This window comes from Pseudomonas sp. B16(2017) (genome assembly GCF_002113205.1).
Taxonomy (GTDB): domain Bacteria; phylum Pseudomonadota; class Gammaproteobacteria; order Pseudomonadales; family Pseudomonadaceae; genus Aquipseudomonas; species Aquipseudomonas pharyngis.
Window position 1 is genome coordinate 1 of the sequence record NZ_NEKA01000007.1, and the last position, 57,324, is coordinate 57,324.

The following is a 57,324-nucleotide window of genomic DNA, read 5'->3' on the forward strand; positions in this document are numbered from 1 at the left end:
GGGACGGGCGCTGACCAGTTCGATGTCGAAACGGAACGGTTCGTTGAGGGCTTCGCGACCGGTGAAGCTGAGGACTTGCAGGTCGGCCGAAGCGCCTTCGAGCGTGAGGGTAATGTGGGTAGCGTTGGCGTCCAGCATGCCTTGAACTCCGTCCTTGTCGGCACAACGAGACGTTGCGCCAGATTGAAATCCATTCCTTTTAAAGCTGAAGCGACCCTATGGCTGACAGCGCTTGTGTCTGAGTCGCCATTCCCGCGCGTCGGGCGATTTGCCGGTATGCGGTTGATGCGGCATGCATAAGGTAGTCTGCAAAATGGCTGAATGCCACTATCCTGTGGAGTTGAAGGTGTGCAAACGTGAGTTTGGCGTAGGCAGGCATGCCAATAAACCAAGGGACGGTCGATTGTATGCTGATGATCAGGCATGAGCAGATGGAGGCGTTCAACTACAACGCGCGCGAACAAGTTGGCAGGAAGGTGATACTTGACCTGAAGGAAACAGCCCCGCATACCGTTATGGGATTGTCATCGGCGGAGATGGACGCTCGGCTGGCAACGGCGCTGGAGATGGCTGAGAAATACACTTTGCGAGAGGCGCCGGATCTTCGCTCATTCATACGGCTTTGCTTTGTAGTCGGGCCGCTGTTTGCAGAGTATCCCGCTGCACATGATTTATTGATCTCGGCGGGGCCGGACAAGAGCCGGCGCATGACACCGTTGTTCGAAGGTATGAAAACGGACATCTGGGAGCGTGCTGCCGACAACGATATCGTCACTCGAGCGCAAACTCCGTTTCCGTTCGACAATCCGTTCGCAGGCAGGCTTTCCCGAAGCGCTGGAGTCTGCGCGCCGGTTCGCCCTTCGATATCCATTGAGCCTTTGGCGACAGTCCATGCCGAGCGATATTTCCACTATGCACTACACCCGGATGTCTGGAGGCTTGGCCGAATGCTGCCGCGTATAAGTCTGGAACAGATTCGGACGCACATCAGGTCGGTCAGTGCCGGAAATGGTCAGGAGGCCTACGCGATCAGACACTCGGAGGCTGGATTCATTGGAGCGATCACGTTACGTAACGAACTGCCCTTCACATCCATCGCCTATTGGGTCGCCCGGCCGTTCTGGGGCTATGGAGTTGCCACCAATGCCATTGGAAAACTGCTTGTGCATCTGAGCAAACAACCGCACTCGATAAGGTTACGGGCGAACATTGCACGAACGAACCTGCCGTCGATACGCTTGGTCGAGACATTGGGGTGGAAAGAGCTGGCGCGAACGCGCGAAAGCAAGGGCAACAGGATCTACGAGTTTCATATCTAGGGACGGTGACGGAGCGTGTCGAGATGGAAATGGATCAATCCAGCATGATGGAAGAGGATATCCAGGCGGCATCCGGTATCTATGATGAGGATGACGAACACTTCGCCGAACACATGATCATGCAAGAGTGCCCGATAGAGATTTTTGACCACACATTCAGTGTGGCACTCGGATTGGGTTACCCGCAATTACCGGCGAAACTTTCAGATTTCAAAAAGGGTGATGCGGTGGCCTATTGCTCATTCGTTTATCGATATCACGATAACGGTGGCAAAGGCGCCATGAAATATCAGCCCGTGGGTTGCTCTAATATTTATTTGCCAGCGCAGTGTGAAGAGCTGCGCCAACGACGAGGAAGGGCAAAGGTCAAGTTCAAGTTTGAAATGTTGCTGAAGCCCGGATGCAATGACGTTCATCGCAAAGTCATGGCTGTTCCGACAATTGGTTGTCCTGCGCTGCTGAAAGACATCAATTTCTGCAGAGCACTTTTGTGGGCGGCCCATGCCGAAGAACGCCCTACGTTCCTCGTTGTCCATGGCGCGGAGGCAAAGTGTTATATGGATAATGTCGGAGACGTCATGGAAAAACTTAACGTCGGAATTGTCTCCTGGACGTGCGATCAACCGATTGCAGGCTTTGGTGTTTCAAGGCTTGCCGCCCAACAAGCCGGACTGCATTACAGTCACAGAGGCATTGTCGTGATGTCGGATGTCAACGTTGTCAATACCGGCAACCTGCAGAGCGGTTACGAGACTGACAGGGAAGATAAACTTCCCTTCAAATCCACCTATCGATATTCCTCTATGGGCAGTGGTTCCGGAGTTCCTGTTTATAAATGGCGCGATCCTGTAGTTGCCGATGAAGTTGAAGATGGCGCTCAGGTCGGGATGATGGTCGAGGCTAAAAAGAGCGAGGGGGGCGGTGGACGGCCGCTTGAACAGGTCATCATGATCAGTGACGAGTTGATGTATGACCCGTGCTTCATCACATCCTCAGAAGACTCTGATGTGACCGCAACATTTGTAGCAGAAGAAAGAAGCTGGCGATCCAGAGGCAGAATCGATCATAAAACCTTTCGGGTGAAGAGCAGAACCATTGAAAAAGTCGACATGGGGAATGTGTTCTTGACTCAGGCATACGGGAAGTTGCGCGATGACTATCTGGCTACGTTGACGTGGGAAGATGATGTGAAAATTGAATATTATGAGGACGAAAAAATACGGACCACCACTGTAGGGACGCTAGCAAAAGAGTTTGCCGACAAACATAAAATTTCAGCATTGCACATTCGTTCGTTGATTATCGAAAAGATTTTGCTGAAATATAAAGAGCAGGCGCTTTCATGAGTGAAACAGACCGTTGACATGAAAACGAATCAGAAGATAGCCCCCACTGGAAACAGGGGCTACCTTCGCGCCGGTCAAAGTCTGCGGGTTTCTTTCGTCATGATGTATTCAGCCAGCCAGCGTCGCGTTATCGATCACAAACCGATACTTCACGTCGCCTTGCAGCATCCGCTCGTAGGACGCGTTGATCTGATCGGCGCGAATCAGCTCGATGTCGGAAACGATGCCGTGCTCGGCACAGAAATCCAGCATCTCCTGGGTTTCGGCAATGCCGCCGATCATCGAACCGGCGATGGTCCGGCGCTTCATGATCAGGTTGAACACGTTCGGTGACGGATGCGGCGAGGCGGGCGCGCCGACCAGCGTCAGGGCGCCGTCGCGCTTGAGCAGCACCAGATACTCGTCGAGATCGTGAGGCGCGGCGACGGTGTTGAGGATCAAGTCGAAGCTCTTCGTGTGCGTGGCCATTTCCTCGGCGTTGCGCGACACCACCACCTCATCGGCGCCCAGTGCCTTGGCGGCTTCGCGCTTGGACTCGGAGGTGGTGAACGCCACGACATGCGCGCCCATCGCATGGGCCAGTTTGATGCCCATGTGGCCCAGGCCACCGATACCGACCACACCGACCTTTTTGCCCGGCCCGGCATTCCACTGACGCAGCGGCGAGTAGGTGGTGATGCCCGCACACAGCAGCGGCGCGACGGCAGCCAATTGAGCTTCAGGATGGCGGATACGCAGCACGTAGCGCTCATGCACCACGATGTTTTGCGAGTAGCCGCCAAGGGTCCAGCCCGGTGCGTCCGGGGTCGGGAAGTTGTAAGTGCCGATCATGCCGTCGCAGTAGTTTTCCAGACCGGTTTCACAATCGTCGCAGTGTTTGCAGCTGTCGACGATGCAGCCGACACCTACCAGATCACCGACCTTGTAGTCGGACACATGGGCGCCGACCGCCGAAACACGGCCGACAATTTCGTGCCCGGGCACGCAAGGGAATTGCGTTCCGGCCCATTCGGCGCGCACCTGGTGCAGGTCGGAGTGGCAGATGCCGCAGAAGGCGATATCGATCTGCACATCATGGGCCGCCGGAGCGCGGCGATTGATCTGCATCGGCTCAAGGAGTTGGTCGCCGGCATGGGCGCCGTAGGCGTGTACGAGCATGGGAAAGTCCTTGATGAATGTATCGAAGAACCATTCTTCCCGGATTGCTCGCACAGCCTGTAGTGTATTTCTACCGATTACTTGCCTGATTCTGTTTTCGAAGAAAGCAACGTACCCCCGACGTGTACCCGGGGTTTTCACTGAGTGCGGGGTGAAAGATCAATGTTTTGATCCGGCTTGTTTCGCAAAGCCGATCTTGATCGCCACCAGCAGCGGTGCCGCCACCGCAAATAGCAACGTCACCGCCATGAACGCACTGTCAAAGGCGATCACCAGCGACTGCTCCGACACCGTTCGCCCCAGCAGACTGGTCGCGGCACGGGCCGCCGCCGTCTCATCGACCAGCGCCATGCTCACGGCATTGCTGGCGACCAGTTTGCGGTTGCGGTCGTGGGTCTTGCCGGCGAGGTTCATCTGCGCGGCGGCGGAGCGGCGCTCGGACTCGACCTGGCGAATCTGCGCATGTTGCAGTTGCGTCTGGGCATCGACATCGCTCAGGCGTGCCTGTGCCGATTTGAAGTTGGCTTCGGCCTGGGCGAGGCGGGCGCGATAGTCCTGATCGTCGATGCGAAACAGCACGTCGCCGCTCTGTACCGACTGGTTGTCGCGCACCTCGACGCTGGTGACGTAACCGGCAATCTCGGCCGCCAGTGACGTGACATCGCCACGCACATAGGCGTTGTCGGTCGAGATACTTTTGCCGCCGTACAGCACGATATAACCGCCCGCCACAATCGCCAGAGCGGGGGCGCACAACAGCAGTCCTGCCGCCTTGCGCTTGCCTTGGCGCGGTGTCGCCGGCGTTGTTTCGGATTGCACCGTGCTGGCGGTGGTGGGCCGGGGCGCGTTCATGTTCGGGGTCCCGCGCAAGGCCGATTCCTTCGGCAGCCGGGCTGCCGAAGGTGGATCGGCGAATGGATCGGTTACGGCTTGACCGGTTTGACCAGGTCGGTCTCGTTGCTGTCGAGCACGAACACTGCCAGCAGACGTGACGGTTCGGTGGTGCTGGCATTGGCGCTCACCGCGTGGAAGTCGCCCGGTTGTTCGACGAAGTTTTCCCCCGCCTTGTAAACCTTCTCCGGCCCGTCGCCGACCTTGCTGCGCACGGCGCCCTCAAGCACCGTGGCGTAGATGAACGCGGACTTCGGATGAAAGTGCGCCGGCGAAGATCCACCGGGCGCGTATTCCACCAGCACGCCCCGCATGGATTTGCCCGGGACGTTGGGCAGGGCACGGTCGAACACCACGGTGACCTTGCCCCCCTGCGGCTCGGCGGCCGAGACGGATGAGATTGAAAGGGCCGCAAACGTGGCGGCCAGCAGGATTCGGCTGAACATGGCGAGACTCCTTCTAAGCGGATGGGGGGGTTAGCGCTGGATCGATTGCGCCAGCCAGTCTTCAAAGCGCGTCGAGCCCAGGCGCGGGTTGCTGCTACCGGGGGTGAGCGACTGGTCGTCGAGCACGTCGCCGAAGTAGCGGGCGTGGACGTCCGGGATCACTTTGCGGGTGTCGTGGGTGGCGCGGAAAAAACGCCGGACCAACTCGTCGAGCGGCATGGCTTCGGGGCCGGCAATTTCCTGTGTGCCGTTGATCGGCGCGGCCAGTGCCACGTCGGTGAGTGCGGCGGCGACATCGTCGGAGGCCATGGGCTGGATCAATGCCGGCGACAGGCGCACTTCGTCGCCGACGGTGGCGGACTGGGCGATGCCGCCGACAAATTCGAAGAACTGCGTGGCCCGTAACAGGCTGTATGGAATGCCGGACGCCTTGATCAGATTCTCCTGCGCGACCTTGGCGCGGAAGTAACCGTTGGCGGGCAGGCGCTCACTGCCGACAATCGACAGCGCAACGTGATGGCGAACCCCGGCGGCGGCTTCGGCGGCAAGCAGGTTGCGGGTAGAGGTCTCGAAAAAGTCGAGTACGGCCTGGTCTTCCCACGACGGCGCGTTGGACACGTCGACCACCACCTGGGCACCGTCCATTGCTTCGGCCAGGCCTTCGCGGGTGATGCTGTTGACGCCGGTGTTAGGCGAGGCGGCGAGTGCGTCGTGGCCGCGTTCGCGCAGATTGTTCACAAGTTTCGATCCGATGAGGCCGGTGCCTCCGATAACGACTATCTTCATGACATCTCTCCACTTGCCGACCGCAACCGTTGCTGTCGATGTGGCATGAGCATGCTTGCGGCGCTCGGGCAAATCCTTGTGGTGACCTTGGATTTGCCTTGGTTTTTTGTCCAGACAGGCCAATCCGTCGGCAGATGCGTAGACCAATGCCCAGACCGGTGCGACGGCCCAGGGTCTGCCGTATCATTGGGCGCACGACAATCGCCCGCTCGGACACGGAGTCGGGGGCGCCAGACCAGAGAACAGCCACCGTGCAATTCGCGTTTGAAGACTACCTGCTCGATCAGCTGCGCCGGGAACTGACCTGGCGCGGGCAAGTCGTGACGGTCGGGCCGCAGGTCTTCGATCTGCTGTTGCTGCTAGTCAGCAACCGCGAGCGGGTGGTGAGCAAGGACGAATTGTTGAGCGCCGTGTGGAGTGGCCGGATCGTTTCCGAGTCGACCATTACCAGCCACATCAACGCCGTGCGCAAGGTCATCGGCGACACCGGTGAGCAGCAGCGCCTGGTGCGTACGGTGCCGCGCAAGGGCTATCGCTTCGTCGGCGAAATCACCTTGAGCGACAGCCCCGTCAATGCGCCCGAAGCGCCTGCGATACCCGAAGTGGCCACGACACTTGTCCTGCCGGAAAAGCCGTCGATCACCGTCCTGCCGTTCCAGAATCTCAGCGGCGACCCCGCGCAGGACTACTTCGCCGACGGCATCGTCGAAGACATCATCACCGCGCTGTCGCGCCTGCGTTGGCTGTTCGTCATCGCCCGCAACTCCAGCTTCACCTACAAGGGCAGGGCGGTCGACGCGCGGGGCGTCGGGCTGGAACTGGGCGTGCGTTACGTGCTGGAAGGCAGCGTGCGCAAGAGCGGCAACAAGATCCGCATCACCGGCCAGTTGATTGATGCGTGCAGCGGCACGCATCTGTGGGCCGAGCGCTTCGAAGGCCTGCTCGACGATATTTTCGAACTCCAGGATCAAGTGGCCGAGAGCGTAGTGGGCGCCATTGCGCCGCAGCTTGAACGAGCGGAAATCGAGCGGGCCAAGCGCAAGCCCACCGACAGCCTCGATGCCTACGATTACTACCTGCGGGGCACGGCCAAACTGCACATCGGCACCCGAGAGGCGATCGAGCAGGCACTGGCGTTGTTCTACCGGGCGATTGAACTGGATCCGGAATTTGCCTCGGCATACGGCATGGCCGCGTGGTGCCATTTCTGGCGCAAGCTCAACGGCTGGATGACCGACCGGCCCCGGGAAATCGCCGAAGGTGCGCGGCTGGCGCGCATGGGCGTGGAGCTGGGGCGTGACGACGCGGTGGCGCTGACCCGTTGCGGTCATGCCCTGGCCCATCTGACCGGGGATGTCGACTGCGGCATCGCCCTGCTTGATCGAGCTCGATTGCTCAACCCTAATCTGGCGCCGGCCTGGTATCTGGGTGGCATCCTGTGCGCCTTGGGTGGCGAAACCGAAGCCGCCATTGCCAATCTTGAACATGCCGTGCGACTGAGCCCGCTGGATCCGGAAATGTTCCGCATGCAGGTCGGCATGGCGCTGGCGCACTTCTTCGCCGGTCGCTTCGAATGTTCGGTTTCCTGGGCCGAGAAAGCGCAGGGAAACCTGCCCAGTCTGCTGGTAGCGGCGGCCCTGATCGCCGCCAGCCACGCGCTCAATGGACGAGCCGACAAAGCCGGGCAGGCCATGGAACGGGTGCGCCGGCTGGACCCGACATTGCGGGTGTCCAGCCTGAGCGCGTGGCTGCCCATTCAACGGCCTGAAGACGTTGCCCGGTTTGCCGAAGGTTTGCGGTTGGCGGGGTTGCCGGAGTAAGGACTCAGCCGGCCAATCAATCCATCGAAAAATGCATTCGCATGTTCATCGCGGCATCGTACTGATTGCTGGCTACCCGGCGTTCGATCAGGCGATCGGATCCGCCTTCGGCCACGCGGCGTTCGATCAGGCGATCGGAGCCGCCTTCGGCCACGCGGCGTTCGATCAGGCGATCGGATCCGCCTTCGGCCACGCGGCGTTCGATCAGACGATCCGAACCGCCCTCGGCAACACGACGCTCCATCAGCCGATCCGAACCCCCTTCGGCAATCTGGGTCGGCGCCTTTCTGGCTCGGTGCTGTTGCACTGATGAAGTTTCTGAATCCGGAGCACTGGTTTCCTGTCTGTTGGCCACCGGCATATCGGGCAGGCAATTTGCGCCGAATGCATGAGTGGCAACTATCCAGGTGGCTGAAACAATGGCGACGGGTAATACCAATCCAATAGTTTTCATCGTGATCATCCTGAGTCGTAGTGGGACTTCGTTAATGAACTTCCGGTTGCAACCAGACAGGTTTGAATTCAATCGAATACTTCTAGTGGGAAACTCCATGTTCCTGTGCTGCCAGGCGAATACGGTTGTACGCAATCAAGCGCATGACGTAGCCCAGCTTGATCGCGGTCGGCCCGAGGATCGTCATCCCGTGCGCACCGACCAGCGTGGGCAAGGTCAGGTGAGCGTCAAACACATAAGCCAGGAAAATCCCCACCATCAACATGCCCAGGCCACCGACCAGCAACACGTGGGACAACTTCAGCACGCGGTACGGGTCTTCAAAAAAGTCATACATGTTGATCAGTCATCCCTGAGTCAATGAGTGGATCGACAAGTGTCGGCGCGCGAGGAAACCGCGAAGTCAATAACTTTGCCGGCCGTCGCATTTGATGGAGGGATTTTACTGTTGGCGGTAGGGATCAACCATGTTGCATAAGTTTGGTTTTATCCTGCCAGCGTATGGAGAAGTCATACCAACGTATATAAGCAACTCTATGCGCGCCGCATAAGGGCGATACATCTAATGGTTAATGCCCAGACTTTCGGCCATTCGAACCAGATCGGCAAACGACTGCGCGCGCATCTTGCGCATGGCCTGGCTGCGGTGAATTTTCACGGTGATCTCGCTCAGGCCGATGGCACTGGCGATCTGCTTGTTTATCAGACCCGAGACGGCCAGCGCCATCACCGCTTGCTCTCTGACCGTGAGTGTCCCGTGGCGTGTGCGCAATTCATTTTGGCGGCGTTCGCACTCGCGGCGCGACCTGTCCCGCGTATGCGCGGCGACCACGGCGTCGATCATGGCCTGCTCGCGAAACGGTTTTTCCAGGAAATCGACGGCACCGGCTTTCATGGCGCGAACGGTCATGGCGATGTCGCCGTACCCGGTCATGAAAATGATTGGCAAATGGATGTTGGCGTCGGCGAGCGCCTGCTGAAAGACCAGCCCGCTGGTGCCTTGCAATCGCACATCGAGCACCAGGCAACTGGTCAGGTCAGGTCGCTGGTATTGCATGAAGTCGGCGACCGATCCGAACAGCTCGACGCGCAGGCCGATGGAGCGCAGCAGGCTGCCAAGCGACTCGCGCAGAGGAGCGTCATCATCGATGATGAAAACGATGGATTCGGGGTTTCGCTCGGGTGCAGGTTCTACGTCCATACGCTGGATGGCTTCGCGGCGATCGGGTTGCGCAGGATGCTGAACAATCCAATGGAAAGCTTTGCCCGAGCCTCCGGTTTTCATTGGATTTTGCTTGGGTAAGCGTCCAGAGGCCATCGACCGCTGTTCCGGTGATCGATGGCCTCGGCGGATCAGTTTCCTGCCCGCGCGACTATCGCAAAATTCCCCGGCGCCTTTTCCAGCAGCCCCAGAAACCTCACGAGATCGACCTTGCTGCCATCCACCTTCAGATCATCGGAGGTAAGCGTTTCCTTCAGTCCGGCGGTGCCGCCCAGCAGTTGGACGAACAGGTCCTTGGTGACGGTCAGCGTGGCGTTGGCATTCGCCGCCGTCGGGCCTTTTCGGTAGTGCAGCACGGCGTTCTCGATCCACAGCACGAACGATTCGTCGGTATCGGTCAGCACCAGATTGAACGTCCAGTTCTTGCCAACCGCCGCCGGCCCGTCGAGGCTCGCGGCCATGGCTTCGAGGAAACGTTCGGTGGGCGTCTGCTTCATCAGTTCGATCAGGTCGGAGCGTTTGACACCCTTGGCCGGCGGGCCGTTGCGCAGCTCCATGGCAGCGGTCAGGTAGCTGTTGCGCCAGGTTGCCGATTCCGCCTGATAGCCCATCTGTTCGTACGCGCGGGCCAGCAGTTCCTTGGCGGCGGTGTCGTCGGGTTTGGCCAGCACGGCCTGATCCAGCAGCTCGGCGACCCAGCGGTATTCGCCCTTGTCATAGGCCACGCGCGCGGCCTCGATCACCTTGGCGTTACCTCCCATCAATTCGACGTAGCGCTTTGCCGATTCCTTGGGCACCAGCGGATTCAAGTGGGCGGGGTTGCCGTCGTAGGCGCCCAGGTACAGCTGGTAGATCGCCTTGACGTTGTGGCGCAGGTCGCCGTAATAGCCGCGAGTGCCGAAGTACGACGCCAGCGAATCCGGCAACTGGATCTTGTCGGCGATCTCGTTGGGGGTGTAACCGGCATTCATCAGGCGCACGGTCTGGTCGTGCAGGTATTTGTAGACGTCGCGGTGTTTGGTGATGAATTCGCGGATCCGCTCGTTGCCCCAGATCGGCCAGTTGTGCTGACCGAAATAGACCTCGGTGTCGCCCAACTCATCCAGGGCGATTTGCATGTAGTCGGACCAGCGCAGTGCATCGCGGACCTTGGCGCCACGGATCGGCAGCAGGTTGTGCATGGTCTGCGTCAGCAGCTCCGCACCGCCGTATGCCTTGAGCGCGGGGATTGAAAAAGTCAGCTCGGCCGGGGCCTCCGCGCCGGGCATGTTGTGGAACACAAAGCTGACGCCGTCGAGCACCAGCGGCTGGATCGGCTGGTCGATGATCTGCGTCGGGGGCAGGATGCCCATGCTGCCGTAGGCGACGTTCTTGCCCAGCCCGGTGTCGACGATGCCGGTGGCGCCCGGCGTCAGGTTCTTGCCGAACTGATACATCGAACGCCGCGCCATCGCCGGGCCCGCCAGGATGTTTTCGCTGGTGGCTTCCTCCATGAACCCGGCGGGCGCGACGATGGGAATGTTGCGCTGGGCCACTTCGCTGCTTGAGGTGATGCCCAGTACACCGCCGAAATGGTCGGCATGGTCGTGGGTGAAAATGATCGCGGTGACGGGCTTGTTGCCCAGATGCTCGCGGGCGAATGCCAGCGCTGCGGCGGCGGATTCCCGGGAGGTCAGCGGGTCGACCACGATCCAGCCGGTTTGCCCGTCGATCAGTGTCATGTTGGCGATGTCGAAACCGCGCAACTGGTAAATCCCATCGCGGACCTTGAACAGGCCGATCTGTGCGTTGAGCATCGCGTGCCGCCACAGGCTCGGGTTGACAGTGGCCGGCGCCTGGCCTTCGACGAAACGGTACGCGTCGAAATCGATCAGGACATTGCCGTCGGAGCCGAGGATCTTGCCGGTGGGGCGGGCGATGAAACCGCGTTGGGCATCTTCCATGTCGCGGTTGTCGCTGAGGTCCAGGCCCTTGATCGACGCCTGGATCAGCGCTGCCGTGGCGGGCGTGGCGTCGCCGGCTGCGATGCTGGGCTTGTTGTCGCAGCCGGCGAGGGACACCAGCGTCAGGGCGAGGATCGTGTAGAGGGTCGGTTTCATTCTTGTTGTTCTCCGAGGGTCGAATGCGCTCCAGCCTAGGGGCAGGGCAGCGATGTATCCAATGCATTGTTTACATCCGGATAATGCGTCGCTAGCATCGCTGGAATGGACCTCAAACGACTGTCACACCTTCTCGCGCTGGCCGATGAACGCCATTTCGGCCGCGCGGCCGAGCGCGTGCACCTCAGCCAGCCGGCCCTGAGCCGCAGCATTCAGGCGCTGGAGAGCGAAACCGGGCAGCGCCTGTTCGATCGCGACACCGGCGACGTCCGCCCGACGCCGGCGGGGGAGTTTCTGATCGAGCGGGCGCGGCGGCTGCTGTTCGATGCCCGGTCGCTGGAGCGGGACATGGCGCTCTACAGCGATCGCCAACTGGGCAGCCTCGCGTTCGGCGTCGGCCCGTTCCCGGCCGCGATGTTGATGCATCAGGTGGTGCCGCGACTGCGCCTGGATCACCCGGCAGTCACCCTGCGTGTCGAGGTGAACAACTGGCAGATTCTCGAAGCGCGGCTGCGCGCTGAAGCGATCGAATTCTTTGTTGCCGACATCCGCAACTTCACGGCGGAATCCGATCTGCTGATCCGTTCGCTGGGCCAGGTCTCGGCAGGCTTCTTCGTACGTCCGGAGCACCCGCTGGCCGGGCGCAAAGTGGCGATGGGCGAACTGGAAGGCTACGGCGTCGCCACGACGCGCCTGCCGGAAGTGGTGAAGCTCGAGACCGCCCGAACCCTCGGCATCTCCACCCGCCAGGCACTGCCCATCGTGCTGGAGTGCGATGACGTGGCGTTGCTCAAGACCGTGGCCGGCTCAACCGACACCATCCTCGGCGTCATCCATGGCGCCGTGGCTGAAGACATTCGGGTGGGGCGTTTGATCGAGCTTCATGTTGTCGACAGGTCGGGGTTTCATTCGGAAATTGGCGTGGTGAGTTTGCAGGGCAGGAGCCTGTCGCCGACGGCTTTGTGTGTGATTGAGGCGGTCGTTGCCGAGATGCAATCCGTTCACGTCGAACAATCCCCACGTCTTTAGAGATACGTCCTACAGCCACGATTTTCCTGCTTCGTTAACGTCGTGCAGCCCCTTGCGAGGGGCTGTCGATGCATGAACGAAAGGACAATCAGTGGCTGTTCAAAAGGACATTTCCCGGGTTCCCAACCCACCAGCGGGCGACGGGCATCACGTCACCTACCGCTATATGACGGCCACTGAACTGGCCGATCAGCAAGACCGACAAGACAAGTACGACGCCATGCTGGCGAGACAGGACGCCTTCGAGCGCAGCCGTGAGGTGGCGGCGAACAAGCCTGATGCGGTGCGTGCCGGCTGCGTGTTTGCCAAGTCCTGCAGGTTGCCGGACGCGATCATCGATTACTCGAATCCTTCGGGGATGGTACCGACTGACAGCCTGAAGGATTACGGCGAGCTGATTTTGCTGGGTGGCCGGGAAGCCGATGACAGCGGTGGCGTCGCACTCAAGAAAATAAGCGGCACCGCAATCCCTGCGGGGCTGGGCACTTTTAGGCGAGCCGTCATCTACAAAAAAGAATAAAAAATCTAAAAATGGCAAGAAAAGGAGCATTGAACCTTGAGATTTTTAGTAGAAGCTTTTGACATCGAGACAGACTTCCAGGCTTTCGTTATCGAATTGCCACAGGGATGTGATGAGCAAATCAAAGCCATCATGGGTTGGAAAGAAGAACCGCAGGGGTGGGAAGGCTATGATTTGAGCCATCCACAAATGCAAGCAATCGAAGAGCTTGCCGGTAGGTCGATTGCGGATCGAAATTTCTATTTCCAACTGACATGCAACGTATAGAAAGAAGAAGTAGTAAAGCGGGCGGATCTATTCACGAAAATATATCCGCCCCTTTTTGCATGAAGGAACAAGCCATGCTCTTCCTTTCAATAACCGGCTTTTATCCCGATCACGTCCAAGACGACACGTTGCAGTTCGAGTTGGATATCGACGGTAGCGAAATGAATGAAAAAGTTGCACAGCTCATTGAATCCAAGCCCCTGAGCGAACTGGATCCTGGTGAGTTGTTACTGAGTGAGGATCAGGTAGCGGCACTGGGAGCCCTGCTGAATGTCAGCTTCCCGAGCGGACTGGAGTATTTCATGGGCACCTGTGCGAAATACTGATACTGCGGAGAGCAAAGGGCACGGGGCCACCGTCCCTTTTTTCGTCAAAAAAATATCTGTGAGGAATAGATGGGACTGGAGCTGAGGCTGGAGTGGTACGACACAGCAACCCTGGAATTCCAGGGCGAGGAGACGTCAAAAGATCTGGGGGATGATGAATCAGTGTTGAATGCCTTAGGCATTCCAGTGGAGGGCAACATCAATAATGGCGGCTTCAACGTCGTCGAAAAGTGGGTCGCGACTATTCAGCCGTACTTTCAACATCAGATCGCACTGAGTACCAACGACTATCAAATTTCGTTTGACTACAGCTAGCACCGACAGACGGCTGATTGACAGTAAATGGGACGCCCATTAGCTCGCTTCCCGCATTTTTGCCTGAGCACAGCTTTCAACGGATTGTTTTCCATCGCCTGATCCGCTTCACTGTGGCTCTTTTGCCTGAGCGGAAATCAATCATGGAACGATGCGAAGCACTGGTCATCGGCCTCGGCGCCATGGGCGCGGCCACGGTGTATCAACTGGCGAAAGCCGGGGTCAACGTGGTCGGCATCGACCGCCACCATCCGCCGCACACGTTCGGCTCCAGCCATGGCGACACCCGCATCACCCGACTGTCCGTGGGCGAGGGCGCGCAATACGTGCCGATCGTGCGCAACTCCCACCGCATCTGGCGCGAACTGGAAGCGCTGTCAGGCGAGTCGCTGTTCGAACAGTCCGGCCTGCTGGTGCTGACCTCCAGCCCCGACTTCGATCCCGCCGACGAAACCGACTTCACCCTGCGCACCATCGCCCTGGCACAGACCTACGGCATCGAACACGAAGTCCTCGACGCTGCCCAAATCCGCCAGCGCTTCCCGCAGTTTGCCCAGGTGCGCGACGACGCCATTGGCTACTTCGAGCCCGAAGGTGGTTTTGTACGGCCCGAACGCTGCATCGACGTGCAACTGAGATTGGCCGAACAACACGGCGCCACGCTCTACAAGGGCGAGACCGTGACCCACATCAGCTCGGACGAACAGGGCGTCACCGTCACCACCGACCAGCGCACCGTGCGGGCGAACAAACTGGTGGTCACCGCCGGCAACTGGGCGGGCGGCTTGCTCGGCGCGCCGTTCGACAGACTGCTCAGCGTCTATCGGCAAAAACTGTTCTGGTTCGAGACCGAGCCTGACGCGGGACTGGTCGGCCACTCACCCACGTTCATCTTCACTCACGGCCCGGACGACGATTTCTATGGCTTCCCCGCATTGCCGGGGGAGGGCAGTTTGAAGGTGGCGACGGCGCAATATCACAGCACGTCCACGCCTGAAACTCTGGATCGCACAGTCTCGGCCGAGGAAGAACGCGAGATGTACGAGCAGCAGGTGAAGGGGCGGATTGCCGGGCTGACGGATCGGGTGGTGAAGTCAGCGGTTTGCGCCTACACCGTTACGCCGGATCGGCATTTCATTATTGATGAGCATCCACGGTTGCAGCACACGTTGGTGGTGTCTGCGTGCTCCGGGCATGGGTTCAAACACTCGGCGGCGCTGGGGGAGGCGTTTGCGCAGTGGTGTTTGCGGGGGGAGAGTGAGCTGGATCTTTCGTTGTTTTCGGTGGGGCGGTTTGAGTGGGAGTGACGGTGCTTGCGGGTGGCTGCTATCGGCCAGAAGCGGCCACTCGAGTCTGGTCACCTTCCGGCGAGTAATTGCTCCTTAGTGAGCCCGTAGTAGCCTCTTGCTAGCCTATGCCGAAGCTTCTGAGTATTCTGCGAACACCACATCGCCTCAAGGATCAGCCTCGGGGCCAGAAGCATAGAGGAATGGAGTCAAGACCCGATGTTTCAATCTAGGTTAGGCCTATTTGACGGGAACTCTTGGGAATCGCTGTTACAGCGAATACTCAAGCATCGACACGGCGCAGATGGCTATGTCGAAATGCCCGCTTCACCTGGGGATTGGGGAATCGAAGGGTATGTAGCTACCGGCATAGCGTTCCAATGCTATTGCCCTAACAAACACTACAACCCTGACATGCTATATATAAAGCAAAGAGATAAAATCACAAAAGATATTGGCAAGTTGCGAACAAATGAGGCGGAGCTTTTTGCTCGGCTCGGCGACACTCGTATAAAAAACTGGTGCTTTGTCACACCAGAAATTTCGGATAACAAGCTAATAAAACATGCCAAAGCAAAGGAAGCCGAAGCTAGAGCCTGGAATCTTTCCATACTTAGTCCCGACTTCAGGATAGATTTGCACACAGCGGATCATTATGAAGTCGACATTCATGCATTCCAAGCATTGGAAGGAAAAGCCCTTCATATTCCAGGCGTTACTTTAGAGCTACCATTTTTTGACTTAGAAAGAATAAATTACGAAGAAAACATACTACGAAAATCTATTGCCAGAGTAGCAGCGGGCTTTCAAAAAGTTGTACTCAATATGGAGAATGGCGCTCACAAGGCCAAGGTGGAACGCCTCTATTCTTCAACGCTTGAGGGCTTTCTTAGATATAGCCGCTTCCATGACGAACTGAACAAAGCCTCGCCTTTACTGTACCAAAGGGTTAAGCGTATTCTCTCAGTATTTCATAAGCATGTGGAAGAGTGGTCGGACACCCTCAACGCTACACCCGACGTACTCACTGAAAAAATCAGAACCGAACTAACGGATCTCTTGATTCGAGAGCTCAACCCCTCAGTAGACTATGCTCTTGCCTCCCAAATAGTGGCTAATGAGATCTCGTACTGGCTGGGCGCCTGCCAACTCGACTATAGTGAATGAAATATTATGGCTACGCTAAAGTTTAACCCTCGGCCCGCACCAGTCTTAGCGGAGCACAGGCCGCTATACAAGATCGCGCAATGCCTACTAATAATTAAAGTCTGCGGTCGCTCCCAGAAATGCAGCCTATTGAAACTCCATCTGATCAATTGGGCGTTAAAAAAAGACTCTCGTATTGCCGACCTCCAGGCTGCCATAAAAAATAAGCAGCTATCTATACCTGTCTGGGGATTCGATCCAGCTCTTGCAGTAGCCCTCCAAATAGCTGTGGAAGAGAACCTGCTGAGGCCGGAGGAGACTGGAATAATAATCCTACCCGCAGGCGAAGAGTTCCTTCTAAAGATCAATAGCGATCCTGAATTTTTATCCAAAGAAAAAAAACAATTAGACCTGCTTGGTAAAAAACTCACCGAGACGATGGTTACAAAAACAGCCAGGGACTGGGAATAAACAATGCATATCAAATCTTTTCGCATAGACATCTCCTGTTCAGGAACACAGTTCGGCTTCGCCACAACCTTTCAAAAAGGTCTGAATATTATTCGCGGATCCAACTCCTCGGGCAAAAGTACCATCGTGAACTGCCTACTATACTCATTAGGGATGGAGGAGCTTGTAGGCGGCAAGGGAGAGTCAGCGCTTTCTTACGCTGTCAGAGACTATGTTATTCATGACAGCAAAAAGCATCACATAACTGAGTCCTATGTAACCGTAGAAATAGAAAATCATCTTGGCGAGACGAGCACGATCAGGCGCTGGATCAAAAGCGAGACTCACAATACAAAACTAGCAGAAGTAATAGAATCCCATATGCCTGACTCAGGCACGCGCGGCACTAGTTACAAATTTATTCACGACAATTACAGCGCCGTTTATCAGGAAGGCTTTTTTACTTATCTTGAGCATTTTTTAGGTCTAAATTTACCCAATATTCACGACTCCAACGGAAAGCGAGTAAAACTGTACCTCCAAGCTATTTTTGCTGCGATTGCAATTGAGCAAAAACGTGGTTGGACAGACTATATAGCGAATATACCCTACTATAGCGTCAGCAATGCTCGCGTGCGCGTTGTCGAATACTTACTTGGCCTAGGTGTCTTCGATCAAGAATCCCAGCGCATGGAGTTGGATTTGGAGTCCATCAGTCTGAACAATGACTGGACATCCAAGCAAAAAGAACTCTCCTCGCAAGCAGCGGTTTTACGCCTAAATCTAACTGGAATTCCAAACAAAATAGCTTCAGATTTTGAGCAGAACAACGTACAAGCGTTGCGCACTGCGAACGGTGAACAGTCGAATCTTTACACAACCATCGCCACACTGAAAAGACAATACAGAGACCTTGAACTGGCTATCAATCCTGACAACGGTTCTCCGAACTCTCCAATATCCGAGGAACTGCAACAACAGACGGCGATCGTCACTAAACTGGTGAACGATTATGAAACATCACTAAGCAATTTGACGATATTCAATTCAACTCTAAGCACCCACATTCAGATAAAGACACAAACACAGGAAGAACTCACACGTAACAAAACCACGAAAAAGCTTAGGGAATACGGCGCAAGCAAGCACCTGCATGCCGCAAGCGATTCTTGCCCGACGTGTCACCAGCATATTGAGGATTCGCTGATCAGCATAAATCTGACCGGCTCCGCAATGGATATTGAGACGAACATTCATTATCTAGAAAGCCAGGCAAAAATGCTCGCTAAACAAGAAACGGGCCTGGAACTGAAAATTCGCGACGCGGAGATTGTATGCCAAAATTACTCAGGTCAACTTGAGAAAGAGCGATCCGTACTTTCGTCTCTGCGCAAAGATGCAGCTAAAGGCAACATAGTCTCTCAAGCTGCTGTGAAAAAGCAGGTTTTGCTGGAGTGGGAGATTGAACGTTTGGAGGAATTCTCTGACAAACTTGAAGACTCACTTGCAGATATGGCAAAACTCGCCACCGCATTCAAGGCAAACCAAGACAAGAGAAAGCTACTCCCCAAAGATAGATATTCTGAAGAGGATAAAAGACGTATCCAAAGATTCGCGCAACATTTTAGGGGTAATGCGGGAGAGTTCGACTACCATAGCGCTGATGTCGCGGACATTGTTTTCAACGAAGACTCTCTGTTACCCCAGCTATCCCGCTTGGAACTGCGAGAAATTGTGGACTCGCCTTCAGATGCCAAGACAAAAGCGCAGGCCGTTCGCAATGGAAATATGGCGCAAAACTCTAGTGCGAGTGACTTCGTTCGCTTAATCTGGAGTTATATCATGGCTCTTTACCAAACAGCATCAAGCAGAGACATTAACGGAAATCACCTCGGTTTCATCATGATGGACGAGCCAGGCCAGCACTCCATGGCCACAAAAAGCCAGCAAGCGCTATTTCGCATGCTAGCCAGTCAAAATAACTTCCAGGCGATAGTTGCTGCTTCTTTTGATGACCTTGATGCAGTTTTCAAAGAATCGACTGAGGGTGTGAAATTTAAATATATCCATTTAGAAGAAAAGTGCATTGCACCGCTTCAGGGCGTATAAAGCCGATAAAGGAGCTGACCATGAGCAAGGATCGTTATCAGAAGCGAGTGACAAAAAATTACGACACATGTGTCGTCTATTTATAGTTGTGAGTAAATAATCATAATGGAAATCATAACTCTCAAGAGCTGGGATGAGTACGACAAAGCTGTATCACGAAAACATTATAGAAAATGGATCTATCGTGGCCAAATAGATTCCTCTTGGAAGTTGGAAAGCTCGTTACATCGAGCATTTGAAGAGGCTCAAGCAATTCATAAGGCATTTGCAAGAACTGAAAAGCGTATGAATAGGTTGGAGCATGAGCGAGTAATGATTGATCGCTTTATGTGCAACGCACATATTTATCTATCATCGCTACCCAAAGAAGCTGATCGTCTAAGTTGGTTGTCGTTAATGCAGCACCATGGGGCACCTACGAGGCTTCTTGATTTTACGTTTTCTCCCTATATTGCATTATTTTTTGCTCTTGAGGCAGGTGAAGGGAATGCTGCAGTTTATTGCGTAAATCATCATGCTATAAAAAATGATGACGACGAATACTTTGGTAAAAATCGCCTTGAAGTTTACTCCAGAGTACTCGAAGGTGAGAATGCATCTGATGATCCATTTCTTTTTGCCTTTGAACCAACATTTTCTAATCATCGTCTGCTTTCTCAACAAGGGTTGTTTGTGGCTACAAACACATTGAAGTATTCGCATGAAGAAATAGTTAAAGATTATCAGATAGGTAACCCTGATATGGTCAAGTACATAATCCCTAAAAAGCTACGCTACAGTGGTCTAAAGAAGTTAAACCAGATGAATATCAATGCAGCGAACATTTATCCTGGCCTTGATGGGTTCTGCAAGACAATGCGTAGGCAGCCGTTATTTGGCTTGGAATGGCAGCGAAGAGTTGGGAATGAATCATAATAAATTGTTAAAACCGTTCACTCGGACAAAAGGGGACTGATTTATTTTTCTGGAATAAAGCAGTCTCCTTTTTGGATCAAACTATTGTTCAGGCGCGTTCCCCAATACACCACCACTGAACTTCGACTTCATCTTCGTCCTGGGTTACATCGTGCCCATGCTCAATGAATTGCTCGGGCACATCCAAGGCAAGCCTGTCGCTCAAGTGTATCGGAGCAAGCGAGTTCTGCTGCCCCAGAAAGCTCATGTAGTACTCACGGTCATAGAACACGGTCACTTCACTCTGGTGTAACCAGGGCCAAGTCAATAAGCAGGCGACGCGGTAGTAGCCTTGGCTGCGATCCGCCGCGCGGGAAAGGTGGGCCGCTGCTTCGAGCAACTGCTGGACACAGAAGGCCTGCACTTCGATACGTGCTTGCGGACCTTCAACGAGGGTATTGATTACCGGGATTTTCCAGTTTGAGTAGCGCTCGTGCTCATCGAAGCGAGGATGGAACTCGCCGCTGAAACTCGCGGCCCAGTATTCCAATGCACGGAGATGGCGGGGGATGTTTCGGAGTTTTTTGTTACTGAGGCGCAATCTTCGCAAGGGCATGTCCTTATGTGGTGCGATGAATCTAACCGCTCGGGCATTCATCGCTGGCAGCGAAATGATCAGCGTTATTGAGTTGTCTTTGCAAGAACGGGCTGGAGATTTTGCAAAAAAATGGAGATTGATTTCTACGAGTGCTGCGAGCTCGTTAGTCAGGACCGATTGCAATCCGGATATTTTCCCCACGTGCATACGTACTCCCAGAGCAGCTTTCGCTCTAAGTGTTTGATGTAGGCAGTGGTGTAAGGCTGGCCCATGTCGACAGGGCAGGCTGAAACCCAAAGATGCTCAAGTGGCGTGGTTTCGAGAAGTGTCAACCTAAAGGTGTTGCCTCCAGAATGTCCGGGGCGTTCGCTGAATGCTGACGTGTTGAATTGACGCAACCGGTCTGCCAATGTCTGGCCTGTTGTCTCGCCAATGTAGATGATGAAATCGTTGTTTACCCGGTAGTTGTCAGGTTTCTTTTTACTGCGCGCGATGAAGTACACACCCGGGAGATTCTTTCCTTCGAGTTCTGTCCGTTCAGACCAAGGACGCCAATCACAAAACCCAACCTCGCCCACCATAATTTGGCCCTATCCGAAAAAAGTGTCTTTTTAACATCATCGGTGCAGCCAAGGGCGATTGTTTTTTTGCGCAAATGCCTGCTTTTTGGCCAATAGCTGCCATTCATCGCGGCAGCTACGGCCAACGCTCATGCCTTCTTTAGCCGCGTATATTCGGTCGCAGAGGGCAAGCGTTTAGGTCTTCACCTCAACATGATCCAACGCCTGATTCACTGCCAACTCACTCAACATCACCAACTGCGCAATCCCGATAGCAGTCTTGCGATGGGCAGGCTCCAGAGTCGCCGCAAAGTTATTGAGCATTTCGCTGGCGGACCCCAATGATTCGCTGGCGTTGGCCAGGAGGGATTCAGTGTTGTAGGCCGGGTTGGCCAAGTACATTGGGTCGTGTTTGTGATGGCTGCCCATGATCCGTTGCTGCGGTGTGAGGTAGTGATCGAGCGCGCGTTCTGCCGCTTCGTTGAGCGTTCGGGAATCGGGAAATTTGTAGGGAGAAACCGGATCGGTTTCGGGAGGGTTCGGTGTTGGTTTGAACATAGATGAATCTCCAGCACTTATTAAAGGGGAGTCATCCACTCTCGCTACCAAACGAGGGGTGGCGACCATACGCAGGTTGGTAGACCGGAGCACTGGAACCGGCGCTTCCGAAGAAGCCCTGAGCATGGCCACCATAAATCCAGTCGCATGAATGCAACTGCATGAGGTGACGCAATGCGTCAGCGCTGCGGGCTACCAAACCCGATCACTGTTTTTCAGTGACCCGGAAACGATAAAACCCGCACCCCAGACGCACAAGCCGGCGGATTCTGGCGTAGTCGTAGGCAATGACGCAAGACGCTGTAGCCGTGGGGAAGTAATGCCGGGCGTTTCTAAACATCATTCGAAAAACGCTTAAACAAGTCCCTCGCCATGTCGCTCGGCGGGACAACGCGATCCCATCGATTTCAATTTTCCTGTCCGTCCCCATTCTTTCTCGGCATCTACCAACACGCGTCGCTTTTTAAGCTTGATGAAACGTTTCAGCAGGTTTATAAAAACGGCACAACTCCAAGAAAGGCCACTCCCATGACCCCGCTCAAACTCGTTGTTGCCCTCAGCGCACTGTCCGCTGCCTCCCACGCCATGGCCTGGGATTACGTTCTGCTCGACACCGACAAAGCCGCTCAGAACTGGCAGATCACCAGCCAGCAACTCGGCGTGAAAACCGACAAACCCTTCAGCGTCAGCCTGCGCACCTTGCATGGCGGTCGGCAGGAGGGCGTCAGCATTGTCGACATCGATAACGGCACGATGAAACTCTCGGTGGTGCCGACGCGCGGAATGAACGTCTTGCAGGCCTCGGTCGGCGATGTGCGCATGGGTTGGGATTCGCCGGTCAAGGAGGTGGTCAATCCGTCCTTCATCGAACTCAATGGCCGCGGTGGCCTGGGCTGGCTGGAGGGCTTCAATGAGCTGGTGACCCGCTGCGGATACGAGTGGGTCGGCCACCCCGGCGTCGACAACGGCGAACTGCTGACCCTGCACGGCCGGGCCGCCAACATTCCTGCAAACACAGTCACCCTGCACATCGATGAAACGCCACCGTACGCCATCACCCTGCGCGGTGAGCTGAAAGAGCAGGCGTTCAAGAAAGTCGACTTCTCCGTCGCCACCGAACTGGTTACCGAGCCCGGCAGCGTAGTGTTCGCGCTCAACGACACCCTGACGAACAACGGTGACTATCCGAAGGAATACCAGGCGCTGTACCACAGTAACTTCAGCACTCCGTTCCTGGAGCAGGGCGCTCGGTTCGCCGCGCCGGTGAAGCAAGTGTCGCCGTTCAACGACAAGGCCAAGGGCGACTTGGCTGAATGGCAAACCTACCGCTCACCGACCAAGGACTACGACGAAACGGTTTACAACGTGGTGCCGTATGCCGATGCCAAGGGCGATACGTTGACCGTGTTGCATAACAAGGCCGGCAGCCTGGGCGTTTCGGTTGGCTTCAATACGCAGACATTGCCGGTGTTTTCCCTGTGGAAGAACACCGATACCCAAGGCCAGGGTTATGTCACCGGGCTGGAGCCGGGGACGAGTTTTTCCTACAACCGCCGTTATCAGCGTCCACTGAACCTGGTACCCACAATCGGGCCGAAGGAACACAAAAACTTCCGCATCAGCTACAGCTTGTTGGCGGATAAGGCGGCCGTGGACAAGGCCTTGAAGCAGGTGAGCGACATTCAGGGCGGGCGGCAGACCGAGGTGCGGCAGACACCGTTGGTTGATCTGACCAAGGGGTGACACCGGCCAGAAAAAGGGGGGCTGATTTATTTTTCCTGAATAAATCAGTCCCCCTTTTTTATTCTGTGATGGCGCTCTCGAACGGGCCCGAATGCCATTCACCATGTCGAAATCAGACTCGTCCATGCCGCTCCCAGGCTATTTGCGATCAACGCCGGGCACGTAAGGTGACGCATCATTTCATCGCCCTGCGTCGTCGTCCGACCGATTCGCAACGCTGCAGCGCTTGAGGTGCGCCGCTCTGGAGCAGGGCAAGAGGAAGAAATGATGATCGCCTGACACGTCGTCAGTACGCCCAAACGTCGATCACCAGAGAACAACAAAAACAATGAATAGCTTGAACTCGAAGGACTCGAACGGTCAGTTGGCGCAGGGCTTCAAGCCGCGTCATGTCACCATGCTTTCCATTGCCGGCATCATCGGTGCGGGGCTGTTTGTCGGCTCCGGCCACGCCATTGCCGCCGCCGGCCCGGCAGTCTTGCTCGCTTATCTGTTTTCCGGCCTGCTGGTTGTGCTGGTCATGCGCATGCTCGGTGAAATGGCCGTGGCCCATCCGGACACGGGATCGTTTTCCACCTACGCCGATCAGGCCATCGGCCGTTGGGCGGGGTTCACCATTGGTTGGTTGTATTGGTGGTTCTGGGTGCTGGTCATTCCGATCGAAGCGCTGGCCGCCGGGCATGTCTTGAATCAGTGGTTTCCCCAGGTCGATGCGTGGTTGTTCGCGTTGTTGTCGATCATTTTGCTGGTGGTGACCAACCTGTTCAGCGTGTCCAAGTACGGTGAGTTCGAGTTCTGGTTCGCGATGGCCAAGGTGGTGGCGATCATCGGGTTCATCGGTCTGGGTTTTGCGGTCTTGATGGGCTGGATTCCGGAGCGTGAGGCCAGCGGTTTAAGCCGGTTGATGAAGGAACACGGCGGGTTTGCGCCCAATGGTTTGTCGGCGGTGGTCGGGGCCTTCATCACCATCATGTTCAGTTTTATCGGGACGGAAGCGGTGACTATCGCGGCCGCCGAATCGAGCAACCCGGCGCAGAACATCGCCAAGGCCACGCGCTCGGTGATCTGGCGCATCGGCGTGTTTTATCTGCTGTCGATTTTCGTGGTGATTTCCGTGGTGCCGTGGAACGATCCGCTGCTGGCGTCCGTCGGTTCTTACCAGCGCGCGCTGGAGCTGATGAACGTTCCCAACGCAAAATTCCTGGTCGATGTGGTCGTGCTGATCGCGGTGGCCAGTTGCATGAATTCCTCGATCTACATTTCTTCGCGGATGCTGTTCTCGCTGGGTCGTCGCGGCGATGCTCCGCAACCGCTGAAAGTGACCTCCGCGGCGGGCGTGCCGAGGGCGGCGGTGATCGCCAGCACCGTGATCGGCGCCGGGGTGACGCTGTTCAGCTATTTCATGCCGGCCGGGTTGTTCCAGTTTCTGCTAGCCAGCTCCGGCGCGATTGCGTTGCTGGTGTATCTGGTGATCGCGGTTTCGCAATTGCGCATGCGCCGGATGCTGCGTCGGCAGAACGTCGAGCTGACGTTTCGCATGTGGCTGTTTCCATGGCTGACGTGGCTGGTGATCGCGTTCATCTGCGCCGCGCTGGCGGTGATGATGGTGACGCCCGAGCATCGTCTGGAAGTGACGTCGACCATCGGCCTGGCGCTGGCAATTTCCTTTATCGGGCTGGTGACCACGCGGCAGCATGGGCAGGTGAGGGCAGCGGTAGCGGCGGGCAAGGCCTAGGTTTTTTCTGGTGCTTGAACGATGGGATTATCCCCGGCATGGACGCTGGGGATGTCCGATCACCGGGCTTCGGCTCGCAGCCAACGTCTGACTTCGCCCTGTATCGCGTAGGCCGGAGCCTCGACCGCGTTGAAATCCTGCGTATACCGCTGAGCAAACCCTTCGATTCCCCATTGCTGAAACTGCTGCACGTGCTTCAGTTCGTGCGCCCAGAGCGCGACGTTGTGTTCTGCGGTTTCAGCGTCGCGGAACAGGATGATGTCGATCAGCGTCACTGCACCGACATCCGGGTTCTGCAGGATGGCCGTTGCGGCGTTGTATTGGCCGTCATCGGTGACTTTGTAGTGCACGGCATCGAGCACGCCGGGGTCATACCAGCGCAGCAGTTGCTCCCGGATGTGCGGGGGAATCGGCTTGATGTCGGTGTTGGCGGCTTCGGCGCGGGCCTGGGTCAACGCCAGCGCCAGAGCGGGAGCCGCGATCCGGAAGAGGTCTTCAGACAGACGCCCCGGGTCCGGCAGGCAAATGCAGTTGTCGAGGCACACTTGCTTTTCGCCGACAGGGCAGGTGTCAGCCTGGGCAGGCGTTACAAGGGCAAGCCAGGTGACGAGGCTGATGAGCGTGGATGGCATGGGCGCTATTCGATGTATGGCCTCTTCAGGGCGTTTTCTCGGGAACGACAAAATCCACTGTCGCACGGGTGAGAATCCGGTGAGTCGGGTCCGCCACTTCAAGCAGAACCTTGTGTGTGCCCGGTGTCAGCCCCACCAGGATGATCGGATCTTCACTGGTGTGCGCCCACGTGCCTTTCCAGTCGTCGACCGTGACATGCAGGTGACCGAGACGAGGTGACACATCCGCTGCCACTTTGCCAAACACCGGCATGATCCGGGCGTGTTCGGTTCGGTACTGAATGATGACAACGCCGCGCGCGAGCGGCTCGGGGAGCGGCGGGTAGGCGATGAGTTGCGGCGCCGATTCGGATGGCAGGGGAAGGATGGCTGGCGGCTGAAGCGGATCTGCGCCTTGAGCCTGCGCTGCCATGCAGACAAGAGTCAGCAGGACGAGCAGGTTTCGGGGAACGAGGGGCATGGTGTTCTACTCCCGCGTGATGTCCTTCAAGGCTAGATCAAGCTGGGAGGTTGTCTACGTATTACATGTCTGGCGAAGAAAGGGATCAGGCACAACGCGACGAACACCGCGTTGCGCACCGACCCCGCTGCACCTCAACCGCGTTTCGGCAGCTTCCAGTTCGGGCGAATGAAGTGGCAGGTGTATCCATTCGGAATGCGCTCGAGGTAATCCTGATGCTCCGGCTCCGCTTCCCAGAACGGGCCCGCCGGTTCGATCTCGGTAACCACACGACCTGGCCACAGGCCCGATGCGTCGACGTCGGCAGCGGTGTCTTCGGCGATATCGCGTTGCTGCTCGTTCAGGTAATAGATCGCCGAACGATAGCTCGGACCGAGGTCGTTGCCCTGGCGGTTGGGCGTGCTCGGATCGTGAATCTGGAAGAAGAACTCAAGGATCTGCCGATAGCTGATCACGGCGGGGTCGAAGACGATTTCGATGGCCTCGGCGTGGTTGCCATGATTGCGGTAAGTGGCGTTCGGCACATCGCCGCCGGTGTAACCGACCCGCGTCTGCAGCACGCCGGGGTAGCGGCGCAACAGATCCTGCATGCCCCAGAAGCAGCCGCCGGCGAGAATCGCAGTTTCGGTTTGAGTGGTCATGGCATGTCCTTCCTCTCGAATGGGTCGCAGATGTTCCTTGATATGAGGGAGTGTGGGCCGATTCCAAGGTTGAGTCGGTAAATAAATCATGAAGCGCGGGCTTTCGGAATTCTCCTGCTTTTGCTTCGCGTCACTGTCTTTGGAGCGCCCGGCGCGGGGCGCGCCAATATTGAAGCGAAAAAAAACCGCCAATCAGGCGGTTTTTTCAAAGCGGGATTCAGGTTCTGCCACCGGCGAGCCAACCATCAGGCTCCATTTCTTTGCCACACGTTGCGGCTACTTTCAAAAAATGCCGCTGACTAGCGGAAACCCTGATGGGCAAACCGGGCTCTTCGGCACGAAGTCTGGAAGCAAGCGCTGGTTGAGCTTTTGGCTTCTTGTGTTTCATGGACACCTCTCGTGTCTTCGTTGCTTGAATCGATCTTATGGGTGGTCTAGTGGAAAGACGCCTTTTCTTCGCATCGTCTGTGTTCTGTCCGGATCAGGCAGCAGACGGTATCGAAGGCGAGGGTGCCCACGTAATCAGGCGTGAGGGACGGCTGCTGTAGGACGCTGCTTATGTACTTGAAGGACGCTGGAATTGGCGGGTGGTAGTTGCTCTCAGCGATCCGTCCGCGGCATCGCCGCAATCGGCTGGATTTGCCGGGATGCCTGCGCCGAGCACCAGCGATTCCGCCCTTGCTGCTTGGCCTGATACAGACAAGTATCGGCGGATTTGAGCAAAGTAACCGGGGTCACCGCATCGTCAACCGGATAGCGGGTGGTGATCCCCGCACTCGCAGTGACATACCCCAGCGGATGCCCGGCATGTTCAAGCTCCAGCGAGCGAATGGTCTGCAGAATGTCTTCAGCCACCTGAATCGCCCCGGCGTTGTCGGTGTTGGGCAGCAGCACGGTGAACTCTTCGCCGCCGTAGCGCACGGCCAGGTCGGAAGGCCGCTTGACCGCTTTGCGGATGCCGTCGCCGACCGCGATCAGGCAGTCGTCGCCGGCAGCGTGACCGTACTGGTCGTTGTAGCGCTTGAAGTAGTCGACATCGAGCATGATCAACGACAGCGGCGAACCCTGACGCCGGGCCAGGCGAATCTCGTCCGTCAGCGCCGCGTCCAGACGACGGCGATTGCCGAGGCCTGTGAGGCTGTCGGTCAGCGCCATGTCGCGCATGGTCTTGTGCGCGGAGCGGATCTCCCGTTCCATCGCCATCCGCTGACGCAACTGGCTCAGAACGATGAGCCCGAAACAGGCCAGGACCAGAATCAGGAACACCAGCACGAAGCCGTTTTTCAGCAGGTCCTGGCGCCACGGCGCGATGATGGAGTCACGGGACAAACCGGCCTCGACCACCAGCGGGTAGGTGGTCAGGGCGCGATAGCCGTAAAGGCGTTCGGTGTCGTCGACCACCGCCCGGATCTGGACAATGCCCTGGTTGGCGTTGGGCAGGTAAGTCTTGAAGATCTCGCTGTTCGCCAGGCTTTTGCCGACCACGGAGGCAATGAACGGCCGGCGCACGAGGATCGTGCCGTCGCGCATCGCCAGCACCAGCGCGCCTTTGTCATCGATGCGGAAGTCACCGTAGTAGTCGACGAAATAGCTGACCTTGACTGTCCCGAGCAACACGCCGGCGAACGAGCCGTCGGGGTTGTTCAAACGCCGCGAGATCGGAATGATCAGGTCGTGGGTGGAACGGCTTTCCACCACCTGACCGATGCGCACGTGCCGGTCTTCATGGGTGCGGTGGTACTGGAAATAATCGCGGTCGGCGTTGTTGGCGGTTTCGGGCGTGACCTCCTTGTCGGTCACGATCCACTGGCCGTCCGGGCCGTAGATGAACAGGCCATGCAGCTGCGGCATGATTTTCGACTGCTGGATGAGCAGCTTGTGAATCCGTGCCACATCCAGGTTCTGCAGCCCATCGCCTTCAACCCGCTCGGCCAGCCCGGCGGTCAGCACATCGACCTGGCGGATGGTGTCCTCGGCGTGTTGCGCCGTGGCACGGGCGAGGTTGGTCACCGAATCGCGCGCAGAGGCAAACACCGAACGGTAATCGCGCCACGTCCTCCAGCTCTCGACGGTCAAAAAAGCCACGACCACCATCAGCATGAAACTGACGGTCAGGCGAAAGGTCGAGCCGGCCTTCACGCCTTGGCGAGGCGCGCGCGGTGTTTCATCTGGGGTGGGCGCTTGCGTGTTGCGTCCGGGCATCAACATTCCCTGGCTGTCGTTGTGAGCGAGTGAACAGTATGACAAGGATCGGGGGGAAGGTCGGGCTCGCTGTGTGATCTGCTCGGCAGTTTGAACGAATTGTCCGTTTTGAGTTGACGGTGAAACGCTTTTCAGACGATTTATCGCTTTCAGGCGAGTCAGTAATCTGTGCCCATCTTGAACGCAAACGAACTTCCACAACTAAAAAGGGATTCACACATGAGCACTCCAACCTACAACCGCCTGAACAAAGACGACGCCGTAGTTCTGCTGGTCGACCACCAGACCGGCCTGATTTCTCTGGTTCAGGATTTCTCGCCAAACGAGTTCAAGAACAACGTGCTGGCGCTGGCCGATCTGGCGAAATTCTTCGAATTGCCGACCATCCTCACCACCAGTTTCGAACAAGGCCCGAACGGCCCACTGGTGCCGGAACTCAAGGAAATGTTCCCGGACGCGCCATACATCGCCCGTCCAGGCCAGATCAACGCCTGGGACAACGAAGACTTCGTCAAGGCGATCAAGGCTACCGGCCGCAAGCAGATCATCATTGCCGGTGTCGTGACCGATGTGTGCGTGGCGTTCCCGACCCTGTCGGCGCTGGCGGAAGGGTTTGACGTGTTCGTGGTGACCGACGCCTCCGGCACCTTCAACACCACCGTGCAACAAGCCGCATGGAATCGCATGACCCAGGCCGGCGCGCAGATGATGAACTGGTTCTCCGTCGCCTGCGAACTGCACCGCGACTGGCGCAACGACATCGAAGGCCTGGGCAACCTGCTGTCCCAGCGCATTCCGAACTACCGCAACTTGATGAACGGCTATGCCGCACTGACGGCGCATCAGAAATAACCGGATGCCGGATAGACGAAAGCCTGCTTTTTTCAAAGCAGGCTTTCGTCGTTTCTACCGCAAAGAGAAGAGCAGGGGACTCGTCACCTCAAACCGTGACGACAATCTTCCCGACCTGCTGATTGGCCTCAAGAAAGCGATGCGCTTCCTGAATGTCATCCAGGGCGAATGTCCTGGCAATGATCGGTTGTAGCGCACCTGACGCCAGCCCGTCGCCGATGAAAGTCTTGGCGCGTGCCAGGGTGGCCGGGTCGGAGACGACCTCCGAGTAGAGGTAACCCTTGAGGGTCAGGCATTTTCCCAACACGGTGAACAGCGGGAACGGCGTCGGCTCAGGGCTCAATGCGCCGTACTCCAGCAGGATGCCGCCACGCGCCATGCTTTGGGTCAGCGGTTCGAACGACGGGCCGCCCACCGGATCGAACACCACCCGCGCGCCTTTGCCGTCGGTCAACGCCATGACGGCTGAAACCATGTCTTCTTCGTCGCTGACGATCACGTGTGCAGCGCCGGCGTCCAGCAGGGCCTGTTTCTTGGCGCGGGTGCGGGTGACGGCAATCGAGGTGGCGCCGACCATTTTCGCGATCTGGAAAGCTGCCAGGCCGACGCTGCTGGAGGCGGCGGTGACGATCACGAAATCGTCCTTTTGCAATCTGGCCTGTTCGGCCAGCGCACCCCACGCGGTGACGTATTGCATCCAGGACGCCGCCGCTTGTTCAAACGACAGGTTTTGCGGGTGTTTGACGGTGAGGTGGGCGGGCACGTTGGCCAGTTCGCCGTAAGTACCCCAGCGCGCGATGTCCAGCGGCGGAATCAGGCTGACGGCATCACCGATGTTGAATTCACTGACGTTGGCGCCAACCGCCACCACCACTCCGGCAGCCTCGTAGCCGAGTCGACTGGGAAACTCCGCTTCCTGCAGATAAGCGTGGTTGCGGAACATCACTTCGGCGCGATTCAGGCCAAAGGCTTTGACCTCGATCTGCACTTCGTCCGCAGCGGGGGACGGGACGTCGACGTTTTCCAGTTTCAGGACGCTCGCGTCACCGTATTCATGAATCCTGACAATGCGTGCCATCTGTACTTCCTCGGTTATCGATGAAATTGCACCGACGTGATCCGGTGCCATGGACGCCAATTTAGGCTTTGGCCTGCTCCGGATAAAGGCCTAGGATGGCGCAACACTAGAAACAATGAGTTTCCAATGGATCGCCTCACACTCATGGCCACTTTCGTCAAAGCGGTGGAGCTGGGTTCCTTCAGCGCGGTGGCGGACGAACTCAACCTGTCCCCGCAAATGGTCGGCAAGCAAGTGAAAATGCTCGAGCAGCATCTGGGCGTTTCGCTGCTCAACCGCACCACCCGCAAGCAGAGCCTCACGGATTTCGGCCGCACGTTCTATCAGCGGGCGAAACTGATTCTGGCCGACATGGACGCCGCTGAAGAAATGGCCGCCGTGACCCGGGGCGTGCCCAGTGGCCGGTTGCGGATCAATGCGCCCGTCACGTTCGGCGTCAGTTCGCTGTCGCCGAAGCTGCTTGAGTACATGGTTCGTTATCCGCAAGTGTCGGTGGACCTGACGCTGTCGAATGAACTGGTCGACCTGGTGGACGGCGGATACGACGCGGTGTTCCGCATCGGCGAACTAGCCGACTGTGGCCTGAAGGCACTGCCCCTGATGCCCTATCAAATGGTGCTGTGCGCAGCGCCGTCCTACCTTGCACGCCGCCCACCCATCACCACGCCTTGGGATCTTCAGGAACATGAATGCCTGGCGTTCGCCTATTCCGACGGCCGCTCACACCTGCGATTCGAAGGTCCGGAAGGCTGTATCGACGTGCCGATTAAAAGCCGATTGACGATTAATCAGGGCGATCCGTTACTGTCCGGGGCGGTTGCGGGGCTGGGGGTGGTGATGCTGCCGCTGGAACTGGTCAAGGATTCGCTGCGAAGCGGCACGCTGGTGACTCTACTGCCGCAGTACAGGGTGCCGGTTTCGCCGATGAATCTGTTGTATGCGCCGGATCGGCGGCTGACACCCAAACTGAGGAGCTTTATCGATTTTGTGCGCGTAGCGTTTGGATAAGCGCTGCATTGAGTGATGAAGGCTTAACGATCAGAGATTTGTCGCAACAAAATCCCTGAATCCGTGCTTCACATACTTTCGCGACTCATCGACAATGCGCGCTCTGTTCCGGGGTAGTTCAGCGGTAGAACACTCGGCTCCTAACCGGGTGGGCGCTGGTTCGAATCCAGCCCCCGGACCCACTACATAGTAGGTCACAAGGAAGTATGTCCAGGCCTGAGGATGAATCGGGTGCGCTCGGCGGAATAAACGCCGGTTATGCGCACTTTCAACTGTCTCGCGCGCTCACTGCACGCGACAACGACGCCAGTCCGAAAGCACTTGCCCGGATCGAACGCTGGCAAAAGGTTCTCGAAAACCTGATGCATGGCCGTGCACTGTATGGCTCGCGAACACCGTTTGCCGACCTGCCAGAATGGATCACGCTGGAAGTGGCCACTGGCGGCTTTGCAACGGGCAACCTTCTGGCCGGTGGCGAGCTGACCGCTCATGAGCGCCTGTTGGCGTCATCGATTCCCGGCATTAGAGCGGGTTACGAACGACTCGATTTGAATAGGTGGCATCTTTCAGACGAAGGCGTCAGAACGCTGCAAGAGCGATTGACGAACGAAGACTATCGGATCGATGTACCGGAAGAGGCCGCGTTGCTGACAGTGGCCTGGTTTCTGGGGCAGCAACGCGTCGAAGAAGCCAGGACGTTGATCGAGCAGATCGCGCCTTTCTTCGAACGAGTGCGTTTCTTTCCCGCGGCAGCCAACGAGCGCCCGCTCTCGATGGCTGAAGTTGAAGTTTTCAATGCTGGCCAAATCAGCCTGCGCCTGTCCGTTCTCTCACCCCAGCCTCGTCTTGCCGTTCAAAAGCATGTTGTTGAACGCAGGTTGCCTCTCTACGACGCGGCGGTCTCGCTATTCCTGCTGACGTACAACGATGGTTGGCCTTGCCGGCATTACCCTGAAGGGTGGTTCGAGCGTGCTTCGGTGCTTGGTAAAGAGTTTGATAACGCCACTGAAGCTGATCCCCGTCGTACGGATAATTCCAGTGATCGAGTGACGGAGTTGCTGGCATTGCTCAAGCAATGCTCTATCGATCCTGCATCGCTAACGGGGCGCCAGGTTGGGCGAATTCGCAGAATCGTCGATGACTTTGTAGCCAAGCATGGACACCCTGAGTCCGAAGATCATTCCAGCAAGCGCGCACAGCAGCGTCATCACGTATCAGCTTCGGCACACCATCTGATTGCCAAGGCTGCTTCCGTGCGACTGGCGAGATATCCAGTCTCGGAAGGCATCTCTGATTTCGCCCCGTTACTGACGCCCATCACCGACGAAGAGGCTAAGGCTTACTCGTTGAAGGTGGGAGAGACCATTCCTCCTTCGATTCGTCGACGCCTCGAACGTTGCCGAAAGGGAACGGTTGCAGAGTTGATTGAACATAGGGTCATTACATCCGCAGATACAGTGGCAAAAGTGCTGCCGGCGATGACGGCGCAAATCTGTAGCGCCGGATATCGAGACGTAGCATTGCGGGCATTGTCTGTCGCTACCTATCGTGCGTTCAGGCGTCGACGCTCTCTATTGCTGCTGAACATGCAGCGTCAGGTGAAAATCGATGACTTGCCTTGGGTGAAAGCCTTGGAAACCGAATACGAGGCGGGTGCTCTTGCGGTTGAAGGTGCCAGGCAGGCTTTGGTCGAAGCGTCCGCGTTGACCCTTACCGCATTTCCTCAGGCCATTCTGCCCAACAAGTTGCTTCAGGAATTTTCTTCGCTTGCCGAATCGGCCAAGCTGGATCTTCCCTTCGTAGAGGAAATCGCGGCTGATATTTTCATGGGCGCTTTCTCCGGCAAGTTCGTAAAGGCTGCCAAGCGTTCAGTCCGGTTGATGGACGGGTCTCTTTACGCACGCTATTACGATATCGATATGGATGAGTTGGCTGCACTACCCAAGCAGCGGGATTCACGAAACAACAGTGGTGTGCTGGCTGGTTTGTGCGCGCGGCGGGCGAATGCCGACATCGGTAGATGGAGTCCAGCGAACAACGGCACGATCATCGAACAGCAACAAATATTGACCACGCAAAATCTGGCAATCCTGTTTGATGATCTGGACCTGAAGACGCTGTTACATGATCGTTTGGGCTCAATGGCCGAGGCATGTTTCAAATGGATATGCAGTCGGCAGCAGATGCAGATCAAGCTCTACCACGCGCGTCTGGTCATGTTGAAGAACACAGCGTATGCGTGGCGCCAGATGATGTTTTACCTGTCGATGCTGGATCAGTCCCGGCTGGAAACTGTGCTTGGAAACATTGAAGTGCATTTCGAGGCTCAACCCAGCGCATTTCAGGGGCGATTTCTTCCCGCCATGATCGGGTTGCGCATGGCGGTATCTGGGTGTCGGTTGACTTCGGCTCACCAAGAGCGTGAGGGAAGTAAGGTTTTTCTCGGGTGGACCACTGAACGGCACTGGCTGATGCCTTCCTAGATATCGGAAAGCTCCAGGCGTAACGAAAAGCCTGCCTTCAAAAGCAGGCTTTTTGCATTCTCAGAGATGCCTTCATTTCAACGCCGCCCAGTCCGCGTACTCACATCCACCCAGACAGCCAACACCAGAATGCTGCCCTTGACGATCATCTGCCAGTAGCTGTCGACGTCGAGCATGGACATGCCGTTGTCCAGGCTGGTGATGACCAGCGCACCGAGGAGGGCGCCGTAGACTGTGCCGGAACCGCCGCGCATCGAGGTGCCGCCGATGAAGCAGGCGGCGATGGCGTCGAGTTCGCCCATGCTGCCGGCCGAGGGTGAGCCGGCGGCCAGACGTGCGGTATTGACCACACCGGCGAGGGCGCACATCACGCCCATGATCCCGAAGATCCACAGCTTCACGGCCTGCACATTGATACCGGACAGGCGCGTCGCTTCCATGTTGCTGCCCACCGAATACACGCGTCGGCCAAACACGGTCTGGCTGGTCACGTAGCTGAAGCCGCCCAGCAGGATCAGCAGAAGCAGGACCGGCACGGGAATGCCGTCATAGCTGTTGAGGGTCTGGACGAAACCGGCCAGCACCGCGCCGATCAACAACACGCGTGCCACGTCACGCACCAATGAATGTGCTGCCAGACCGTGAAGGGCGCGATTGCGCCGTTGTTTCCAGGTCAGGAACAACGTCAGTGCGAACAGCAGGACGCCCAGACCCGCGCCGATCGCATGTGGCAGATAACCCTGGCCAATGTAGACGAGTTCCGGCGACACCGGCGCAATGGTCGTGCCGCCGGTTATTCCCAGCAAAATCCCCCGAAAAGCCAGCATGCCCCCCAGCCCCACGATGAACGACGGAATGCGCAGGTAGGCCGCCATGTAGCCGTTGGCGAGGCCGATCAGCAGTCCGCACACCACCACAAGGCTTAGATTCGCCAGCAGCGGTATGTGATAGACAACATCGAGAATGGCTGCCACGCCACCGAGCAGGCCCAGCAATGAGCCGACCGACAGATCGATCTCGCCGCTGATGATCACCAGCACCATGCCGCAAGCGAGAATCCCGGTAATCGACATCTGGCGCAGCAGGTTGGAGAGGTTGCGTGGTGTCAGGAATCCGCCCTCGGTCTGCCAGCTGAAAAACAGCCAGATCAACGCCACGGCAAACACCAGTGCGAGCATCTTGTAGCGGGTGAAAAGTTGTTTGACCTGATTCATTTACGCGGATTTCCGATCTTTATTGTTATGGCTGTCAGGCTGGCTGAGTGCGGCGGCGAGCACCTGTTCCTGGGTGAGTTCATGGTTGATGAAGTCACCCCGCAGTTGACCTTCGCCGACTACCAGGACGCGGTCGGAAACGCCGAGCACTTCGGCCAGCTCCGAAGACACCATGATGATCGACACGCCTTCGGCGGCCAGCATCCCCATCAACTTGTAGATCTCGTACTTGGCGCCGACGTCCACCCCTCGAGTCGGCTCGTCGAGAATCAGCACCCGGGGCCGGGTCAGCAGCATCTTCGCCAACACGGCTTTTTGTTGATTGCCCCCGGAAAGGCTGGTGATCGGCAGGAACGGGCTCGCGGTTTTGAGGTGCAGGCGGGAAATTTCCCGATCGATGCTGCCCAGTTCGGCTTCGGCGTCGATGCGGGTCAGTTTCGAGAAACTGTCCAGCACGGCCAGGGTGATGTTCTGGCCGACACCCAGGTCGGGAATGATGCCCTGACGCTTGCGGTCCTCGGGCACCAGGCACACGCCGGCGCGGATTGATTTGAGCGGCGTGCGCGTGTCTATAGGTTTACCGTCCAGCCAGACTTCGCCTTCGTGGCGACCGGGGTAGGCGCCGAACAGCGCGGTCACCAGCTCCGTGCGACCTGCACCGACCAGCCCGGCGATGCCGAGGATTTCCCCGCGTTTGAGGCTGAAGGAAACGTCGTCGACCCGTTTGCGTTTGGGGTTGTCGACGTCGTAGCAGGTGATGTGGCGCGCCTCGAAAATCACCTCGCCGATATCGTGGGGTTCGGTGGGGTAGAGGTTGCTCATTTCCCGACCGACCATCTGGGTGATGATCTGTGGAATATCCATGTTTTCCATGGCGGTCGTGGCGATGTGTTGACCGTCGCGGATCACCGAAATGGTGTCACACACGGCGGCCACTTCATCGAGCTTGTGCGAGATGTAAACGCAGGCGACGCCCTTGGCCTTGAGGTCGCGGATGATGTCCAGCAGCACCTCGATTTCCGAACGGGTCAGGGCCGACGAAGGTTCATCGAGGATCAGCAGGCGCGCCTGTTTGTTCAGCGCCTTGGCGATTTCCACCAGTTGCTGATAACCGCCACCGTACTGCGAAACCGGCAGCGAAACGTTCATGTCCGGCACTTTCAGTTCACGCATCAGGGCTTCGGCACGGTGGATCATCGCCGGGTAATTCATCCGCCCACCCGGCAGCGTCAGCTCATGGCCCATGAAAATGTTTTCGGCCACCGAGAGGTCGGGAACCAGCGTCAGTTCCTGGTGAATGATGACGATGCCGGCGGCTTCCGTTTCGCTGATCGACTGCGCCTTGAGCGGTTGACCGTCCCAGAGGATTTCACCGTCCCAGGTGCCATGGGGATAAACCGCAGACAGGATTTTCATCAGCGTGGACTTGCCGGCGCCATTCTCGCCGCACAGCCCGACGCACTCACCCGGCCGGACCTTGAGGTCGATGCCATTGAGCGCTTTGACACCGCCGAAGGTTTTGACGATGCCGTTCATTTGCAGCAGGTAGTCGGACATGGCAGAGGCTCATAAGCGGCAGATACGGGGCTCAACCCGCAGGAGCGGAACGCCTGCGGGGGCATCACTCAACGAGTGTTACTGTCCGGCGATCTGCGCCTTGGTGTAGAAGCCGTCCTGTTCCAACAGCTCGATGTTGTCCTTGGTCAACGGGGTCGGGGTGAGCAGGATGGTGTCGACTTTCTTGCTGCCATTGTCGTACTGCGAGCTGTAGACAGGTTTCTCGTTACGCGCCAGTTGCACCGAGAGTTTGGCGGCTTCGGAGGCAATCAGTTTCAGCGGTTTGTACACCGTCATGGTTTGCGTGCCGGCGATGACCCGCTTGACCGCTGCCAGGTCCGCGTCCTGTCCGGAGATCGGCACCTTGCCGGCCAGTTGCTGAGCGGCCAGGGCCTGAATGGCGCCGCCCGCCGTGGCGTCGTTGGAGGCGACAATGCCGTCGATTTTGTTGTCGTTGCGGGTCAGGGCGTTCTCAACAATGCTCAGCGCCTCGGTCGGGTTCCATTCCTTCACCCATTGCTGGCCGACGATCTTGATATCACCCTTGTCGATGGCCGGTTGCAGCACCTTCATCTGACCTTCGCGCAACACTTTCGCGTTGTTGTCGGTGGGCGCACCACCCAGCAGGAAGTAATTGCCCTTGGGCGCTGCGTGCAGTACGCCGCTGGCCTGCATCTCGCCGACCTTTTCGTTATCGAAGGAAATGTAGGCGTCGATATCGGCGTTGAGTATCAGACGGTCATAGGACACGACCTTGATGCCGGCTTTCTTCGCCTCGGCCACGGCATTGGTCAGCACGGTGGCGTTGAATGGCACGATGACGATGACATCGACGCCACGGGAAATCAGGTTTTCGATTTGCGAAATCTGCTTCTGCTCGTTGGCATCGGCCGACTGCACGAAGACCTTGGCATCCATTTTTTCCGCCGCTGCGACGAAGTAATCCCGGTCACGGGACCAGCGTTCCAGCCGCAGATCATCAATGGAGAAACCGATTTTCGGATGGGCAGCATCGGCCATAACCGGTAACGACAACAGCGCCAGGGCGCTGGCCAGCAGCGTGCGTTTTACGTTCTTCATGGTGGTGCGTCCTTTTATTTTTGTTTGAAAGACACGGCCTGACGATGAATATCGGGCTGGTGGAACTGTAGAGAATCAGCAGGCGAAACGGACTACAGATTTGTCGCGCAAATGTCACAGCGTCCGCAGTCCTCATTGGCGATCAGCGATAGATAAACCGGTTGACGACGTTCTCGAGCATTTCCTGCCGACCGCTGACGGCCTGCGGGTTCAGTTCGTTGGCGAAGGCGTGCTCGGCCAGGGATTGGAGATTGAACTCACCCGCCAGCACCGACTGGCCGAAGGGCTGCTGCCAGCCGGCATAGCGTTGGTCCTTGAGCCGTTGCAGCTGGTCGTTCTGGACCATGGCGGCGGCCCGCTCGAGCGACAGGGCGAGGACGTCCATGGCGCCGACGTGACCGTGAAACAGATCGACCTCGTCGAGGCTCTGGCGGCGTACCTTGGAGTCGAAGTTGAACCCGCCATTGCCGAACCCGCCGGCCTTGAGGATTTCATAGGTGACCAGGGTCATTTCCTCGACGCTGTTGGGGAATTGATCGGTGTCCCAGCCGTTTTGCGGATCGCCCCGGTTGGCGTCGATGCTGCCGAAAATCCCCAGCGAGACGGCCGTCGCCACCTCGTGATGAAAACTATGACCGGCCAGGGTCGCGTGGTTGGCCTCGATGTTGACCTTGATTTCCTTTCCCAGACCGAACTGCTGGAGAAAACCGAACACCGTGGCGCTGTCGTAATCGTACTGGTGCTTGGTCGGCTCCTGCGGTTTGGGTTCGATCAGCAGGTCGCCTTTGAAACCGATCTTGTACTTGTGCTCGACCACCATGCGCATGAAGCGGCCCAGTTGTTCGCGCTCACGTTTCAAGTCGGTATTAAGCAGAGTTTCATAACCTTCGCGACCGCCCCACAACACATAGTTGGAGCCCTTGAGGCGTTGAGTCGCGTTCATGGCGCTGAAGACCTGGGCCGCGGCGCAGGCGAACACTTCAGGATCCGGGTTGCTGGCGGCGCCGGCGGCAAAGCGCGGATTGCTGAAGCAGTTGGCGGTGCCCCACAGCAGCTTGATTCCGCTTTCTTCCTGATGGCGTTCCAGGTGATCGATCATTTGGGCGAAGTGGTTGCGGTACTCCTTCAGCGAGTGGCCTTCGGGGGCGACATCCGTGTCGTGAAAGCAGTAGTAGTCGATACCCAGCTTGGAGAAAAATTCGAACGCGGCCTGCGCCTTGCCAATGGCCAGCTCCATCGGGTCACCGGCGTGTTGCCACGGGCGTTTGAACGTCCCGGCGCCGAACACGTCGGAGCCCGGCCAGACAAAGGTGTGCCAATAACAGGCGGCCATGCGCAGGTGTTCGCGCATGGGCTTGCCGAGGATGATTTTGTCGGCGTCGTAGTGACGGAAGGCAAGGGGAGAATCGCTGGCAGGACCTTCGTAGCGAATCCGGTCGACATCGGGGAAGTACGGCATTGGCAATGTCCTTGTTGTTCTTGGTTGTTGTTCTCGGGCGTGTCCCGATACTAGCAACGGCCCTGTGCCTGCCGATTGCGAAAATCACCAACACGCAGTGCGATTTTGCGTATTGAGATTCGCCCTCTGCGCGCCTAGTCTGTGCAGACCGCCTCTACGGCAAGGGGCCCGGAACAAGCCTGAAAACAATGAAAACCGTACCGCCTGTTCACCGTATCGCCCTGTTGTTCAACGGGAGCAAGATCTATGACCGCGGCATCATCAGCGGCATCGGCAACTACCTGAGCAGCACGCGCGCGTCTTGGGATCTGTTCCTGGAGGAGGATTTTCTCTGCCGCTTGAAAGGCATCGAGCGTTGGCAAGGTGACGGGATCATCGCCGACTTCGACGATCCGCTGATTGGCGAGGCGCTGGCCGACATCAAGTTGCCCGTGGTGGCGGTAGGTGGTTCTTATCAGGATGAGCGGGCTTATCCGAAAGGAATCCCGTACGTCGCCACCGACAATAACGCGCTGATCACCATGGCTTATGAGCACTTGATCGAGGCCGGGCTGCAACGGTTCGCCTGCTTCAGCCTGCCTGAGGCGCAGGCCAATCGTTGGGCTCAGGAGCGCGAAAAAGCCTTTCTACGATTGATGCAACGGGACGGCTTGCACGCCGAGGTCTATCGCGGCATGGGCACCAGTGCACCGCTGTGGGACAGCGCCGTCGAACAGTTGATCGCCTGGCTGCAAAGCCTGCCCAAGCCCATTGGCATCATCGCGGTCAGTGACGCCCGCGCCCGGCAGTTGCTGCAAGCCTGCCTGACCGCCGGCATCGCCGTGCCAGAGCAGGTGGCGCTGATCGGCATCGACAATGACCCGCTGACCCGCAGCCTGACCCGGGTCCCGCTGAGTTCGGTGATCCAGGGCACCGAAACCATGGGCCGCACCGCCGCGCAACTGCTGCACCAGATGTTGCACGGCAAGCCGTCAACGGGCGCGCATGTCCTGGTCCCGCCTGAAGCGATCAACGTCCAGGTGTCGAGCTTGCATCAACCGTTGGGCAACCCCTACGTGATGCAGGCGCTGCTGTTCATCCGCCAATATGCCTGCCAGGGCATCAAGACCGCGCAAGTGGCGGCTTATGTCGGCGTGTCGCGTTCCTCGCTGGAGTCGCATTTTCGCGCGGTGCGGGGCTGCAGCGTGCATGACGAGATTCTGCGTTTCAAACTGGCGGCGGCCACTCGCGGGCTGGAAAAGACCGACACGCCGATTGCGGACGTTGCCCGCGCGTGCGGTTTCAAATCCGCGCAGTACCTGCATACCGTGTTTCGCCGAGAGTTCGGGTGTACGCCGCGTGAATACCAGCAGGGCGCCAGATAGACGGCCACTCAAAAGCGATCCAGCCGATAGGGCTCGCGCACCGGCAGAATACGAGCCGTGTCCTGCGCCGATGGTGAAACCATCTCTTCAACCATCTCCGCCGTCACCGCCGCCTGCGTCAGCCCCAGATGCTGATGCCCGAACGCAAGCAACACCCTCCCTTCACACACCCGATCGATCACCGGCAGCGAGTCCGGCAGCGACGGCCGAAACCCCATCCACGGTGTGGCGGCTTCGACACTCAACTCATCACGAAACAAGCCCTTGCTCAACCGATGCAACTGCCAGGCGCGGGCCATGGTGGGTGGGGCTTCGAGGCCGGCGAATTCGACGGTGCCGGCCAGGCGCAGCCCCTCGGACATCGGGGTCATGATGAATTTGCGTTCCAGCGAGGTGACGGGGAAGGGCAGTCGGTTATGTTCGTGATGCAGCATGAGGTGGTAGCCGCGCTCGGTGTCCAGCGGGACTTTTTTGCCGGTCAGTGCAGCGGTGAGTTTTGCCGAGTGGGCACCGCAGGCGATCAGTACCTGGCGAGCGGACAGGGTGCCGGTTCCGGTCATCAGATTGACGCCATGCTCATGCAGTTGCCCGCCCTGAACCGCCTGCTTCAAAAACTGCACGCCGCTGGCTTTCGCCGTCTCGACCAACTCACAAACGACGCGGTAGGGATCGATGAAATGCCCGGTGTTCGGGAAAAACAGTCCGCCCTGAATCTGTTCGCTGAGTTGCGGCGCGGTCTCGCGTACCGCTCCGGCCTGCCACCAATCGACTGGCACTTGTTGCTGTTGCATGCGTCGCTGCAGTGCTTCGAGTGCCGGGCGTGAGTCGGGTCGTTCGAACACCAGCAGCGAACCTTCCATCTTCAACAGCTCGGGGCGCTGAATGTCATTCAGCAAGCGGTGCCAAGCACCCAGCGAGCTTTCATTCAGCGCGCGCAATCCGGCAACGGTGCGCTGGAACGGCGCCGAGCGCAGGTTCAGCAATAGCCGCGTAAACCAGGGCAGGGCGCGGGGCAGGTATTTCCAGTCCAGGCGCAGCGGGCCCATCGGGTCCATGAGCATGGCCGGCAGGCGTTTGAGGATCGAGCTGTCGGCAATCGGGAACACTTGCTCGGTCGCCAGGTGCCCGGCGTTGCCGAACGAGGCGCCGTGGCCCGGTTCCTGCGGGTCGATCACCACCACCCGCAAGCCATGACGGGCCAGGCGCAGGGCACTCGCGACGCCGATGATGCCGGCGCCGACCACGGCGATGTCGTGCGGGTTATTCGGCATTTTTCGCGGTTTCCCTTTGGCCATCGAGCAAGCGACGCAGCGACAGTGGATTGGCGTGTCTGAGCGCGGTGGGCAGCAAGCTGTCGGGAAAATCCTGATAGCAGACCGGGCGCAGGAAACGCAGGATCGCCGCGGTGCCCACCGACGTGGTGCGCGAATCGGAAGTTGCCGGGAACGGCCCGCCATGCACCATCGCGTCGCAGACTTCAACGCCGGTCGGCCAGCCGTTGACCAACAGGCGTCCGGCCTTGCGTTCGAGGGTCGGCAGCAAGGCGCGGGCCTGTTGCAGATCCTCGTCATCCAAGTGCAGCGTGGCGGTCAGTTGGCCTTCCAGCTGTTCGAGCACATGACGGATTTCAGCGTCGCTGGCGCATTGCACGATCACGGACGCGGTGCCGAAGGCTTCGGCCTGCAACGAATGATCGGCGAGGAAGTCGGCGGCGTCGGTGATGAACACATGAGCCTGGCCCTGATTCGGTTCCGTCGCGCGCTGGCCGACAGCGGCAATACGCGCCCGGGCATTTTCCGCGAGGGCATTCACGCTGGACTCATAGGCATTGAAAATTCCCGGCGTCAGCATGGTCTGCGCGGGGCTGCGCTGGATCAGTTCGCTGGTGGCGGCAATAAAGGCGTCCAACGCCGGCCCCTTGCGGGCGATCACCAAGCCGGGATTGGTGCAGAACTGACCGGCGCCCAGCGTCAGCGAAGCCACAAAGCCTTGGGCCAACGCCTCGGCGCGATTCTGCAGCGCTGCCGGAAACAGCAACACCGGGTTGATCGAACTCATTTCCGCGTACACCGGAATCGGCTCTGGCCGGGCTTGTGCCGCTTTAATCAGCGCGAGCCCGCCACTGCGCGAACCGGTGAAGCCGACTGCGTTGATCCGTGGATCGCTGACCAGCGCAATCCCCACTTCGCGGCCGGAGCCGTACAACAACGAGAACACGCCTTCCGGCAAGCCGCAGGCCTTGACCGCCCGCGCAACGGCGCGGCCAACCAGTTCGCTGGTGCCGGGATGGGCGCCGTGAGCCTTGACGATCACCGGGCAACCGGCGGCCAGGGCCGAAGCGGTATCGCCACCCGCCACCGAGAACGCCAGTGGAAAGTTGCTCGCGCCAAACACCGCTACCGGACCCAATGGAATCTGCCGCTGACGCAGATCCGAACGCGGCATCGGCTGGCGCTGCGGTTGCGCGCTGTCGACTCGCACATCCAGCCATTCACCGGCCCGCACGGTGCGGGCAAACAGCCGCAGTTGCTGGCAGGTACGGCCCCGTTCACCCAGCAGACGCGGGCGCGGCAGGCCGGTCTCGGCCATGGCGCGGTCGATCAGTTCGTCGCCGAGCGCTTCGATTTCGTCCGCGATGGTTTCAATGAACTCCGCCCGTGCCTCGAGCGATGTCTCGCGATATCGGTCGAGCGCCGCCCAGGCCAGTGCGCAGGCCTGCTCGACATGCTCGGCAGAGCCACCGGCGTAGGCCGGCTCCAAAGGGGTGTTGGTGGCGGGGTTGATTCCGTGGATGACGTCGCGGTCGCCGGTGAGGGTTTGCTGACCGATCAGCAGTTGGCCCGTCAGGGTCATGGCGCATTCCTTATCAATAAAGCAGGTCACGAATAAGGCCCGCCGCCGTGGGTGGCGGCGGGCTTGAGCGCAGCGGCAGGTCAGGCGAAGTTTTGCTCCGCCGACCAGTTTTCGTACCAGTGACGGAACAGCGTGTACTGGGCTTCCGCGTAACGGCGTTGCGAGTCGCTCAAGGCATCGGTTTCATTGAAATGCAGGGTGTATTCCTTGTCGCCGTTGAGCACCATCAGGTGTTTGTAATACAGCACGAGATCCGTGCCTTCGTCGAAGGACGACAGCACCGCCAGCGCTGATTCCAGCTCGCGGGCCTGACGCCGGGCCTTGGCGTCCCCCTTGGCGGCCTGCTTGCTCAGGGCCACCAGTTGCAGCACTTCGCGGGGCAGGGCGTTGCCGATGCCGGTGATGGCGCCGGTGGCGTTGCAGTTGACGAAGCCGTGCACGACCTGGGTGTCGACACCGACCATCAAGGTCACGTCATCATCCTTGGAGGTGATGTTTTCAGCGGCGTAGCGCAGATCGGCGCCACCGCCGAATTCCTTGAAACCGATCAAGTTCGGGTATTCACGTCGCAGCTCGAAGAACAGATCGGCGCGGGTGGCGAAGCCGTAGTAAGGGCTGTTGTAGATCACCGCCGGCAGGTTCGGCGCGGCTTGCAGAATCGCCGCGAAGTGGGCTTTTTGCGCCGCCGCCGAAGCGCCACGGGACAGCACCCGAGGAATCACCATCAAGCCCTGCGCGCCGACTTTCGCCGCGTGGGCCGCGTGGGACACTGCTTCACGGGTGTTGACCGCGCCGGTGCCGACGATGGTCGGAATCCCGGCGGCCACCAGCCGCGCCACGCCTTCCTGACGCTCGGCTTCGGTGAGCAGCGGCCAGTCACCCATGGAGCCGCAGTACACGACGGCGCTCATGCCGATGTCGATCAGTTCGCGACCCTTGGCCACCAAGGCATCGAAGTCCGGTTTGCGCGCGGCGGTGCACGGGGTCATCAGGGCGGGCATGCAGCCGGTGAAGATGTTGTCGCTCATTATTGTTCTCCTTGGAACGGTCATTCAGAGGGGGTTGAAGTGCAGCGCAGCGGCTCAGATGCCCCACGCGAACGGATCGGTTTCGTCGATCAGCAACGTGCTGTCGGCGGTCATGTGGGCGCGGCCGGTGATGTAGGGGCGGATGCGCTCACCTTCCCATTCAAAGCGGCCTTCGAACTGGCTGCCGGTGATGCTCGCTTGCACCCAGCGCTCGCCGGGCGCGAGTTTTTCGTCGGCGGCCAGGCAAGCCAGTTTGGCGCTGGTGCCGGTGCCGCAAGGGGAGCGGTCGTAGGCTTTGCCGGGGCACATGACGAAGTTGCGGCTGTCGGCCTCGGCGTCATCGGCGAACAGTTCGATGTGGTCGATGACCGCGCCGTCCTCGCCGTGGATGCCCTGGTCTTCGAGGGCCTTGAGCATTTTCCAGGTGAGGTCGGTCAGGGTGTCGACGTTGTCCAGCGTCAGCGTCTGGCCGTGTTCGGAGACCAGGAAAAACCAGTTGCCGCCGTAGGCGACGTCACCGAGGAAGCGGCCGTATCCCGGCACTTCCACCGCCACCTGTTTGCGTGAGCGATAAGCGGGCACGTTGCCGAGCGTCACGGCACCGTCTTCATGCAACGTTGCGCTGACCGGGCCGACCGGTGTGTCGATCTTGTGCACCCCCGGCGCGATCAGCCCCAGGTGCTGCAGCGATGCGACCAGGCCGATGGTGCCGTGGCCGCACATGCCGAGGTAACCGGCATTGTTGAAGAAAATCACCCCGCAGGTGGCGTCCGGCGACACCGGCTCGCAATACAGCGCGCCCACCAGCACATCGTTGCCACGCGGTTCCAGCAGGCAGGCGCGGCGCCACTGGTCATGCTGATTGCGCAGGGCGTCGCGTTTCTCGGCCATGGTGCGGCCGGGCAGGTCGGGAAAACCTTTCATCACCAGACGCGTGGGTTCGCCGCCGGTGTGAGAATCAATGACGTGTACTCGTTTCATGGACAGGTCCCGTTGAGTGATTTCAGTAAGCGCCGGCAGCGCGAGAATTGGCGGCGGAGGCGGGGGACGGCGAAGCGACTTCGCTTTCATCCTCTTCCGATTCCAGACGCAGCAGGTGTGCCGGTACGCCGGTGGCGGCGCCCCAGTAATAGATGCCCATCGCACAGGCTGCGACGACCAGGGTGTCGAACGGATGGGTGAGGACGCCCAGGCCGCCGAAGGTGCCGAGTTTCGACAGGACGATGGTCACCGCGTAGAAGGCGATCAGCCACGCCGACGAGCGCACTTGCCGGGACAGGCTGAGGTGGGCGGTCGGCACGAAGCGGCCGCAGAGCAGGTAGACGACGAACATCAGGATTTGCAGGCCGAGCAGCCAGGACACGGTGTTCCAGCCCGACCAGTAAACGATCAGCGCAGCGATGATGAACGACACCGGCCCCAGCACGCCCATGCACTTGACCCGGAACGGGCGCGGCATGTCGGGTGCATTGCGACGCAGCGCGGCGACGGTCACCGGGGCGACGGCATAGCTCAGCACCAGCGCGGCGGAAACCACGTTGATCAGCGCTTCCCACGATGGGAACGGCAGGGTCCAGAACACCGACAGGGCGAAGGTCAGCCACAACGCCGGACGCGGGATGCCGGACTTCGCGTCGATGTGGGTGAAGACCTTGAAGAAGGTGCCGGTCTGCGCCCAGCCGTAGATCACCCGAGGCGTGGCGTTCATGTAGATGTTGCCGCAGCCGCTGGGGGAGATCACCGCGTCCGCGACGACCAGATACGCCAGCCAGCCCACGCCCAGTGCCAGGGCGATGTCGCGATACGGCAGGGCGAATTCCTTGGAAACCCCGGCCCAGCCATTGGCGAGCAGTTCGGTCGGGATGCCGCCGAGGAAGGCCGTTTGCAGCAATACGTAGATCGCGGTGGAAAGCAGCACCGACAGGATCAGCGCAATCGGGATGGTGCGTTGCGGGTTCTTCACTTCGCTGGCCACCGAAATGATCGGGGTCAGTCCCAGATAGGCGAAGATCACACCGCCGGCGGAGACGGCCATCTCGATACCCGAGAGTCCGAATGGGGCGAAGCCCTGAACCTGAAAGTTTTCCGGTTTGAAGAAGGTGAACAGCACGCCGATCACCAGCAGCGGCACGATGAACTTGAACACGCTGACCAGGTTGTTGGCCTTGGCGAAGGTCTTCACGCTGCGGTAGTTGAGCAGGAAGAACACGCACAGCAGGCCGAACTGCACCAGCCAGCCGAGCAGGGTCGGGTCACCGCTGCCGGCCTTGGTCAGGCTCGGAAACCAGGCCGCCGCGTATTGGCGCGAAGCGACCACCTCGATCGCCACCAGACTGGAAAACGCAATCAGCGTGATAAACCCCATCAGGTAACCGAGCAGCGGCCCGTGGCTGTAAACCGGGTAGCGCACCACACCGCCAGCGCGGGGCAATGCCGCGCCCAGTTCGCAGTAGACGATGCCCAGCAGCAACACCGCGAACCCGCCCAGCAACCAGGAAAAAATCCCCGCCGGCCCGGCAATCGCCGACACGTGACTGGCCGCGAACAACCAGCCGGAACCGAAGATCGCCCCCAGTCCGATAAAGGTGAGGTCGATCAATGAAAGTTGTTTTTTGAACTTGCCTTGGCCTGACATGGCATCGCCTTCTTGTGAGTTATTGGATAGGCAGGTGTGAGTCACTGGAACGGCTAATCAGTGAACTCATCGGGCGTCGGGCGATTGATGTTTTGCGCAGCTGCGGATGACGAATTCGGCACAGTTGCGAAGAAAGCCAGCGGCGCTCGACACGCTTCGAACGTTGCTGCAATCTGCACGCGAACGCCTCAGCCCGTTCCACTCACCGGGGAAAACCGTCACCATGCAGAACGCATTTGCGATCCTGAGCCAGGGCGATGCGCACAATCGTCCCTACACCCTCGAGGCGCTGCTGGCGGGGGTGGCGCCGCTGTTGCCGATGCTGGACGTGATTCCGAACGCGGCAATTTTCATCAAGGATGTGCAGGCGCGGTACGTCCTGGCCAACCGCACGCTGGTGCAGCGCTGCGGCTTGAAAGACCTGAAACCGCTGCTCGGCAAAACCAGTGCGCAGGTGTTTCCGGCGCAACTGGGACCGGGTTATACCGAGCAGGACCGGCGGGTGCTGGAAGAGGGATTGGTGCTGGAGGATCAGCTGGAGTTGCATCTGTACGGCAGTCGCGAACCGGGCTGGTGCCTGACGCACAAGCGTCCGCTGTACAACCGCGACGGCGAGATCATCGGCCTCGCGGGGATTTCGGTGGACCTGCAATCGGCCAGCGAAACCCACCCGGCGTTTCAGCGCCTGGCGGCGGTCGACGAACACATCCGCGCGCATTTCAATCGTCGGGTGACGCTGGGCGAGCTGACCCGGATCGCCGGCATTTCGGTGGCGCAACTGGAGCGCTACTGCAAACGGGTCTTTCACCTGACGCCGAGGCAGATGATTCAGAAAGTGCGGCTGGAACATGCCCATCGCTTGTTGCATACCGAGCTGCCGATCACCGAGGTGGCGCTGCAATGCGGTTACACCGATCACAGCGCGTTCACCCGCCAGTTCAAGGCGTCGACCGGGTTTACCCCGCGTCAGTACCGGCAGGCGACAGAGTGATGAGCGGCTTGCGAGTCATTGCGACTAGACTGAACAGGTCAGCCCCACTTGCTGCAGGTGAAACGAGATGAGCGAATTCTGGGTACGCCGATGCTCGTATGGCCTGTGCGCGATCCTGCTGATGCTGACGGCGTCCTGTTCGAGCAAGGCTCACTATGCGACCACCGGTGATCGCTGCTATGCCAAAGCGGTGCCGACGTCAGGCGAGGGTGGTCTTGCGTGGGGAGCGACCTTGGGGATCGCGCAAAAAAAATCCATGAATAACTGCATGCGCTACGCCGGACGTTCGGGCGGAACGCCCAACACCTGTCAGGTGGTGTTGGCCAAGTGCAAGAATTGACGTTGTGATCCAGGCGCCACCTCAAAGGCCGGTGGCGCTGTTGTCTTCAGACCAGAACTAGCGCGCGCGTTTCAACGACTGCGAAAGGGCCTGCCTGGCGATCAGCGAGGCAACGTCCTTGGCACCGTAGCAGCGGAATTTGACACTGTAGGCGTCTGTGTCGAGACGGACGATCTTTGTCACGAAACCGCCTTCGACGGTGACCTTGCGGATCGCCGGCATTGGTATCTCGACATCCAGTGTCCCGTCCTGAACCATGCGGTTCATGGCATTGGCATTCAAGTAAACGGCGTTTTCGGTGACGGTGACTCTGCCGCCCACCCACAATCCGCCATAGTGATTTCTGAATCCCTCGAGCACCCCGGCCAGTATGCCGACATTGCCGCTCCCCACGACCTCGTAGAATTCGCCCACATCGTCGTAGTTCAGTTCAGCATCGGTCACCAGAAAGTTGACCATCTTCGACTTCAGAACTTCTTCGGCCATCCCTGCATCTCCTTGTTCAAATCACAGCCCGGCATTTCAGCCGCCTGTTTACCTGACAAAAAACAAAATCTCCATGTGTTTCCTTCGTTCATTCATGCGTCGCAGTTGTCACTGTCCGTTCCCGCCTGTCTGGAGTTCACCCGATGCCTTCGCTCAAAACCCTGCCCGCTGCCTTGCTGGGGCTGGCCCTTGTCTGTCCGGTCAAGGCGCAATCCCAGGGGCTGGAACTGGGGCAAGTGCTGATCGGCGCCGAGGATCAGAGCGGTGACGATCTGTCGGTGGAAGAGGCGAAGGCTCGTCTGGCCCAGGTGCCGGGTGGCAGCAACGTGGTCGATATGCGCCAGCCATTGCAGGGCCGGGTCGCGAGCAATCAGGACGTGCTGGCGTATCAGCCCGGTGTCTATGCCCAGTCGGCGGGCAACGAAGGGACGAAAATCTCGATCCGTGGCTCTGGCATTAACCGTGCCCCCGGCGCCCACGCCTCGGGCCTGTACACGATGCTCGACGGTCTGCCGCTGACCGGCCCCGGCGGCACGCCTTATGAACTGCTGGAGCCGCTGTGGCTGGATCATGTGGAAGTGCTGCGCGGCGCCAACGGTTTTGATCGCGGTGCGCTGGCCCTCGGTGGCGCCGTCGATTACGTCAGCCACACGGGCTATAACGCGCCACTGCTGAATGTGCGCTATGTCATGGGCAGCCACGGTTACGCTCAGCGACAAGTCAGCTCCGGCCAGGTGCTGGGCGATTTCGATTACTACCTGTCGATGACCGACGCGCATTCCGACGGTTATCAGGATCACACCGCCAGCAAGAGCCAGGGCGTGATCGCCAACTTCGGCTATCGCTTCAATCCGAATCTGGAAACCCGCTTCTACATCCGTCACCGCGAGACCGACAACGACCTCGCCGGCCGGGTGACCAAACACTCCATCGAACACGATCCGCGCGCAACCAACCCGGCCTACGTGACGCGCAACGACAGCCGCGACCAACCCGGCAGCACCTTCATCGGCAACAAGACCACGTACTACATCGACGACGATTCGAGCATCCAGACTGGTCTGGTCTATCACGATTACCCGATGGACCTGCGCGAAGGCCCCAATCGCCTGAAGGTCGCCTACACCGATGTCAGCGGCACGTTCGACTACAAGCGCCGCGACACGCTCTGGGGGATGGAGAGCAACAGCACCGTGGGCCTGCGAGTCACCAAGCACCTGCCCAATGACGGTGCCAGCGAACGGGTGCGGATTCCCACCGGCAACACCGCCGGTTACGCGCCGGGCATCCACATGCGCAACTTCAGTTATCAGGGCTCGGATTCTGTCCTGCACGTGGGCAATGACCTGGAAATCGCCGACGACCTGTGGCTGACCACCGGCCTCGCCGCGATCTACACCCGTCGCGAAAGCGCGGTGACCTACCCTGAGGGTGGCGGCAAGACCAGCCTCGGCGACTGGGATTACGCACCACGTCTGGGCCTGCGCTATCAGGTGACGCCGGACCTGCAACTGTTCGGCAACCTCAGCCGTTCGGTCGAAGCGCCGCATCCGTGGTCGCTGATCTATAGCTCCAACATACGCTTCCCGACCGGCAGCGGCGCCGCCACCGGCACCCAGCGTGATCCGGTCAAACTGCAAAACCAGACCGCCACCACCCTGGAACTCGGCGGCCGAGGCGACAGCGCGCTCGGCGAATGGAGTCTGGCGTGGTACTACGCTCAGGTGCGACACGAATTGCTTTCGGTGTTGCCGGACGCCAACGCGACCACGCCTTACGAACTCAACGCCAGCCCGACCGTGCACCAAGGCGTGGAAGCCAGTCTGCTCAGCAACCTGTGGTCAGCGAACGATGGCGGCAAGTTGAGCCTGCGCCAGGCCTACACCTTCAGCGACTTCCATTACCGCGACGACGATCGCTTCGGCGACAACCGCCTGCCGGGCCTGCCGATGCATTACTACCAGGGCGAACTGCGCTACGACTTTCCACAAGGTTTCTTCGCAGCGGTCAACACGCAACTGGTCTCGAAAACCGCAGTGGATTACGCCAACAGCTATTACGCCGATCCTTACGCCACCTTCGGCGCGACCCTCGGTTACAACGCCCCCAAGGGCGACTGGCAGACCTGGCTGGACATGCGCAACCTGACCGACAAGCACTACGCCGCTACCGTTACGCCGGGCTATGACGATAAAGGACTGGACGCCGCACGCTCCACACCGGGTGAGGGCATGGCGATGTATGTCGGGGTGTCGTGGAGTCTGCTCTGAGGGCCAACCCTCAAACAATGTCATCGATCAGAATATGGTGCTGCCCGCGACTGCATTGTTCGATCCGCGCCTCGACCTTGTAGACCGCGCGCAGCATCGGTTCGGTGATGACTTCATGGCTGGGCCCGCTGCCATGGGCCGTGCCACCCGCGATGACCAGCACCTGATCGGCAAAACGCAGCGCCTGATTCAGGTCGTGGATGGCGATGAACACGATCACTTCGCGACGGCGCGCGAGGGCTTTCATGAAGTTCAAAACCTGAACCTGCCGGTGCATGTCGAGTGCGCTGGTGGGTTCGTCCATCAGCAGGATTTCCGGTTCGCGCACCAGCGTCTGGGCGATTGACACCAATTGCTGTTGGCCGCCGCTCAGTTCACCGAGGTTGCGAAACGACAGTTCGGTGATCCCGAGTGCTTCGAGAATCTCGTCCACCAGTTTCAGTTCATCATCGTGAACCGCCCAGTTGGGCGTCAGTTGCTTGCGCGCCAGCAGCACCGATTCGTACACCGTGAGCCGGGCGCTGGCGTTCAGGCCCTGGGGCATGTAGCTGATGCCTTGAGTGCCTTTTTTCGAGCCTTCCAGAATCACTTCGCCCGGCCCGTCGATCAGCCCGGCCATGCGCTTGAACAGCGTCGATTTGCCTGCCGCGTTGGGACCGACGACGGCCACGACCTGGCCGCCGGTAAACGTTGCGGTACTGACGCCGGAAATGATCTCGCGCTGACCGTAGCGGGCGCCGAGGTTGTCGAGCCGGATCTTTACCATGAGTTTTTCTTACCGTTGAGAATCAGAGAAATGAAGAACGGCACGCCGATCAGTGACGTGACCACACCGATGGGGAATATCGCTCCCGGGATCAGGGTCTTGCTGACCACCGAACTGGCGGACAGGATCAGCGCACCGGTCAGCAACGAGGCCGGCAGGAAAAACCGCTGATCCTCGCCGATCAGCATCCGCGCGATGTGCGGCCCAACCAGCCCGATGAAGCCGATCGTGCCAACGAACGCCACCGGAAACGAAGCGAGCAGACTGACCATGATCAGCGTTTGAAAGCGCAGGCTGCGCACGTTGATGCCGAAACTCGCAGCCTTGTCGTCGCCCAGGCGCAGGGCCGTCATCGCCCACGCACGTTTGGCGAAGATCGGCAGGGTGATGAGGATCACCACGCAGATCACCCCGAGTTTCGGCCACGTGGCCTTGGTCAGGCTGCCCATGGTCCAGAACACCACGGCTGCCACGGCTTGTTCGGTGGCGAAAAACTGCACCAGCGCCAGTAACGCATTGAAGGTAAACACCAGGGCGATGCCGAGCAGCACGATGGTTTCGGCGGTCACGCCACGACGCATGCTCATGAAGTGAATCAACAGCGCCGAGAGCATCGCCATGATGAACGCGTTAAGCGGCACCATGTATTGCGCCGCCAGCGGAAACAGCGCCACGCCGAAGGCCAGCCCCAGCGCCGCGCCGAAACCGGCCGCCGCCGAAATACCGAGGGTGAACGGGCTGGCGAGCGGGTTGTTGAGGATGGTCTGCATCTGCGCCCCGGCGAGCGAAAGCGCCGCGCCGACAGCGACCGCCATCAACGCCACCGGCAGGCGGATGTCCCACATGACCACCCGCACTTGTGCCGATGCGGTTTCCGGCGATAACAAAGCACCGAGCACTTCGCTGAGGCTGTAACGGGCCGGGCCCAGCGCCAGATCGAGCAACACGCTGAAGATCAGCAGCACGGCCAGCCCTAGCAGAATCAGCCGTTTACGCAGCACCAGCCGCCGGTAGGTGACGCTCTGCACAATCGGTGCTTCGCCCAGCGAACTCATGGCTTGTCCTCGGTTTTTTGCAGGCTGACGAAATAGCCCGGTTCATACGGCACCGGCAGGAAGCGCTCGTGCATCTCGCGAAATTCCGCATCGGGATCAAGATCGGCGAACAGTTCCGGGTGGAACCATTTGGCCAATTGCTGAATGGCCACGAATTGGTAAGGGCTGTTGTAAAACTGGTGCCAGATCGCATGAAACGCCTGAGTGTTCTGCGCCTTGATGCCGGCGTAGGCCGGGCGCTGGGTGTACCAGGCCAGTTTGCGCCGGGCTTCGGTCAGGTCTGCGCCCGGGCCGACGCCGACCCAATGGCCCCCCGGCGCAAAGGCTTCCCAGTCGGCGCTGGTAACCACCACATGGTCGGGATTGGCGACGATCACTTGCTCAGGGTTCAGTTGCCCGAAGGTGCTCGGAATGATCCGACGGGCGATGTTATTGCCACCGGCCATGTCGACGAACAGACCAAAGTTCTCGTTGCCGAAACTCAGGCAGCAATCATCGGTATAGCCACCGATGCGCTCGATGAACACGTTGGGACGGGCAGGATGGTATTTCTCGATCACGTCGGTGACGCGGTGGATCTGCTGGTTACGAAAATCGATGAACGCTTCGGCGCGCTCTTCCTTGCCGAACAACTTGCCGAACAGGCGCATGGTCGGCTCGGTGTTCTGCATGGGGTTGTTGCGAAAGTCGACGTACACCACCGGGATGCCCAAGGCGTCGAGTTTCTCGATGTAGCGGGCATCCTCGGTTGCATGCTGCGCTTCGATGTTGAGGATGATCACGTCAGGCTTCTGCGAGATCGCCTGCTCGATGTCGAAGGTGCCGCTCTCGAAACCGCCGAAGGTCGGGATTTTCGCGATGTCGGGGAATTTGCGCAGGTAGGCGTTATAGGTATCCGGGTCGGACTGGATCAAATCCTTGCGCCAGCCGACGATGCGTTCGATAGGGTTCTGCGTATCCAGCGCGGCCACCAGATACAGCTGGCGACCTTCACCCAGAATGACCCGGCGCACCGGCAGGTGAACCTTGACCGTGCGGCCCTGCAAGTCAGTCACGGTGCCCAGTGCCGGATCCGCTTCGCCAGCCTGTACGCGGCTTGGCATCAAGGAAGAAATCGACAAACCCAGCAGCCCGGCGATCAGCAGGGCGGCGAAGGTCTGGCGGCGGCGAAAAACATTAACCATGGTGTATGCCTTTGCAAAAGCCGGATCGGACCACGACGCCAGGCGCCGCTCCGGGCCGGACGTTTCAGAAATCGACAGTGGCCGAGAGCAACAAGGTCCGAGGCGCGCCCTGGGAGAACGCGCCGTAGGAGGCGACGCCCGACCAGTATTCACGGTCAAACACGTTCTGCACGGTGGCCCGCAAAGTGGTCGGCCGTTCGGCGATGCGAGTGGCGTAGCGCGCGCCGACATCGAAGCGGGTCCAGGCGTCCAGTTGTTGGGTGTTGGCCTGATTGACGTACTGGCTGCCGGTGTAGATCGCGCCGCTGGTCAATGTCAGGCCTTCGACCTGCGGCACGTCCCATTCGGCCCAGAGGTTGGCTTGCACTTCGGGAACCCCGACCGGTTTGTTGCCACGGTTGGCAGCGACACCGGTTCGGGTCAGTTCGCCGTCGAGCAGCGTCACGCCCCCGATCAGGCGTGTGCCTGTTGCAATCTCGCCCGCCATGTTCAGTTCGACGCCCCGGTTGCGCTGTTCGCCATTGACCGAGAACACCCCGGATGCCAGTTCACCGCTGGGCTTTTCAAGCTGGAACAGAGCGATGGTGGACATGAAACGGCCGTAGTCGAGCTTGACCCCGACTTCCTGCTGGCGGGACACATAGGGGGAGAAGATCTCGCCCGCGTTGGCAGCAGCGGATGGTGCGATGTCACCCTTGCTCAGGCCTTCGACGTAGTTGTAGTAGAACGACACGTGATCCCAGGGTTTGGCGACGACCCCGAACAGCGGCGTGGATTTGCTTTTGTCGTAGGACGTGGTGATTGAGCCGGCCGTGTTGTAGTTATCCGACTTGATGTTCTGCTGGCGCACGCCGAGCGTGACCTGGAGGCGTTCATCGAGCACCGACAGGGTGTCGGCGAGGGCCACGCCCGACAGCTCGCTTTCGGAAACCTTCGGGGTATCCGGCTTGGCGATCGCGGGTTTCGGGCGATCGAGCGGGTGATAGATGTTCGACAGGATCGCCGGGCCGGAAATAATCCCCCGGGACAGGTTATCGCGGTAGCGGGTGACTTGTAGCGCCGTGCTATGACTGATCGGCCCGGTGTCGAACCGCAGCCGCGCACCGGCATCGACGGTGTAGCGCTGGACTTCGAATTTGTAATAGCCGGGGATCGACGAGGTGTCGCCCGCTTCGTTGATGATGGTCGGCGTCTGGTCGGACATGCGCGCGACATCCGATCGGCCACCGCCGGCGTGGGCGAACACTGTCAGGTTGTCGTTGAGGTCGTATTCGCCGCCGAGCAACGCCGATTTGTCGCGGGTTTCCGACCAGCCCCATTCCTGGCTGACGCTGGTGCGGCCGTTGGCTGCGGACGGAATCTCCACGCCGGAGGCAATCAGGAAGGGGCGGGATGCGGCGTCGAAACTCTCTTTCTGATTGATCAGGTCCAGGGTGGTGCGCAGGCGTTCGCCCTGGTAGTCAAGGGACATCGCGCCGATACCGACCTCTCGGGATTGCTTGTCGATAGCCGTATCGCCTTGCTGGACGCTGCCATTGATCCGCACGCCGAAGCGGCGTTCTTCACCGAAGCGTCGGCTGACATCGAGGTGGCCGCCGAGCTGGGTATTCAAGGCGTAACTGGTGGTGAAACGAGTCAGGTCTTCGTCCAGTGAACGCTTGGGTACCACGTTGATCACGCCGCCGACACCGCTGTTGGGCGACATGCCGTAGAGCAGGGCGCCGGGGCCTTTGACCAGTTCGATCCGTTCTGCGTACTCGGTGAACACCCGGTAGTTGGAGGCCACGCCGTACACGCCGTCGAACGCCAGTTCACCGAGGTTGCCTTCGCCGACCGGAAAACCACGGATGAAGAACGAGTCGACAATCCCCCCTGTCTGCCCTGTGGAACGCACCGATGAGTCGCGCTCCAGCAAGTCGCCGACGGTGACAGCCTGCTGGTCCTTGATCAGTGTCGAGGTGTAGCTGCTGACACTGAACGGAGCGTCCATCGCATCGCGGTTGCCCAGAATGCCAAGGCGTCCGCCGCGGGCGACCTGACCGCCCGCAAGCACCGGCGGCAAGCTGTCGGTGCGCGTGTCGATGCCTTCGACCTTGGTGTCCGCCAACGTGACCCGGCGCACTACCAGCGTCCAGGTCCCGTCGCTGCGAGCGACCATCTCCAAACCACTGCCTTCGAGCAGTCGAGACACCGCTTCCTGCACCGAGTAGCTGCCGGACAACCCAGGGCTGACGAGGCCTTCGGTGATCGACGGCTGAAACGACAAGGCGATACCGGCGTCCACGGCAAAGCTCGAGAGGGTCACGCCAAGCGGGCCGAGCCCGATGTTGTAGGCTCGCACAGTGACCGCGTCCAGCTGCACCGGCCTGGCTGCCTCGGCGAGGGCGCTGCTGGCCAGGCCCAGCACAACGCTGAGCAACACGCTGCGCATAACGGGCTTTAGCAGACGATCCGCAAGCAAGGGTCGTGCAACGAGCATGAAGGGGTGACCCTATGGACGAGGTGGAATGGTTGTTCCTTTCATTGCCAGCCGAGATCAAAAAAAGTATCACCCGTGTGGTGATTTTTTTGCTCAGGCGGGTGAGAGCGTCACCCAGTAACCGCTCAAG

51 protein-coding genes, 1 tRNA gene and 2 pseudogenes (1 of these 54 only partly in view) are annotated in these 57,324 nt (G+C 58.9%); 23 read left to right on the forward strand and 31 right to left on the reverse strand.

Going from position 1 to position 57,324, the window contains the following annotated elements; all coding sequences use genetic code 11:
* Positions 1-138: pseudogene (locus CAG25_RS28855) on the reverse strand (type VI secretion system tip protein VgrG); the annotation flags it as partial.
* Positions 139-407: 269 nt separating this feature from the next.
* On the opposite strand from CAG25_RS28855, the gene CAG25_RS13430 reads away from it, so the two are divergent.
* Positions 408-1,319: a GNAT family N-acetyltransferase gene (locus CAG25_RS13430; RefSeq protein ID WP_158090091.1), complete on the forward strand. Its 912-nt coding sequence runs from the start codon at positions 408-410 to the stop codon at positions 1,317-1,319.
* A gap of 23 nt (positions 1,320-1,342) precedes the next feature.
* On the forward strand, positions 1,343-2,665 hold the full coding sequence (locus CAG25_RS13435) for a hypothetical protein (protein ID WP_085611926.1): 1,323 nt from the start codon (positions 1,343-1,345) through the stop codon (positions 2,663-2,665).
* A 108-nt stretch (positions 2,666-2,773) separates the two neighbouring features.
* On the opposite strand, the gene CAG25_RS13440 is transcribed toward CAG25_RS13435, so the two are convergent.
* From CAG25_RS13440 to CAG25_RS13455, 4 genes are all read right to left on the reverse strand, one after another.
* Positions 2,774-3,823 (reverse strand): NAD(P)-dependent alcohol dehydrogenase, encoded by a 1,050-nt coding sequence (locus CAG25_RS13440; RefSeq protein WP_085611925.1) that lies wholly within the window; start codon positions 3,821-3,823, stop codon positions 2,774-2,776.
* 159 nt (positions 3,824-3,982) lie between these two features.
* On the reverse strand, positions 3,983-4,675 hold the full coding sequence (locus CAG25_RS13445; RefSeq protein WP_371857716.1) for an HlyD family secretion protein: 693 nt from the start codon (positions 4,673-4,675) through the stop codon (positions 3,983-3,985).
* A gap of 71 nt (positions 4,676-4,746) precedes the next feature.
* Entirely contained in the window at positions 4,747-5,160 is a 414-nt protein-coding gene (locus CAG25_RS13450; RefSeq protein WP_064595669.1) for a cupin domain-containing protein, read from the reverse strand.
* A gap of 30 nt (positions 5,161-5,190) precedes the next feature.
* The gene (locus CAG25_RS13455; protein ID WP_085611924.1) at positions 5,191-5,946 is read right to left on the reverse strand and encodes an SDR family oxidoreductase; all 756 of its coding nucleotides are present in this window, start codon (positions 5,944-5,946) and stop codon (positions 5,191-5,193) included.
* A gap of 251 nt (positions 5,947-6,197) precedes the next feature.
* On the opposite strand from CAG25_RS13455, the gene CAG25_RS13460 reads away from it, so the two are divergent.
* On the forward strand, positions 6,198-7,766 hold the full coding sequence (locus tag CAG25_RS13460) for a winged helix-turn-helix domain-containing protein (RefSeq protein ID WP_085611923.1): 1,569 nt from the start codon (positions 6,198-6,200) through the stop codon (positions 7,764-7,766).
* A gap of 16 nt (positions 7,767-7,782) precedes the next feature.
* Here the strand turns inward: CAG25_RS13460 and CAG25_RS13465 are convergent, their stop codons facing one another.
* From CAG25_RS13465 to CAG25_RS13480, 4 genes are all read right to left on the reverse strand, one after another.
* On the reverse strand, positions 7,783-8,220 hold the full coding sequence (locus CAG25_RS13465) for a phage infection protein (RefSeq protein WP_143492921.1): 438 nt from the start codon (positions 8,218-8,220) through the stop codon (positions 7,783-7,785).
* Positions 8,221-8,302: 82 nt separating this feature from the next.
* A complete protein-coding gene (locus tag CAG25_RS13470) occupies positions 8,303-8,557 on the reverse strand; it encodes a transmembrane sensor/regulator PpyR (protein WP_085611921.1) in 255 nt (84 codons plus the stop codon).
* A gap of 225 nt (positions 8,558-8,782) precedes the next feature.
* Positions 8,783-9,421, reverse strand: a complete 639-nt coding sequence (locus CAG25_RS13475; protein ID WP_085611941.1) for a response regulator transcription factor — start codon at positions 9,419-9,421, stop codon at positions 8,783-8,785.
* A 152-nt stretch (positions 9,422-9,573) separates the two neighbouring features.
* Positions 9,574-11,541, reverse strand: coding sequence for an alkyl/aryl-sulfatase (locus CAG25_RS13480; RefSeq protein WP_085611920.1), 1,968 nt, complete (start codon positions 11,539-11,541; stop codon positions 9,574-9,576).
* Positions 11,542-11,646: 105 nt separating this feature from the next.
* On the opposite strand from CAG25_RS13480, the gene CAG25_RS13485 reads away from it, so the two are divergent.
* From CAG25_RS13485 to CAG25_RS13530, 10 genes and pseudogenes are all read left to right on the forward strand, one after another.
* Positions 11,647-12,570: a LysR family transcriptional regulator gene (locus tag CAG25_RS13485; protein ID WP_085611919.1), complete on the forward strand. Its 924-nt coding sequence runs from the start codon at positions 11,647-11,649 to the stop codon at positions 12,568-12,570.
* Between the two features lie 91 nt (positions 12,571-12,661).
* Positions 12,662-13,069 (forward strand): annotated as a pseudogene (locus CAG25_RS13490) (toxin); the annotation flags it as partial.
* A 57-nt stretch (positions 13,070-13,126) separates the two neighbouring features.
* On the forward strand, positions 13,127-13,357 hold the full coding sequence (locus CAG25_RS13495) for a hypothetical protein (RefSeq protein ID WP_085611918.1): 231 nt from the start codon (positions 13,127-13,129) through the stop codon (positions 13,355-13,357).
* Between the two features lie 74 nt (positions 13,358-13,431).
* Entirely contained in the window at positions 13,432-13,683 is a 252-nt protein-coding gene (locus tag CAG25_RS13500) for a pyocin S6 family toxin immunity protein (RefSeq protein ID WP_085611917.1), read from the forward strand.
* 69 nt (positions 13,684-13,752) lie between these two features.
* Complete coding sequence (locus CAG25_RS13505; RefSeq protein ID WP_085611916.1) at positions 13,753-13,998, forward strand: colicin E3-like toxin immunity protein; 246 nt, start codon at positions 13,753-13,755, stop codon at positions 13,996-13,998.
* Positions 13,999-14,141: 143 nt separating this feature from the next.
* Positions 14,142-15,305, forward strand: coding sequence for an N-methyl-L-tryptophan oxidase (solA, locus tag CAG25_RS13510; protein ID WP_178076466.1), 1,164 nt, complete (start codon positions 14,142-14,144; stop codon positions 15,303-15,305).
* A gap of 297 nt (positions 15,306-15,602) precedes the next feature.
* Positions 15,603-16,451 (forward strand): hypothetical protein, encoded by an 849-nt coding sequence (locus tag CAG25_RS13515; protein WP_178076465.1) that lies wholly within the window; start codon positions 15,603-15,605, stop codon positions 16,449-16,451.
* Between the two features lie 129 nt (positions 16,452-16,580).
* The gene (locus tag CAG25_RS13520; protein ID WP_143492919.1) at positions 16,581-16,901 is read left to right on the forward strand and encodes a hypothetical protein; all 321 of its coding nucleotides are present in this window, start codon (positions 16,581-16,583) and stop codon (positions 16,899-16,901) included.
* 3 nt (positions 16,902-16,904) lie between these two features.
* The gene (locus CAG25_RS13525; protein WP_085611913.1) at positions 16,905-18,989 is read left to right on the forward strand and encodes an AAA family ATPase; all 2,085 of its coding nucleotides are present in this window, start codon (positions 16,905-16,907) and stop codon (positions 18,987-18,989) included.
* Between the two features lie 105 nt (positions 18,990-19,094).
* Complete coding sequence (locus CAG25_RS13530; protein WP_085611912.1) at positions 19,095-19,904, forward strand: FRG domain-containing protein; 810 nt, start codon at positions 19,095-19,097, stop codon at positions 19,902-19,904.
* Between the two features lie 88 nt (positions 19,905-19,992).
* On the opposite strand, the gene CAG25_RS13535 is transcribed toward CAG25_RS13530, so the two are convergent.
* Together CAG25_RS13535 and CAG25_RS13545 are read right to left on the reverse strand one after the other, a co-directional pair.
* Positions 19,993-20,688 carry a DUF3916 domain-containing protein gene (locus CAG25_RS13535; protein WP_256575353.1) on the reverse strand — a complete coding sequence of 232 codons (696 nt, stop codon included), beginning with the start codon at positions 20,686-20,688 and terminating at the stop codon, positions 19,993-19,995.
* A gap of 548 nt (positions 20,689-21,236) precedes the next feature.
* Entirely contained in the window at positions 21,237-21,599 is a 363-nt protein-coding gene (locus CAG25_RS13545) for a DUF6124 family protein (protein ID WP_011333718.1), read from the reverse strand.
* Positions 21,600-22,127: 528 nt separating this feature from the next.
* Between CAG25_RS13545 and CAG25_RS13550 the strand changes: the two genes are divergently transcribed.
* Positions 22,128-23,342, forward strand: a complete 1,215-nt coding sequence (locus tag CAG25_RS13550; RefSeq protein WP_085611910.1) for an aldose 1-epimerase family protein — start codon at positions 22,128-22,130, stop codon at positions 23,340-23,342.
* Positions 23,343-23,670: 328 nt separating this feature from the next.
* Positions 23,671-25,077 (forward strand): GABA permease, encoded by a 1,407-nt coding sequence (gene gabP / locus CAG25_RS13555; protein ID WP_085611909.1) that lies wholly within the window; start codon positions 23,671-23,673, stop codon positions 25,075-25,077.
* 59 nt (positions 25,078-25,136) lie between these two features.
* Here the strand turns inward: gabP and CAG25_RS13560 are convergent, their stop codons facing one another.
* From CAG25_RS13560 to CAG25_RS13575, 4 genes are all read right to left on the reverse strand, one after another.
* Complete coding sequence (locus tag CAG25_RS13560) at positions 25,137-25,709, reverse strand: DUF4157 domain-containing protein (RefSeq protein WP_371857717.1); 573 nt, start codon at positions 25,707-25,709, stop codon at positions 25,137-25,139.
* 25 nt (positions 25,710-25,734) lie between these two features.
* Entirely contained in the window at positions 25,735-26,169 is a 435-nt protein-coding gene (locus tag CAG25_RS13565) for a DUF6130 family protein (RefSeq protein WP_085611908.1), read from the reverse strand.
* Positions 26,170-26,303: 134 nt separating this feature from the next.
* Complete coding sequence (gene msrA / locus CAG25_RS13570) at positions 26,304-26,810, reverse strand: peptide-methionine (S)-S-oxide reductase MsrA (protein ID WP_011333723.1); 507 nt, start codon at positions 26,808-26,810, stop codon at positions 26,304-26,306.
* A 600-nt stretch (positions 26,811-27,410) separates the two neighbouring features.
* Entirely contained in the window at positions 27,411-29,012 is a 1,602-nt protein-coding gene (locus tag CAG25_RS13575) for a sensor domain-containing diguanylate cyclase (protein ID WP_085611937.1), read from the reverse strand.
* A gap of 219 nt (positions 29,013-29,231) precedes the next feature.
* Here CAG25_RS13575 and ycaC point away from each other — a divergent pair, with 219 nt between their 5' ends.
* A complete protein-coding gene (gene ycaC, locus CAG25_RS13580) occupies positions 29,232-29,864 on the forward strand; it encodes an isochorismate family cysteine hydrolase YcaC (protein ID WP_007958138.1) in 633 nt (210 codons plus the stop codon).
* An 88-nt stretch (positions 29,865-29,952) separates the two neighbouring features.
* Here ycaC and CAG25_RS13585 read toward each other — a convergent pair whose 3' ends face one another.
* The gene (locus CAG25_RS13585) at positions 29,953-30,942 is read right to left on the reverse strand and encodes a zinc-dependent alcohol dehydrogenase family protein (RefSeq protein ID WP_085611907.1); all 990 of its coding nucleotides are present in this window, start codon (positions 30,940-30,942) and stop codon (positions 29,953-29,955) included.
* Positions 30,943-31,068: 126 nt separating this feature from the next.
* On the opposite strand from CAG25_RS13585, the gene CAG25_RS13590 reads away from it, so the two are divergent.
* The 3 genes from CAG25_RS13590 (at position 31,069) to CAG25_RS13600 (ending at position 34,433) form a co-directional block, all read left to right on the forward strand.
* Complete coding sequence (locus tag CAG25_RS13590) at positions 31,069-31,950, forward strand: LysR family transcriptional regulator (protein WP_085611906.1); 882 nt, start codon at positions 31,069-31,071, stop codon at positions 31,948-31,950.
* Positions 31,951-32,057: 107 nt separating this feature from the next.
* A tRNA-Arg gene (locus tag CAG25_RS13595) sits at positions 32,058-32,132 on the forward strand.
* A 24-nt stretch (positions 32,133-32,156) separates the two neighbouring features.
* Positions 32,157-34,433 carry a hypothetical protein gene (locus tag CAG25_RS13600; RefSeq protein WP_085611905.1) on the forward strand — a complete coding sequence of 759 codons (2,277 nt, stop codon included), beginning with the start codon at positions 32,157-32,159 and terminating at the stop codon, positions 34,431-34,433.
* Between the two features lie 77 nt (positions 34,434-34,510).
* On the opposite strand, the gene CAG25_RS13605 is transcribed toward CAG25_RS13600, so the two are convergent.
* The 4 genes from CAG25_RS13605 to xylA form a co-directional block, all read right to left on the reverse strand.
* Positions 34,511-35,647, reverse strand: coding sequence for a sugar ABC transporter permease (locus tag CAG25_RS13605; RefSeq protein WP_007958133.1), 1,137 nt, complete (start codon positions 35,645-35,647; stop codon positions 34,511-34,513).
* The gene (xylG, locus tag CAG25_RS13610) at positions 35,648-37,204 is read right to left on the reverse strand and encodes a D-xylose ABC transporter ATP-binding protein (protein WP_085611904.1); all 1,557 of its coding nucleotides are present in this window, start codon (positions 37,202-37,204) and stop codon (positions 35,648-35,650) included. It abuts the gene before it with no gap.
* Positions 37,205-37,282: 78 nt separating this feature from the next.
* Entirely contained in the window at positions 37,283-38,284 is a 1,002-nt protein-coding gene (gene xylF, locus CAG25_RS13615) for a D-xylose ABC transporter substrate-binding protein (protein ID WP_085611903.1), read from the reverse strand.
* A 142-nt stretch (positions 38,285-38,426) separates the two neighbouring features.
* A complete protein-coding gene (gene xylA / locus CAG25_RS13620; RefSeq protein ID WP_085611902.1) occupies positions 38,427-39,743 on the reverse strand; it encodes a xylose isomerase in 1,317 nt (438 codons plus the stop codon).
* A gap of 188 nt (positions 39,744-39,931) precedes the next feature.
* On the opposite strand from xylA, the gene CAG25_RS13625 reads away from it, so the two are divergent.
* On the forward strand, positions 39,932-41,107 hold the full coding sequence (locus CAG25_RS13625; RefSeq protein WP_085611901.1) for a DNA-binding transcriptional regulator: 1,176 nt from the start codon (positions 39,932-39,934) through the stop codon (positions 41,105-41,107).
* An 8-nt stretch (positions 41,108-41,115) separates the two neighbouring features.
* Here CAG25_RS13625 and CAG25_RS13630 read toward each other — a convergent pair whose 3' ends face one another.
* The 5 genes from CAG25_RS13630 to CAG25_RS13650 form a co-directional block, all read right to left on the reverse strand.
* Positions 41,116-42,378, reverse strand: a complete 1,263-nt coding sequence (locus CAG25_RS13630) for an FAD-binding oxidoreductase (protein WP_085611900.1) — start codon at positions 42,376-42,378, stop codon at positions 41,116-41,118.
* Positions 42,368-43,960: an aldehyde dehydrogenase (NADP(+)) gene (locus tag CAG25_RS13635; RefSeq protein WP_085611899.1), complete on the reverse strand. Its 1,593-nt coding sequence runs from the start codon at positions 43,958-43,960 to the stop codon at positions 42,368-42,370. The genes CAG25_RS13630 and CAG25_RS13635 overlap by 11 nt, the downstream gene beginning before the upstream one ends.
* A gap of 80 nt (positions 43,961-44,040) precedes the next feature.
* A complete protein-coding gene (locus CAG25_RS13640) occupies positions 44,041-44,988 on the reverse strand; it encodes a dihydrodipicolinate synthase family protein (protein ID WP_064595748.1) in 948 nt (315 codons plus the stop codon).
* A gap of 54 nt (positions 44,989-45,042) precedes the next feature.
* Positions 45,043-45,969 (reverse strand): 4-hydroxyproline epimerase, encoded by a 927-nt coding sequence (locus CAG25_RS13645; RefSeq protein WP_085611898.1) that lies wholly within the window; start codon positions 45,967-45,969, stop codon positions 45,043-45,045.
* Between the two features lie 22 nt (positions 45,970-45,991).
* Complete coding sequence (locus tag CAG25_RS13650; RefSeq protein ID WP_085611897.1) at positions 45,992-47,623, reverse strand: APC family permease; 1,632 nt, start codon at positions 47,621-47,623, stop codon at positions 45,992-45,994.
* Between the two features lie 223 nt (positions 47,624-47,846).
* Between CAG25_RS13650 and CAG25_RS13655 the strand changes: the two genes are divergently transcribed.
* Both CAG25_RS13655 and CAG25_RS13660 read left to right on the forward strand, forming a co-directional pair.
* On the forward strand, positions 47,847-48,614 hold the full coding sequence (locus CAG25_RS13655) for an AraC family transcriptional regulator (protein ID WP_085611896.1): 768 nt from the start codon (positions 47,847-47,849) through the stop codon (positions 48,612-48,614).
* 67 nt (positions 48,615-48,681) lie between these two features.
* Entirely contained in the window at positions 48,682-48,954 is a 273-nt protein-coding gene (locus CAG25_RS13660; protein ID WP_085611895.1) for a hypothetical protein, read from the forward strand.
* A gap of 57 nt (positions 48,955-49,011) precedes the next feature.
* Here CAG25_RS13660 and CAG25_RS13665 read toward each other — a convergent pair whose 3' ends face one another.
* Entirely contained in the window at positions 49,012-49,440 is a 429-nt protein-coding gene (locus CAG25_RS13665) for a hypothetical protein (protein WP_085611894.1), read from the reverse strand.
* Positions 49,441-49,583: 143 nt separating this feature from the next.
* Between CAG25_RS13665 and CAG25_RS13670 the strand changes: the two genes are divergently transcribed.
* Entirely contained in the window at positions 49,584-51,710 is a 2,127-nt protein-coding gene (locus CAG25_RS13670) for a TonB-dependent receptor domain-containing protein (protein WP_085611893.1), read from the forward strand.
* A gap of 10 nt (positions 51,711-51,720) precedes the next feature.
* On the opposite strand, the gene CAG25_RS13675 is transcribed toward CAG25_RS13670, so the two are convergent.
* The 5 genes from CAG25_RS13675 to CAG25_RS13695 form a co-directional block, all read right to left on the reverse strand.
* Positions 51,721-52,476, reverse strand: a complete 756-nt coding sequence (locus tag CAG25_RS13675) for an ABC transporter ATP-binding protein (protein ID WP_039771128.1) — start codon at positions 52,474-52,476, stop codon at positions 51,721-51,723.
* Positions 52,470-53,531 carry an iron ABC transporter permease gene (locus tag CAG25_RS13680; RefSeq protein ID WP_085611892.1) on the reverse strand — a complete coding sequence of 354 codons (1,062 nt, stop codon included), beginning with the start codon at positions 53,529-53,531 and terminating at the stop codon, positions 52,470-52,472. The genes CAG25_RS13675 and CAG25_RS13680 overlap by 7 nt, the downstream gene beginning before the upstream one ends.
* Positions 53,528-54,715, reverse strand: coding sequence for an ABC transporter substrate-binding protein (locus tag CAG25_RS13685; RefSeq protein WP_085611891.1), 1,188 nt, complete (start codon positions 54,713-54,715; stop codon positions 53,528-53,530). Before CAG25_RS13685 ends, CAG25_RS13680 begins: the two co-directional genes overlap by 4 nt.
* Before the next feature lie 64 nt (positions 54,716-54,779).
* Positions 54,780-57,194, reverse strand: coding sequence for a TonB-dependent receptor (locus tag CAG25_RS13690; protein ID WP_085611890.1), 2,415 nt, complete (start codon positions 57,192-57,194; stop codon positions 54,780-54,782).
* Between the two features lie 93 nt (positions 57,195-57,287).
* On the reverse strand, positions 57,288-57,324 hold the 3' end of the coding sequence (locus tag CAG25_RS13695; protein WP_085611889.1) for a FecR domain-containing protein. 941 nt of this gene lie beyond the right edge of the window; the window shows 37 of its 978 coding nt (coding positions 942-978); its start codon lies off the right edge, out of view — the gene reads right to left on this strand; the stop codon is at positions 57,288-57,290.

Excerpts from the sequence above, each read along its gene's own strand:
- CAG25_RS13430 (WP_158090091.1), top strand. The coding sequence starts at position 408 with ATGCTGATGATCAGGCATGAGCAGATGGAGGCGTTCAACTACAACGCG.
- CAG25_RS13435 (WP_085611926.1), top strand. The coding sequence starts at position 1,343 with ATGGAAATGGATCAATCCAGCATGATGGAAGAGGATATCCAGGCGGCA.
- CAG25_RS13440 (WP_085611925.1), bottom strand. The coding sequence starts at position 3,823 with ATGCTCGTACACGCCTACGGCGCCCATGCCGGCGACCAACTCCTTGAG.
- CAG25_RS13445 (WP_371857716.1), bottom strand. The coding sequence starts at position 4,675 with ATGAACGCGCCCCGGCCCACCACCGCCAGCACGGTGCAATCCGAAACA.
- CAG25_RS13450 (WP_064595669.1), bottom strand. The coding sequence starts at position 5,160 with ATGTTCAGCCGAATCCTGCTGGCCGCCACGTTTGCGGCCCTTTCAATC.
- CAG25_RS13455 (WP_085611924.1), bottom strand. The coding sequence starts at position 5,946 with ATGAAGATAGTCGTTATCGGAGGCACCGGCCTCATCGGATCGAAACTT.
- CAG25_RS13465 (WP_143492921.1), bottom strand. The coding sequence starts at position 8,220 with ATGAAAACTATTGGATTGGTATTACCCGTCGCCATTGTTTCAGCCACC.
- CAG25_RS13470 (WP_085611921.1), bottom strand. The coding sequence starts at position 8,557 with ATGTATGACTTTTTTGAAGACCCGTACCGCGTGCTGAAGTTGTCCCAC.
- CAG25_RS13475 (WP_085611941.1), bottom strand. The coding sequence starts at position 9,421 with ATGGACGTAGAACCTGCACCCGAGCGAAACCCCGAATCCATCGTTTTC.
- CAG25_RS13480 (WP_085611920.1), bottom strand. The coding sequence starts at position 11,541 with ATGAAACCGACCCTCTACACGATCCTCGCCCTGACGCTGGTGTCCCTC.
- CAG25_RS13485 (WP_085611919.1), top strand. The coding sequence starts at position 11,647 with ATGGACCTCAAACGACTGTCACACCTTCTCGCGCTGGCCGATGAACGC.
- CAG25_RS13500 (WP_085611917.1), top strand. The coding sequence starts at position 13,432 with ATGCTCTTCCTTTCAATAACCGGCTTTTATCCCGATCACGTCCAAGAC.
- CAG25_RS13505 (WP_085611916.1), top strand. The coding sequence starts at position 13,753 with ATGGGACTGGAGCTGAGGCTGGAGTGGTACGACACAGCAACCCTGGAA.
- solA (WP_178076466.1), top strand. The coding sequence starts at position 14,142 with ATGGAACGATGCGAAGCACTGGTCATCGGCCTCGGCGCCATGGGCGCG.
- CAG25_RS13515 (WP_178076465.1), top strand. The coding sequence starts at position 15,603 with ATGCCCGCTTCACCTGGGGATTGGGGAATCGAAGGGTATGTAGCTACC.
- CAG25_RS13525 (WP_085611913.1), top strand. The coding sequence starts at position 16,905 with ATGCATATCAAATCTTTTCGCATAGACATCTCCTGTTCAGGAACACAG.
- CAG25_RS13530 (WP_085611912.1), top strand. The coding sequence starts at position 19,095 with ATGGAAATCATAACTCTCAAGAGCTGGGATGAGTACGACAAAGCTGTA.
- CAG25_RS13535 (WP_256575353.1), bottom strand. The coding sequence starts at position 20,688 with ATGCACGTGGGGAAAATATCCGGATTGCAATCGGTCCTGACTAACGAG.
- CAG25_RS13545 (WP_011333718.1), bottom strand. The coding sequence starts at position 21,599 with ATGTTCAAACCAACACCGAACCCTCCCGAAACCGATCCGGTTTCTCCC.
- CAG25_RS13550 (WP_085611910.1), top strand. The coding sequence starts at position 22,128 with ATGACCCCGCTCAAACTCGTTGTTGCCCTCAGCGCACTGTCCGCTGCC.
- gabP (WP_085611909.1), top strand. The coding sequence starts at position 23,671 with ATGAATAGCTTGAACTCGAAGGACTCGAACGGTCAGTTGGCGCAGGGC.
- CAG25_RS13560 (WP_371857717.1), bottom strand. The coding sequence starts at position 25,709 with ATGCCATCCACGCTCATCAGCCTCGTCACCTGGCTTGCCCTTGTAACG.
- CAG25_RS13565 (WP_085611908.1), bottom strand. The coding sequence starts at position 26,169 with ATGCCCCTCGTTCCCCGAAACCTGCTCGTCCTGCTGACTCTTGTCTGC.
- msrA (WP_011333723.1), bottom strand. The coding sequence starts at position 26,810 with ATGACCACTCAAACCGAAACTGCGATTCTCGCCGGCGGCTGCTTCTGG.
- CAG25_RS13575 (WP_085611937.1), bottom strand. The coding sequence starts at position 29,012 with ATGCCCGGACGCAACACGCAAGCGCCCACCCCAGATGAAACACCGCGC.
- ycaC (WP_007958138.1), top strand. The coding sequence starts at position 29,232 with ATGAGCACTCCAACCTACAACCGCCTGAACAAAGACGACGCCGTAGTT.
- CAG25_RS13585 (WP_085611907.1), bottom strand. The coding sequence starts at position 30,942 with ATGGCACGCATTGTCAGGATTCATGAATACGGTGACGCGAGCGTCCTG.
- CAG25_RS13590 (WP_085611906.1), top strand. The coding sequence starts at position 31,069 with ATGGATCGCCTCACACTCATGGCCACTTTCGTCAAAGCGGTGGAGCTG.
- CAG25_RS13600 (WP_085611905.1), top strand. The coding sequence starts at position 32,157 with ATGTCCAGGCCTGAGGATGAATCGGGTGCGCTCGGCGGAATAAACGCC.
- CAG25_RS13605 (WP_007958133.1), bottom strand. The coding sequence starts at position 35,647 with ATGAATCAGGTCAAACAACTTTTCACCCGCTACAAGATGCTCGCACTG.
- xylG (WP_085611904.1), bottom strand. The coding sequence starts at position 37,204 with ATGTCCGACTACCTGCTGCAAATGAACGGCATCGTCAAAACCTTCGGC.
- xylF (WP_085611903.1), bottom strand. The coding sequence starts at position 38,284 with ATGAAGAACGTAAAACGCACGCTGCTGGCCAGCGCCCTGGCGCTGTTG.
- xylA (WP_085611902.1), bottom strand. The coding sequence starts at position 39,743 with ATGCCGTACTTCCCCGATGTCGACCGGATTCGCTACGAAGGTCCTGCC.
- CAG25_RS13625 (WP_085611901.1), top strand. The coding sequence starts at position 39,932 with ATGAAAACCGTACCGCCTGTTCACCGTATCGCCCTGTTGTTCAACGGG.
- CAG25_RS13630 (WP_085611900.1), bottom strand. The coding sequence starts at position 42,378 with ATGCCGAATAACCCGCACGACATCGCCGTGGTCGGCGCCGGCATCATC.
- CAG25_RS13635 (WP_085611899.1), bottom strand. The coding sequence starts at position 43,960 with ATGACCCTGACGGGCCAACTGCTGATCGGTCAGCAAACCCTCACCGGC.
- CAG25_RS13640 (WP_064595748.1), bottom strand. The coding sequence starts at position 44,988 with ATGAGCGACAACATCTTCACCGGCTGCATGCCCGCCCTGATGACCCCG.
- CAG25_RS13645 (WP_085611898.1), bottom strand. The coding sequence starts at position 45,969 with ATGAAACGAGTACACGTCATTGATTCTCACACCGGCGGCGAACCCACG.
- CAG25_RS13650 (WP_085611897.1), bottom strand. The coding sequence starts at position 47,623 with ATGTCAGGCCAAGGCAAGTTCAAAAAACAACTTTCATTGATCGACCTC.
- CAG25_RS13655 (WP_085611896.1), top strand. The coding sequence starts at position 47,847 with ATGCAGAACGCATTTGCGATCCTGAGCCAGGGCGATGCGCACAATCGT.
- CAG25_RS13660 (WP_085611895.1), top strand. The coding sequence starts at position 48,682 with ATGAGCGAATTCTGGGTACGCCGATGCTCGTATGGCCTGTGCGCGATC.
- CAG25_RS13665 (WP_085611894.1), bottom strand. The coding sequence starts at position 49,440 with ATGGCCGAAGAAGTTCTGAAGTCGAAGATGGTCAACTTTCTGGTGACC.
- CAG25_RS13670 (WP_085611893.1), top strand. The coding sequence starts at position 49,584 with ATGCCTTCGCTCAAAACCCTGCCCGCTGCCTTGCTGGGGCTGGCCCTT.
- CAG25_RS13675 (WP_039771128.1), bottom strand. The coding sequence starts at position 52,476 with ATGGTAAAGATCCGGCTCGACAACCTCGGCGCCCGCTACGGTCAGCGC.
- CAG25_RS13680 (WP_085611892.1), bottom strand. The coding sequence starts at position 53,531 with ATGAGTTCGCTGGGCGAAGCACCGATTGTGCAGAGCGTCACCTACCGG.
- CAG25_RS13685 (WP_085611891.1), bottom strand. The coding sequence starts at position 54,715 with ATGGTTAATGTTTTTCGCCGCCGCCAGACCTTCGCCGCCCTGCTGATC.
- CAG25_RS13690 (WP_085611890.1), bottom strand. The coding sequence starts at position 57,194 with ATGCTCGTTGCACGACCCTTGCTTGCGGATCGTCTGCTAAAGCCCGTT.